Below are 57671 nucleotides of genomic sequence, written 5' to 3' on the forward strand. Positions count from 1 at the left end.
TTCTATTTTGGCAGAACTGGCCGAAGCAGAAGATGCATTATTAAAATCAGACAGTGATATTTCTGGATTGATTCGAATTGATTCAGCAACGCCATTTGTGTTGAATGTACTGGCTTCGTTGATGAAAAAGTTCATGCAGCTTTATCCCAAGATTGAGATCGAGCTGAATAGCAATGAACAGGTGATCGATTTATTGGAGCATAAAACCGATGTTGCCATTCGTTTTGGCACATTACATGATTCGAGTTTGCATGCAAAATTGGTATGTAAAAGCCGTTTATATATTGTGGCAAGTCCAGATTATTTGCAGCAAGCAGGTGTTCCTCAAACGCCAGAATCACTTTTTCAGCATCAATTGGTCGGGTTTAGTAAACCCATTCATTTAAATACATGGCCATTAAAAATAGGGGATGACTATGTTACGGTACATCCTCAAATCAAGGCATCTAGCGGCGAAACAGTCAGGCAATTGACCATTCGTGGTCATGGAATTGCACGATTATCTGAATATGAGGTCTGGCAGGATTTACAGGCCGGGCGTTTAGTGGCTTTGTTTGAAGATCAGATTGAAATGCAATATCAACATATTCATGCAGTGTATTATCAACAAAAACATCTACCCAAACGGGTACGGTTATTTATTGAATTTTTGGCGGATGAGTTGAGTCAGCAATTTTCAACGGCAGTAGGCTGAGCAAGAGTTCAGGCAAGTCGCATCGGTACTTGCCTAAAAACTGAGCGATCTAAAAGTCAGCTTTGAGCACAATCCGATAACGTGCCTGTCCTGAATGTAGACGTTCAATCGCGTCATTCAGTTTGGACATTGGATAAAGTTCAATTTGTGGTGCTATGTTCTTACGTGCCGCAAATTGCAATAACTGGCGCAAAGCCGCTGGTGAACCTGTTGGGGAGCCTGTGATTGACTTTGCACCCCCAATCAATGCACCCACAGGTACTGCAACAGGTTCTAAAACCAAACCCAGAAAATGAAAGACTCCATTTGGCGCAAGTGTATTTAAATATGCATTCCAGTTCAGTGTCACATTGACTGTACTCAGCAATAAATCAAACTTACCACGTTGTGCTTTTAGTGCTGCATCGTCGCGGCTATTTACCACATGGTCTGCCCCCATGGCTTTGAGCTCTTCGGTTTTATCAGGATTTGAACTAAAAGCGGTAATTTCACAGCCCCATGCTTTAAGCAGTTTAATGGCCATGTGCCCTAAACCACCAATGCCAATGACAGCAACATGATGAATCGCTTGAATCTGATGTTTTAAAATTGGATCAAACACCGTAATTCCACCGCACAGTAAAGGCCCTGCGCTAACAGGATCAAGGTCATCGGGTAGGGGAATGACCCATTGCCAGCCTGCACGAATTTTGTCAGCAAAACCACCAGCATGACCGACAATGGTCGCGGTATGTTCACCTGTACAGAGTACTTGCTGACCGCTGATACATGGATTACAGGACTGACAGCTTTCTGCGGTCCAGCCAATTCCGACACGTTGTCCAACTTTTAAACCTTTCGCTTCACTTCCGAGTTGAGTAATGACCCCAATGACTTCATGTCCCGCCACTACAGGGTAGACCGAAGAATGCCAGTCGTTATTAATCACTGAAATATCGGAATGACAAAGACCACAATATTCAACTTTGACTTCCACTTGATGTGGTTGTAATTCACCAGCATCAAATTGATAGGGAAGCAATGGCTCGCCTGCCTGCATGGCCGCATAGGCCTGAATCATATTACTGGTCATATCAGCATATCCTCATGAGTAGAATGGTTGAGAACAACAATTAGCGAAAAGAACAATGATTTTCATGGTCATTGACCATACCGACGGCTTGCATAAAGGCATAACAGGTGGTGGGTCCCACAAATTTAAAACCGTATTTTTTTAAGCGTTTAGAGAGTTGCAAGCTTTGTGCCGTCTGAGCAGGCGCCTGACGATAATCTGCCACATCATTGATGACGATCTGTTGTTGTACCGTTGCCCAAAGCCATTGCGACATATCGTGTCCCTGAGCTTTGAGTGTCTGCCATGCAATTGCATTATCACGGATCGCTTTAAGTTTACCAATATGTCGAATTAAAGCTGTATCACTCAGTTTATCTTCAAGTTGTTTATCTGTGAATTTGGCGATGTCCGCGATTGAATGCTGAAAAAAGTGTTGTCGATACGCTTCACGTTTTTTTAATACCGTAATCCACGACAGACCTGCCTGTTGACCTTCCAGACACAGCATTTCAAACAGTCGTGCTTCATCATATTCGGGTTTTCCCCATTCCTGATCATGATAGGCAATATAAAGTGGATCATTTGAACACCAGCCACAGCGAATAATTGTAGTCATTTTAATTGTTATGTCCTGATCAAAATATTAATGGCCTGATCTGCTTATATTCATGACCGTCAGATAGGGCAAGATCGTTGAATTGAAATTCTAGCAATAAGGTGAAATGTTTTGATGCATTATAACGTGGTTGCTATGCAGTTTTGTGTGAGATCCGTTGCGAAGCTACTGCCACCTTAGCTTTAGCCTTATGATAATTGCAAAAGATCATTTGTTAGAACACCCAACAAATTAAAATTTCTAAGATCATTTATGGAGAACCATCCGAATGAAAAATAACAGCAGTGTTTCAAGTGCCTCGGATCACTTTGGTGAGTTGCCACGCGGAATCAACCATATTGGAATTACTGTTCCTGATCTGGATCAGGCGACAGCTTTCTTTAAACAGGCATTAGGCACAACATGGTGTTATGACGGTTTAACATTCAATGATCCACCCAGACAGGGTAAAATTGTGGAACGACAATTAGGCTTAGTTCAAGGTTCCAAAATCATTCGTCAGAGGATGTTACGTTTGGGTAATGGTCCCGGTTTGGAGCTGTTTCAGATAGAAGCACCTGAACAGCGTCCGCCGCTAAAGCTTTCTGATTATGGTATTAATCATATGTCGGTGTATTGTGACGATATTGAGGCGTGCGTGGCTCGCATACGTGAAGCTGGAGGAAGCTTGTTAGATGAGTTGCATGACAATTCACGACATGAAGACAGCGCAGGGAGTGCGAGTATTTACGCACTTTCACCTTGGGGCATGCTGATTGAATTACAGACTATTCCGAATGGTTATTATTATGATGAAGACAGTGAAGCCACGGCTTGGGTGCCTGCGCGACGCTAATGTTGATGCGTACTCTTGCAGGCATAGTTTTGTCTACAGTACAAATGTTTGCCACTGATCTGAAGCGGTATCCCAATACGATAGTTCAGCTTGGTTTAAATCTTCAAATTTAATCCAGACATCTTTCCCAGATTTGTCGGCATAACCTGTACTAATAAGGAGTGCATCTTCCGAAATTTCCATAATCCAGCCTTGATAAACCTGTTGACGAATACAAATTTTTTGTTGATTACCAGATTCTGCAAATTCGACCAGACGATTAATCAGGGCTTCAGACATGATTCATTTTCCTAACGTAAATATGGATAAGGGTTAACCGCATTGCGTCCCTTACCTGATAAATAAAGACCGTAATGTAAATGGGGTGCAGTAGAGCGGGCATTTCCAGTATTACCGACATAACCAATCAGATCACCTTTTTTGACCCAATCTCCAACGGCAAGACCCCGTTTGTGTCCATCCAGATGTGCATAATAATGCCATGAACCCGCCGGTCCTAAAATCCAGATGACCTTGCCGCCCAGATTATTATTACGCAAATCTGCAACTAATCCATCGGTCGTGCTGTACACTTTTGTTCCACGTGGAACGATAATGTCGATCCCTTCGTGGCGGCGACCCTGACTACGTGCTGCGCCCCATGTATCCGTCAATTCAGTGCGCTTGATTCCTTTAACCGGAATGGGTAAGCGCGTATCCAGTCTTTGCATTTGTAATTGAGAAACGCGATTGGCGGGTAAAGGCTGCGATTTTTTCGGTGCTGTGGTACAGGCGGCAACAAGGCTGATGACAAAGCCAAGAATGAGATAGGGGAGATAGCGAGGCACAGGCTCTCCATTATTGTTATGGTCATGATCTGCACTATGTCACGAATTGATAGCCAAGATCAATTTTTTCATGGCAGTCGGAATACCTCTTGCTGTTGCTTGTTCAGGGCTTAACCAGCAACCCTTTAACTCCGTGATCAGATGTTCTTGCTGCTCTGGTTCCACGTGGAACATGTGTACATTCAGCAACCATGTAAAATGGGTGAAGCTATGTGAGATTTGAATCTGTCTGGAGATCGGTTTTAGATCAAATTGTGAGCGCCATTGTAGCAGTTGGCTTTGATTTTCAATAATCGGTAAACACCACAATCCACCCCATAAACCCTGTGAATCTCGTTGTTGCCAAAACCATTGTTCATCAGATTGAATTAAAACGACATCCGCAGTTTTGACAGGCACTGCTTTTTTAGGCTTCTTAAAGGGAAGCTCATTTTCCAGACCCTGCTGATGTGCTTTACAGTGCTGCTGCATCGGGCAATAGAGACAGAGTGGTTTTTTGGGTGTACAGATTGTTGCACCTAAATCCATAATCGCTTGGGTGTAATCATGATTACGTTCCACAGGACAAAGTTGCTCGGCAATCTGCCATAAAGCACGTTCATGTACAGGTTTGGACAGATCCTCTTCAATGGCAAAAAAACGTGATAATACGCGTTTAACGTTGCCATCCAGAATCACGCCGTATTGACGTAAGCCCAAAGACATCAGCGCGCCCCCTGTGGAACGACCAATCCCGGGCAGTGCCATCCATTGTTCAAGATTTTGCGGAAATTGACCGTTGTCATGGACTTGAGTAGCCGCCTTATGCAAATTACGCGCACGGGCGTAATAGCCTAGCCCTGCCCAATACGGTGCAACATCTTCCCATGTGGCTGTGCCTAAATCATCCACTGTAGGAAAACGTGCAATAAAACGATCAAAATATTGCAAGACTGTTTTGACTTGGGTTTGCTGTAACATAATTTCAGAGACCCAGACTTTATAAGGATCATCGGCAATTTGCCACGGCAAGTCATGGCGACCATAATGATCGAACCAATTGAGTAAGGCATCGGAAAAACAAAATTCAGACATGAACACAGACAGCAAAAATCAAGAATAGCAGTATACTCAAATTGACCTGAGCAAGCTATTTAGCGTGTTTTTTCCACATAAAAAAGATGATCCGAAGATCATCTGTGTGATGAAATCAAGCACTAAGCCTGAATAATTCCCCAGCGTTTATCCAGTTTCAGCTCCTGATCCTGATAACGCGGAATAATGTGGATATGCAGATGTTCTGCCTGTTCACCAAAGACTTCACCGTCGTTAAAGGCAATATGAAAACCATCAGGTTGATGTCTGATTTGTAGTTCATTACGCGCCATTTCGATCAGAGAAATCAGGCTCTTACGTTCTTTGTCGGTGACATCGAAAAAAGAACCAACATGACGTAAGGGAATAATGACGGAGTGTCCTTTTGACAAGGGATGAGGCTCAGGCAGAATCGCACCAAAGTCATTTTTATGAATGACATCATATTCGTCAAATTCACAATAAGGGCATTTTGTCTCAGTCATTTTATTCATCCTGTTTGTTTCGCTTGAATGGAGGTGTTGATTACACCCCGTCTGGCAATGTGAACCGTGTATTTACGATAAATTTCTTTCCAGTAAGGCATACATCGCTGTGAGACTTTGTTGTTCTGCACTGGCATTATAACCAAGATCAACCCCGTTGGTTTTGGCACGTTCATCTGCCAATGGGTTACTAAAGCCGTGTTTGGCATTGCCTAGAACAATCACGTCATAGTTCACCTTGGCGTTGTCCATTTCGGTTTTAAACTGGGCAACATCATCCAGTGTTACCATACTATCCAGCTCGCCATGTAACACTAAAATTTCGGCCTGAATTTTGCCTGATTCAGCAGGTGCTTTAGGGGTCAATGTACCATGAAATGAAGCCACTGCCTTTAAAGCCGCACCAGAACGAGCCAAATCTAATACGACCTTACCACCGTAGCAGAAACCAATAGCAGCCAGTTGCTCTGGATTAACCTCAGGCTGTGCAGCCAAAGTTTCTAAACCTGCATTGGCACGGGTTACAATGGTATCTGGATCCTGAAAGGTTTGTGTCATCCACTCATTGGCCTGTGAAGCGGCATCAGTGACTTTTTTATCGCCATACATATCGATTGCAAGCGCTGCATAACCCTGTTCTGCCAACTCACGGGCGCGTTGTTCAGTATATTCAGTTCTGCCCCACCATTCAGGTGCAACAATGACGCCTGCGACTGGGGTCTCACTGATGGGTGCAGCAAAATAGCCAATCAAACTTGATCCATCTTTGGCAGTATAGTGAATTTCACGTGTGCTGATGTTCGATGCCATGACTTAAATCCTTCTATACAAACTGAAATTAAAATAATAAGTTTAAATAAGCAATGCTAGAGCTATCGAGTGTAATCAATTTGACTTCATGCTGAAAATTTAAATGGTTTAAAAATAGTCAAAAACATCACTAAATTGCACAATGCAAAAATAAAAAGAAGAACCTTAGGTTCTTCTTTTTATCATCATTTTTAGAATACAGTCATGGATTTATTTATTTTAGATGTATCGAAGTTTTACACTCGACCACGTGAAATAAAGCCAATAATCGCAAGAATGACCGCAACTACGAGTAAGATCACTGCAAAGTCTTTGGATAAACCAGCAACACCACCGAAACCTAATAAACTCGCAATTAATGCTATCACTGCAAAAATAATCGCCCAGCGAAACATAATTCTAATCTCCTTATATTTATCGTGCTTTTAATATAAAACCGATATGACAAAAGCTATGTGTTGTTTATGTGTGCAATCTGTATATTGTCTTTAATATTCAATCAATTGTGTTACAAAAACTATGTAAAGGATGCATATTGGAAACAGTGTTATAATGTGTGTTCGCGCTTGGATCACCTGCTTTATGAACACTGAAACACGTCCATTTTTCTGGAAACATTATTCGCTTGAGCAACTCACTCAGGTGGAGTGGGAAGCTTTGTGTGATGGTTGCGGCTTATGCTGTTTGATCAAACTTGAAGATGAAGATAGTGCTGAAATTGCCTATACCAAAGTCGCCTGTAAATTACTCGACTGTCAAACCGCGCGTTGTTTAGACTATGCCAATCGGCATCAGTTTGTTCCAGACTGTATTCAACTCACGCCAGAAAAGCTAAAAACCATCCGTTGGCTACCTTCTAGTTGCGCTTATCGCCGCTTAAATGAAGGTAAAAATTTACCTTCGTGGCATTATCTCAATACAGGTTCACGTCAAAGTGTGATTAAAGCAGGTAAATCGGCCGCCAAACGATGTGTTTCCGAAGTGGCTGTGGCAGAGGACGATATTGAGGATTATATCGTCCGCTGGATTCGCTAAAAAACAAATTAATGTGAATGTGATACGTGAGTTTGCTGTTGGCTACGGCGTTCACGCTGAGACTGTTTGATAATGGTCCAGCCTGCACTCAGTCCTAAACCCGCCATCAATACAGCCACAAACAAATCTGGTAAGACACTTTGTGTTCCAAACACACCCAATGCTGCGATCATCACCGCGATATTGCCAATCGCATCATTACGACTACATAACCAGACTGATTGCATGTTGGCATCGCCATCACGAAACGCAAATAGCACCACAGCACTAAGAATATTGGCAATGAGTGCCATAAATCCAATGATGCCCATGGTCATGGCTTCAGGTGGAACGCCATGCAGATATGACCAAACTACTTTTCCCAAAATAATCAGTGCAAAGAGACTCATGGTATAACCTTTTAACAGCGCGACGGTCGCACGCCAATACAGACTCAGACCCAATGCCAACAATGAAATCAGATAATTAATCGAATCTCCAAAAAAATCCAGTGCATCGGCCCAAAGAGAGGCAGAACCTGCCTGCATGCCTCCAAAGATTTCAATCAAGAACATACCCAGATTTAAAATCAGTGCAATCCATAAGGCAATTTTAAACTTGTTGCTTTTGACTTTTGGAATGTCGTCATGATCACAGTTACAGCAAGCCATTGGCAATGTCCTCTACTTTCGATAAGCTGATTAGAAAGTCTGGAGTCGCTCTAGGGTCAAGTCTTATGATGAAATATTTGATTGGTGAATTGGCAAAAAAATCTCAGGTTGCGGTGGATACCATTCGTTTTTATGAAAAACGCGGTTTGCTTTTGCCTGCAAAACGAGCGGAAAATAATTATCGCTATTATGATGATGACGCGCTGGATCAACTGATTTTTATTCGGCATTGTCGTGAGCTGGGCATGTCTTTACACGAAATTGAAGATTTAAATGAATTGCTTAAGCAGCCACAACAACAGTGTAAAGTGGTCGATCAAGCGATTGAAGAACATCTTGGACATATACAACATAAAATTCAGCAATTTGAAAAATTTAAAATGCAGCTTGAACAGTTACGTGCCCGTTGTCAGTCCACCACGACCATTGATGATTGCAAAATAATACAAAGCCTGAAGCAACATTCTGATGAGGTACACTAAGCTTGATAATGTGATGTTAACCTGTTGCATAGCAAATAAAGTAAAACTACATTTTTAAGGTATTCATTTGAACCTGACTGGTTAAGATAAAAATAAGACAGCACATAAAGCAAAAGGTGTAAAAGATGACGAAGCAATATGCCACGTCGTTACTGTGTAGCGGTGTTTTACTCTTAACAGCATGTGGTTCAAACAATACCCACTCTCAAGTCATGCAGCAGCAAGAGCAGCGCGCTCAAAGCAAGACAACAATTTCTCAAACATTTCGAACGCAACGTATTGCGCAATTGAATCAGCCATGGGCAATCAGCGTACTGCCAGATGGACATTTACTGATCACTGAACGTCAGGGCAAGCTGAAAATTTTTGATCCGAGCACTCAACAAATGCTGAATGTATCTGGTGTCCCAAAAGTTCGCTATGGTGGACAGGGTGGTTTGGGTGATGTGATTTTACATCCTCAATTTGCTCAAAATCACTGGATTTATTTAAGCTATGCCCAGGCGGGTCAAGGCGGTCAAGGGGCTGTGGTAGCACGTGCTAAATTGGATTTAAGCACTTCAGATCAGCCAAAACTCACTCATTTAGAAAAAATTTGGCAACAAGTACCGAAAGTATCGGGTCAGGGACATTATGGACATCGTTTAGCTTTTGATCGTGAGGGTAAACTCTGGATCAGTTCGGGTGAGCGGCAAAAATTTGACCCTGCACAGGACATGAGTTCAAATTTAGGTAAAATTTTACGTTTAAATGAGGATGGTACACCTGCTGAAGGCAATCCATTTGCCAGTCAGGGAGGGGTAGCAGCACAAATCTGGTCCTTAGGACATCGTAACCCTTTGGGGATGGCCTTTGATGAAACAGGTCAGCTTTGGGTGGTCGAAATGGGACCTAAAGGCGGCGATGAACTGAATCGTATTATTAAAGGGGCAAACTATGGTTATCCTGTGGTCTCCAATGGTGATCATTATTCAGGCTTGCCGATCCCAGACCATGCCACTCGACCTGAGTTTAAAGCACCAGAAATAAGCTGGACCCCAGTCATTTCTCCGTCCAGTATGATGATTTATCAAGGTGATCAATTTCCACAGTGGAAAGCTAAGGCACTGATTGGAGGTTTGTCTTCTGAGTCGATTACGGTGGTGGATTTAAAGACAAATCCTGTTCACGAGGTTCAGCGTATTGATATGAAGCAGCGAATTCGCGGTTTAACCCAATCTCAGGACGGCTCAATCTGGGTCATTGAAGATGGAGACAAGGCAGGACTGTTAAAATTGACTGCAAATTAACAGTGCTGTCTTGAAAAATTGTAGGGTAAATCTAAACACATTCTATTGCGTCAGTACTTGAATTATCTGTGCGCTTGTTACAGCATAGTTGTTCGAGTTTATTGCAGTCACATTTGTTATGTCAGATAGCCATATCCCACTTCCAGAACGGTTACGTCCACGTGATTTGTCCGAGATTATTGGGCAGGATCATTTACTGGGCGAACACGCGCCATTGCGTCAGATGATTGATCAGGGACATTTACCTTCAATTATCTTCTGGGGACCGCCTGGGGTAGGCAAAACCACCATTGCACTATTACTGGCACAGGCGATAGATCGTCCATTTGTCAGTTTGTCTGCACTGAATACCGGGGTAAAAGAGCTCCGTGAAATTATTGCGGAAAGTGGCGATTTACTGACACCTGTGGTGTTTATTGATGAAATTCACCGTTTTAATAAATCGCAGCAGGATGCTTTACTCAATGCGGTTGAAAAAGGCAAAATCACCTTAATTGGGGCAACCACAGAAAACCCGTCTTTTGAAGTCAATAGTGCCTTATTGTCTCGCTGTCAGGTGTATACCTTAAACTCACTGGATCAGGATGCGATTCGAAGCTTACTCGATAAAGCTATTCAAACCGATCCTTTTTTAAAACAGCGGCATATTCAGATTGAGGAATATGATGCACTGCTTCAGTTTGCGGCGGGTGATGCGCGTAAGGCACTGAATTTAATTGACTTGATTGCCAGTACGTTCGAGGCAGATGTTGAAAATATCGTGACCAATGCGGTAACGGTCAAAGTTGCCCAGCAAAATATTGCACGTTATGACAAATCGGGTGAGCAGCATTACGATATTATTTCGGCATTTATTAAATCTATTCGTGGTAGTGATCCTGATGCGACGCTGTACTGGATGGCAAGAATGTTAAAAGGCGGTGAAGATCCCGTATTTATTGCACGGCGCATGTTGATTGCAGCCTCAGAAGATATTGGCAATTCTAATCCGAATGCCTTGTTATTGGCAGGTGAATGTTTCCGTTCAGTCCAAGCGGTCGGCATGCCCGAAGCACGGATTATTTTGGGTCAATGTGCAGTTTATCTGGCGACCAGTCCAAAAAGTAATAGTACCTATTTGGCGATTAATCGCGCTTTAGAGCTTGCAGAAAAAACAGCGAATTTACCTGTGCCACTCCACTTAAGAAATGCGCCGACCAAACTCATGAAACAACAAGGTTATGGGGTATATTATCTGTATCCGCATAATTATCCTGAACATTTTGTGTTACAGGACTATTTGCCACCTGAGCTAAAAGGCACAAAACTGTATGAGTCGGCACGTAACAAACGCGAAGTTGAAGGTGAACGACTTCAGCAACGCCGTTGGCAGGAACAGCAACAGCAATAACTGGCAGGTTATTCCAGTTCTTCATTGACCTGACCATAAATAAGTAGGGTAAACACGCCTGTCCCCCCGATAATATTGCCCAGTGTTGTGGGGAGTAAAAACTGGAAAAAATATTCAGAAAGGCTGGCTTGACCTTTTAAGACCCAATACGCCATTTCCGCAGAGCCGACAATGACATGGGTAAAGCCACCAAGCGCCATTAAGTAGGTAATAAAGAAAATCAGCAAAAATTTATTATTGGCTGACGGTAAAATCCAGACCAGCGAGGCAATTAAAATCCCTGCGGGAATGCCTTTAATCACATTTTCGGCAACGCTATAACTGGCGACATGATGGGCGAGTTGTTCGAGTGCCTGATCAATATTGGGTTCAAATAGCTGAACATTTAATAAAAATAAAGCTGCCAGTGCGGTTCCAGTCAAATTGGAAATAAAGACAATGCCCCATAAGCGCAGCACAGCTTTTAATTTATCCAGACTAAAGTTTTTAAATAAAGGCACAACGGTTGCAATGGTATTTTCAGTAAAAAGCTGCATATGCCCTAAAATCACCAAAACAAAACCGACGGTATAGCCCATATTTTCAATTAAAAATGCCCATTTGGCCTCAGGTAAATAGGCATTGAGAATAGCTTTAAATACAAAAGAAAAACTGATCACGATGCCTGCGGTTATGCCTGAAAAAATTAATGCCTTGGCAGGGCGTTCCAATTCTTCAATGCCATCTTTACGAATGATTTCATAAACCAGTCGGGGAGAGAGTTTTTCGTGCTCTTCAATGGCCATTTTTTCACGCCAAGTGAGAGTATTATCGGTCTGTTTTTCCTGCTCTTTTTCGTTTTCATTCATCAAAGTATTCCTCATGTCATTCTTTTTTGGCGGTCAATATGATGATCGTAAGGCGTTATAATTTCTTTTTAAAAAATAAATGGATGTGAATCCAGAGCATTCAGTCAGCTTTTGTGTATTTTTTTATATCAGATTAAAAAACTGGAGTATGGAGATCTCTGGTTAGTTTTTTGTGAGCAAATAGGCACAAATTTTGAGCTAGTTCATGATTTTGAATACAATACTGGTAAATTCAATGGAATAGTAAAGCTTGATGAACAATAAAATCTTTCGGACCCTTAGCCATGTTGATGGCTGGAATGGCTTGGCACAATATCAAATCAAAGACCACAAAATTTATCGTACGCCTTATCATGTAAATGGTTGGAACACTCAACCGCAGTATGAAATTAGAGACAATAAAGTATATCGTACTGTACATCATGTCGATGGCTGGACTCGACTTGCCCAATATGAAATTAAAAATTCGAAGCTATACCAGACTGCAAACTATACGGGCAGTTGGACAGGTTTGGCACAATATGAAATTCGTTAATGTAGAAAAAATTTAATCAAATTTGTTGATTAGTTTATACATAGCAGAAAATAAAAACGAGCCAGATCACTGACTCGTTTTGAATATAAGCAAACTTGCTTAGATATTGTCTAAATCAATACCTAAACGTGCTGCAACTTCTTCATAAGCTTCAACCACACCGCCTAAACCTTGACGGAAACGGTCTTTATCCAGTTTTTTCTTGGTGTCTTTGTCCCACAAACGGCAACCATCTGGAGAGAATTCATCACCCAATACAATACGGTCGTGAAACACACCAAATTCAAGTTTGAAATCAACCAGAATCATATTGCCAGCATCAAAAAGTGCTTTTAACACATCATTGACTTTGTAGGTCAACTCTTTCATTTTTTCAAGCTGTTCAGCAGTTGCCCAACCTAAAGCAATGGCTTGAGATTCATTCACCATTGGATCGCCCAGACCATCATCTTTATAGAACAACTCAAATGTTGGCGGAGTCAGCTCTTTGCCTTCTTCTACACCTAGACGGCGGCATAGCGAACCAGCAGCATAATTACGAATCACACATTCCACAGGAATCATCTGAAGTTTTTTAACTAACACTTCATTTGGTGTCAGCAATTTCTCAAAATGCGTTTCGATGCCTGCTTCAGCCAGTTTTTCCATAATAAAGGCGTTAAAACGGTTGTTGACCTTACCTTTACGATCCAGTTGTTCGATTTTTTCGCCATTAAATGCTGAGGCATCATCACGAAAGACTAAAATCAAATGGTCTGCATCATCTGTTTCATAAACAGATTTGGCTTTACCAGTATAGAGCAAGGTTTGTTTTAACATGGGGGAACCTTTTTCAAGAAAAAATTGCCTAGAGAAAGCCTAGGCTGGCCAATTTTGATAAATCTGGTTAAGCAATTCAGTGGCTTTTGCTGGATCGGCAAAACTGTTGTCTGGATTAAATAAAGCAAGATTATGTGTACTGCCGACACCTGTCAGTTTCAGCACATAGGTTTGCTGCCCCACTTTAATGGTGGCTTCATAACCTGTTTTATTTTCGCTGAGCACTGTGTAGTTCAGACTACTCAGTGTGGCAACGGTATATTGCCAAATCTCAGCAGTCGATCCGTTCATTTGCAGTAATGGATTTCTATTGCCATCGACTACAAGCTGAGGACGACTCATGGCAGCCGTAGAATCTACATTGTTGGCAGTGACTGCATTAGAACTGACTGAAGCTGGACGAGGTAATGCAAAACGCGTCCCTTGTTTGTTTTCAAGCTTAGGTGCATTGTCAATCGCAAGCTGATCTACAGTCGGCGCAGGATACAGTGGCGTAAATGGGCGCACGGTTGCATCTGTCGGGAACTGGAGTGGAGCAAGCGTAGTGGTATTCTTATAATCTAAAGAATGATTATTAAAACTACTACAGCCTACTAAACCCATAGCGGCAATAGCAAAAGTTAGTCCAAGTCGTAACTGCATCATAATCTGCTCTTATTGAATAATTCCCGCTGCTTTCAAGGCATTACGGAGTGGTTCGCGATATTGCTGTGCAAGAGGAGTCAAAGGCAGACGAATACCTGTTCCAATGAGTCCCATTTCATGTACCGCCCATTTCACAGGAATTGGGTTCGATTCGCAAAATAGATTATTGTGTACATTTGCAACTTTATTGTTAACGGCTTCAGCCTCTGCTGCCTGACCACTGACAGCGGTAGCACATAGCTCACTCATGATTTTTGGCGCAACATTTGCAGTCACCGAAATATTACCTTTTGCACCTGCAAGCATCAGTTGCCAAGCGGTTTCATCATCGCCAGAAAACACCGCAATTTTACCATCCAATGCCTGAATCAGTTCAGTACCACGTGGAATATCGCCTGTTGCATCTTTGACACCGACAATATTAGCAATATCAGCCAGACGTACCACAGTTTCATTGAGCATGTCTACGCCAGTACGGCCGGGTACATTGTACAGCACTTGTGGCAAGTCAACGGCTTCTGCAATGGCTTTAAAATGTTGAAATAAACCTTCTTGTGTCGGTTTATTATAATAAGGGGTCACCAGTAAAGCAGCATCAGCTCCCAGCTCTTTGGCAGCTTGAGTTAGTTCAATTGCTTCGCGAGTAGAGTTTGCACCTGTACCTGCAATAATGGGAATACGTTTGTTTGCCACACGAATGATTTCTTTGATCACTTGCGTGTGTTCTTCCATGCTTAAGGTCGATGGTTCGCCTGTTGTACCAACGGCTACGATACCGTTGGTTCCCTGATCAATATGCCACTCAACCAGCTTTTCGAGGCTCTTCCAATCTACGCTACCATCTTCAAACATTGGGGTGACGAGTGCGACAATTGAGCCTTGCAGGGTCTGAGCTTGCTGAGTCATTTTAAAAAAATATCCTATTGTGCCATCCAATAAAATAAAAAAAGGAATATGGATGGTTTTGCAGTCTTTTGATTTAGTGTCTCAACAAAAAATATTTTGTTGAATAACTATTCTGCAAATTATGACTGATCGGAGACATAAGAACAATATGCTTTAGTCAAACCCATTAAAACTTTATCGGATCGCTACTGATTTTTATGCTAGATACAAGCAGGTGGCATGTGTTAAGTACGATATAAAAGATGATTCGATTGGCATGTAGACTTTATTTAAACTCAATCCTTCTTATAAGATGTCAAAGACATCAAGCATGATGACCCATAAAACAGGAGTGGCGTAATGGCGCACGGAAAAAATACAGCCTTGATCGTGGTGGACGTACAAAATGGATTTACGCCCGGTGGTCATCTAGCTGTGGCACACGCTGATGAAATTATCCCGTGTATTAATCGTTTAGCGGGTGTGTTTGACAATATTATATTGACGCAGGATTGGCATCCTGCTGATCATATTTCTTTTGCTGAAAACCATGCCGGTAAGCAACCGTTTGACAGCATTGAACTGGCGTATGGAACGCAAGTGCTGTGGCCGACGCATTGTGTACAGGGAACGCAGGATGCCGAATTACATCCAGATTTAAATATTCCTTCGGCTCAGCTTATTATTCGTAAAGGTTTTCATGCAGAAATTGATAGTTACTCTGCTTTTATGGAAGCGGATCGAAGCACCTCCACAGGGCTTGCGGGTTATTTAAAAGAACGCGGTATTGATACGGTGTATATCACAGGAATTGCGACTGATTTTTGTGTGGCATGGACTGCCATGGATGCCAAACAAGCAGGATTTGAAAGCTATGTGGTGATCGATGCCTGTAAAGCCATTGATTTAAATGGTTCATTGCAACACGCTTGGCAAGAAATGTTAAAAGTAGGCGTCAAACGAATAAGCGCAGCACAATTGCTTAAAGAAATATAACCGAGCAATATAGGCAACTGATTTGTTGAGTTGAAAGAGTCTAAGTATGCCGTGGATATTGCGCCTGACCCAGTGGATGCAAAAAACCTTTGCGATTTGGGTGATTGTTTTTTCAGCCATTGCCCTATGGCAACCTAGCTATTTTGTCTGGCTGACAGCTTATATTCCATGGATATTAGGTTTAATTATGCTCGGGATGGGCATGACCCTCACGCTCAGTGATTTTCGAGGCGTATTTCGTTATCCCAGAGCAGTATTGATTGGTGTGGTGGCGCATTTTGTAGTAATGCCAAGTCTTGCTTATCTGTTGTGTACCTTATTTCAATTACCACCTGCTATTGCAATTGGGGTGATTTTAGTGGGTTGTTGTCCCGGAGGAACAGCCTCCAATGTCATTACCTATATGGCAAGAGGCAATACTGCACTTTCGGTGGCTTGTACTTCCGTATCAACTTTGTTGGCGCCTATTTTAACACCGACTATTTTTTATTTATTGGCAAGTCAATGGATCAAGATTGATGTTGGTTCAATGTTTATTTCGATTCTACAGGTGGTGTTAGTTCCTATTCTGCTTGGTTTGCTCTTGCGCCAGTATTTTAAAATACAGGTTCAACGTTATATACAAGTCATGCCGATGATTTCAGTGGTAGCAATTGTACTCATTGTGGCAGCCATTATTGGAGCAAGTAAGGCGTCTATCTTGCAATCAGGTTTGCTGATTTTAGTCGTGGTAATTTTACATAATGGTTTGGGGTTTTTAATCGGCTATTGGGCAAGTCGCTGCTTAAAGCTATCGCATTACGATAGTAAAGCCATTTCGATTGAGGTGGGAATGCAAAATTCAGGTTTAGGCGTGGCATTGGCTGCGGTGCATTTTGCTGCTTCTCCCATCACTGCGGTTCCTAGTGCGATTTTTAGCTTATGGCACAATATTTCTGGTGCTGCTTTGGCAACCTATTGGGCGCGTCAAGCAGAAAAGCAGCCTGAGTCTTCTGAGCAAAATGTTCAATAGACCCGTGTTTTTATTCATAGAGCAAAGACAAGTGTCATGTATATGACACTTGAAGTATAAGGGTAATTAAGCGTCTCTGAGTACATCACGAATAGAGGGATCCTTATCAAACACAGATTTGGCATACGGACACAATGGAATAACTTTGATCTGGTTTTTACGGGCAAAATCAACCACAGCATCTAAAAGCTTGCGTCCTACGCCTTGTCCACGATATGCATCGGCTACATCAGTGTGGTCAATGATCAACATTTTTTCACCTGCCCATGTATAGACCATTTCACCAGCCAAAGTTTCGCTATCATGTAGTTCAAATGCGCCGTGTTTGCCATCATCTTTTTGTTGAATATTCAAAATGATACTCCTTTGATCATTGCCTAACGATGAGTTATAGATTGAATTGTGGCAGCAATTTAAATGAATGTGGTTGGGATTTTGTTATTGATATTTATGGTATGGGGCAGCGAAGATTGTGCTGTTTTAAATTGAGTAAAACAGACAAAAAAAAAGACCTATATACCAATATCGGTATATAGGCTTAAAAAGTAGCATTCGCTTAAGGGTTTGGGGCAAATGCTACTGGCGGTTATGAAACACTAAGATGGAGGTCTTTAGGTTTCAACATCTATTTTAAGAAGAATGATCATGAATTTCTTGTCTAAAAAAGCAGTTATTTTTACCTTTTGGTGTAAAATTTATTGATAATAATTAAGTATTTATTATTATTTTTTATAAATTATCTCTTAAAAACAATACAATATTTTGAATTTTCCATCGTTCTGTTTAAATTAAGATCAATATGATAGTTTTATTTAGAAAAATTAAATAAAAACCAACTGTTTTGCTCTGAATTTTGTTTATTATCTTCTATTTTTTTCATTTAATAAAAGTTTATTTTAAAATAATAGATTGATTTTAAAAGTTTTAATATCTAAATCAGCTATTGAGTTAAATCCATATGATTTATATGACTTTTGTTTGTAATGAAAACTTTTTTTGCATAAATTGATAAGAAAAACTATACAAAATGGATCAGAATTACAAATGAAAGAAAAGGTGAACCGACTCACATTTCAAGTGTTTTTATCCAAGTCGGGCGTTTTTAAAAGCTGAGGAGACGACAATGAAACTGACAAAAAATTTAGTGGCGATGATGGCTGTTGGAATGATGGTTCCAGTTTTGGCAAACGCAGCGCCAACCGTGACCTTTCAGGGTGAAGTGTCAACCCAAACCTGTCAGGCAGAAGTGAATGGTCAGGAAAATGCGATTGTTTTACTCGCAACTGTACCTGAATCAAGCTTAGCTTCTGCGGGTGCAACCGCCGGATTAACTCCATTTACAATCGCTGTAAAAGATTGTGCGACTGCTGGCGCAGATACACAGATTAAAACCAAATTTTTAGGTCAATCTGTGACCGCTGGTGGTAATCTAGGAAACGTAGCGGCAACTAACCCAGCGGGCAACGTTGCGATTCAGTTAACCAGTGATGCTGCTGGTACTACACCAATTACCTTAAACGGGGTAACGTCTGTGCCAGGACTTGTCTTAAAAGCAGGTGAGACCGCTGCAAACCATCAATTCGGTGCACAATATATTGCTGAAAATGGTGCTGCTACAGCAGGTGCAGTCACAGGTGTGGTTGAATACACCCTAAGCTACCAATAATAAAAGAGTACTTTATATCTGCCGCAAGGGCGGCAGATATCTCAATAAAATAATAATATCAAAAATAGGTGGAGGACAGTATGAACGCTATATTTAGCCGCATGTCGAAAATGCTGATGATCGCCGTAAGTTCTTTTGTGGTGAGTCATTCATTTGCTGGTGTAGTTTTGACAGGCACGCGTGTGATTTTGGCGGATGGTCAAAACGAAAAAGCCATCAATCTACAGAATAAAGATGTCGCACCTGCTTTGGTGCAAATCTGGCTGGATGAAGGCGATGAAAACTCTACACTTGAGACTGCTCAAGCTCCTTTTGTGGTAAGCCCTCAAATTTTTCGTATGCAACCCAATGCGGGACAAACGGTACGTGTACGTTTTGTAGGTGCTGATCAGGTCACTCAGGACCGTGAATCCTTATATTTTTTAAACTTTTTACAATATCCTGCTGCAAAAAAACAGGATGCGGATCAAAACCGTCTAATGGTGGTGTTTAAAAACCGCGTCAAAGTATTTTATCGACCTAAAAATTTGGTGGGCAACTCCGCGCAGACACTGGATAAATTGAACTTTAAATTTGATATGCAAACCAAACAGTTGAGTGTCAATAATCCAACAGCCTATTACGCCAGTGTGCAAGAGCTACGTTTACTCGCGCCTTCGAAAGATGTGTTGGTTAAGCAAAATGAGATGATAGCACCGTATAGCACCGTCAGCTGGAGCGTTAAAAGTTCAGACTCTATTCCGAATACGGCTAAGATTAAAATCACGCTGATTAATGATTATGGTGCAAGTGCCATTCGTGAAGCGTCTCTTAGCCCCTAATTGAGGGAGGATGTCGTATGCGTAATCACCATCGTTTTAATTCCTCCCTGATCCTCTCGATTTGTCTGCTCAGTGGCACGATGATCACACAACTCTATGCCGCAGAGGATACCTCTTCTACAAATCATGCAGATGAATATTATTTTGATCGTGCATTATTTCGGGGGCAATCCATTCAGCAAGCGGGACTCATGCAACGCTTGAGCCAAAAGCAGGTGGTATTGGCTGGGAAATATAAAGTCGATGTCTATGTCAATGGTCGCTTTATTGAACGTATGCAGCTTGAATTTAAAGAGACAGCAGATGATGTTCAGCCCTGTTTTAACGCAGCCATGCTCAAAAGCCTCGGTCTTGTCGATCGTTCTATCCCAAATACAGCACAGTCAACTCTTGAGAAGCAATGTGTCTACTTAAGCGAGCAGGTGAAAGGTAGTCAGTCTCAGTTGGATTTTAGTCAGTTGCGTTTGAATTTAACCATTCCACAAAGTGAATTACGTTTTGTGCCACGAGGTTATGTTGATCCGTCACAGTGGAATGCAGGAAGTAGTATTGGTTTTGTCAACTATATTGCCAATTACTACTACAATTCTTATCGCATAGATTTAGGAAGATTTAATCAGGACGCTGCTTATTTATCCTTAACGGGTGGTATTAATTTTGGCAAATGGCAATATCGGCAACAATCTAGCATAAGTTATGACAAAGGACGTGGCACAGACTGGAATAACATCCGCAGTTATGTGGTACGCGCCTTACCTGCAATTCGTGGTCAAGCGACCTTTGGACAGGTCTATAGCTCTGGACAGTTTTTCTCAGGTCTTAGTTTTACGGGTTTAAATATTAGTTCAGATGATCGTATGTTACCCGAATCAGTACGTGGTTATGCTCCTGTCGTACAAGGGGTGGCCAAAACCAATGCCAAAGTGTCGGTGCAACAAAATGGTCGAGAAATTTACCAGACCTCTGTTGCTCCTGGTAGCTTTAAAATTACTGACTTATATCCGACCAACTATAATGGTGATTTGACCGTTATCGTATACGAAGCTGACGGTAGCATGAGTCAGTTTAGAGTGCCTTTTTCGGCTGTTCCCGAATCATTACGGATGGGATCATATCGTTATAATTTTGATATTGGTCGTAGTCGTGACATTGGAGAAGATACTTATTTTTCCAATGTGACCTATCAGCGTGGTTTGAGCAATGCAGTCACCCTGAATAGCGGTTTGCGTATAGCCGATGGTTATCAGGCGGCGTTATTGGGTGGCAACTATACCTCTTTTCTTGGGGCTTTTGGTAGCAATCTGACTTATTCACATGCAGATCTTGATGAGTTAGGAAGTACGGACGGCTGGCTGGCGAGTTTGACCTACAGTAAAACCATTCAGCCGACCAATACCAATATTGCATTGGCTGGATATCGTTATTCTACCGAAGGTTACCGGGATTTAGGGGATGTGATTGGTTTACGTTATGCCTTGAACAATGGTGAGACATGGCAATCTTCGAGTTATTTACAGCGTTCGAGAGTCGAGCTCACCCTTAATCAGAGTCTAGGTGATTACGGCATACTTTTTATTTCAGGTTCAACTCAGGATTATCGTGATGGTCGTGATCGTGATGTGCAAACCCAGATTGGCTATAACAAAGCCTTTAAAAATGGCGTCTCAATGAATCTGTCTCTGATTCGTCAGGAAAACTCCTATTATCAACTGGCAGATTCGTCAAATAATCCTGTGATTTCACCCGATCCGCTACAGGATAAAAAGAAAGATACCACACTAAGTTTGTCTCTGAACCTGCCATTAGGTGGACAAAATAAGACACGACCGCCCTATCTGGGTGTGTCTTATTCACATAGCTCTGATCAATCTGACTTTTATCAGGCTATGCTGTCTGGCACCTTAAGTAAAGATCAGTCGTTTAACTATGCTGTTGGTGTAAGTCATGATCAAGATATGAATAACACCACTTGGAATGGCAATTTAAATAAACGCTTTTCAAATCTGACCGCGGGTTTAAGTGCATCTACAGGTGAGGATTTCTGGCAAGCCTCAGCCAACGCACAGGGTGCTATCGCGATTCACAGTGGTGGAATCACCTTTGGACCATACTTGGGTGAAACTTTTGCATTGGTTGAGGCAAAAGGAGCAGAAGGTGCCAAAGTCTTTAATGGACAAGGTTCAAGTATTAACAAGTCAGGCTATGCATTGGTTCCCGCTATTACAGCTTATCGTTACAACACGATTAGTCTTGATCCGCAGGGCATTTCTGAACAAGTTGAGATCGAGAGTAGCGAGCAACAAATTGCGCCATACGCAGGTGCAGCGGTAAAAATCAAATTTAAAACCCGCACAGGTTACCCATTACTGGTACAGGCACGACTGGATAATGCTGAAAAAGATTATGTTCCGCTTGGTTCAGAAGTCCTGGATGAACAAGGCAATGTGATTGGGATGGTCGGTCAAAGTGGACAAATGTATGTTCGTGCAGAACAACGTCAAGGTGCATTAATTGTACGTTGGGGTGAGCAAAATGATCAGCATTGTCGTGTTCAATATCATATTGATGATCAGGCCATTCAACAAACTCTGATTCGTTTTGAACAAAGCTGTCAAATGGAGCAAGTAAAATGAAAAAACTAAAATTTTGGCTACTTCAAATACTTATTGTCATCATGAGCTATTCAAGCGTGAACACTTTTGCTGCATGCCGCAGTACAGGTGTGAGTCAAACCGAAGATGGACGTACTGCACCGATTCGCTTTGGTACAGTAAATTTAACCAGTACCTATTTACAGCCTGTTGGTACCTTGCTTGCGAAAACAATCGTTCCCCCAACCGATTACACTTATGGAGGGGCGACAGCGACCAGTGTATTGTGGGAGTGTGATGCTGCGGACTTACCGAACATTCAATTTCTGGTGGCCACGAATGGTGATGACCGTGTGGGTGGCTATTGGGATTTAGGTGCACAGGATGGTTTATCAGATGTTTACGCCACCTTTTTTCGTTATATCGGCATAAAACAAACCATGGATGGAGTGGTTTTGACCCGTTATTGGAAGTCACTTCCTGTGCGAAATTATGTGACTGTGGGTAATAAAATCCAGATTCGGCTACAGGATTTACCCACCTTATATGCTGAACTGTATCGGATTAGCCAGATCCCGAGTGCAGGATTAAATAACTATTGTGGTGCTGGAAGTAGCGGAACCATTGCGACAGGCCCATATAGCTGTACTCAGCCTAATGCCTATATTCAACTCAAAGGCCCGGGTCTTACCAGTGATAATGTAGGGCAGGATTCTGCGACTAACTATCTATTCTGGGGAGTGGATAACGGTTTTGGTTATGGGATGCGTCTAGGAAACCAACTCTGGAATGAGCCGACCTGTGTGGCACGCAATGCAACGCCATTGGTTCTGTTCAACACCATGACGGTAGAGGCTTTAAATCAGGGTCAATCGACTCAGGCACAATTTAATGTCTCGATTGAATGTTCGAATCAGGCGGTGTCTGGAACGGCCAGTAAACAGACTGCCATCGGGATACAGGCATCTGAAGGGGCTTATACGGCAGCCAAGCAACTGGGACTGGTCAATGCAGAAAATGGCGTTAAAGCGTTGCTTTCAGATCAGTATGGTAGCAATGGCATTGCCAAAGGAGTGGGAATTTTCCTACGCAATAGCACCACTGGAACGGATATGAATTTTGTTGGTCAGCCAAGTTTGCCGGGAACAGGGGCTAGCAATGCGGGTTGGTATCCGTATAAAGACGGTGCGATTGCCAACGGTTCGGTTCAGGCAGGTTATACCCAGTATTTGCAAAACTATACTGCCATCCTAAAAAAACTGGATGGACAAACCGTAGAAGCTGGCAAAGTCTATGCCACTGCATATGTGTTAGTGAAGGTACAATAATGAAAAGACACCTGGTGTTAATGACTTTTATCAGTATTGCCTGTTCACTGCCAGTTCAGGCCGGTATTTTGGCTCAAAAAACACGGCTCGTGTTTACCGAAGGGCAGCGAGAGGGCAGTTTAATGTTGGCCAATACCAATGATTATGCTGTTGTCTTGCAAACGTGGGTGGATCAAGGTGAAGGAAATCCAGATCGACCAGCCATTCCTTTTATGACCTTGCCTCCCATTTCGAAAATGGCAGCACATGGCATTCAAAGTTTGCGCGTAATTTACAATGGTCAACGCTTGCCAAAAGATCGAGAGTCCGTGTATTGGCTGAATTTGTATGAAATACCAGCCGTTCAACAGCCAACACAAAAAGATGCATACTTGAGTCTGGCGATGAATACGCAACTCAAAGTTTTTTATCGGCCCAAACAGCTCAAAAATATTGATCTAAATGATATTGCCAAGCAGTTAACATTTTCTTTGCATTCACAAGCGGGGCAGTGGATCGTGGTATGCGATAATCCAACGCCTTATCACGCCTCAATGATTCAACTGCAATTGAGCAATTCACAGCAATCTATTCAGGCAAATAGCGAAACTGACATGATGAGTTATCCCAAATCTCAACGTCAGTACGTATTTAATGGCACGCTGGCACAGGCCGCCAAATATCAACTTCATTTTAGTTTAATTGATGATCTAGGGAATCAGCATGATTTTCAAAAAGATATTGTGTTGATTCAACCCTAATTTGTATTTTTTTATCCTCTGACTTTCAGAGGAAAACTCTCCTGAAAATCGCGTTATCATGACGCTTATGTTGGAATGCAGCGATGCAAAAAACTTTTTATCACATTAAATCAGTTAATGCGAATTTACTGCAATTACTGATGCTGTTCTGTGAGCAGCATGGCTTAAATTTACCACCCCATGTCCACCAATATACGGTCAATGAACGGGTTCCCTTTGCTGAATGGCGCGCTTTGCTAGATGATATCGAGCAGCAATATCCTGTGCCTGCACTGGGCTTAAAAATTGCGAATCTGGTACAACCCCAACATATGGGTATTTTAGGTTATATCGGATTATCCTGTAATAATCTGGCAGAAGCCTTGAGCTTCTTTTTGAAATACCAACGATTAAGTTATGATTTTATGGATGTTTCAGTGACATGCCAGCAGGATGAGCTGATCATTAGCTGGTCGTTTGATCCGTATTTTAAAGCAGGTGCTTTAGCGGATGAAACCATGATTGCGATTTTTTATAACTTGACCAATCAATTGGTTTATCCAGAAAAGATTGGACTGAATCGGGTCGATTTCGTTTCTGCGACGCCTAAAAATCCGCAGCTTTATGAACAATATTTTAATTGTCCTGTAGAGTTTAATCATAATAAAACCAACATGTATTTTTCGTTAAGTAATTTAAATTTATCGGTCTCCCAAGCTGATCCTGTCTTGAATCAGATTTTAAACCAGCAGGCTGCCAGTCTGATACAGGAATTGCCAGAATGTAATTCCTTTGACGAGGCCGTGCAGCGCACAATCATTCATGCGGTACATCAAGGCAAAATCTCAATTGAGTCTGTCGCGCAGCAATTAGGCTATACCTCACGTATGCTGCAATATAAATTAAAGCAGCAGGGTTATACCTTTAAGCAACGCTTGAATCAGGTACGTAAAGACCTCGCGGTCAGTTATCTTGCCGATCAGAGTTTAAGTATTCTGGAAATTTCCTTATTGTTGTCTTATCAAGAACAGACCTCTTTTAACCGGTCTTTTAAAAGCTGGACAGGATTAAGCCCATTACAGTATAGACGGCAAATCATAGAGGGCTTTATGGAAGAAGATCATGAACTTTGGAATATCATGGTTTAAATCTGAAAAGCCAGTTCCTCCTGCGGCATTTGATGTTCATGTCGCCATTGTAACGGACTCATACCCGTCCATGCCTTAAATGCACGATTGAAAGATGTCTGCTCACGGTATGCCAGTAATGCAGAAATTTCATTAATGCTTAACGATTCGTCTTCCAGATATTGTATAGCAAGCGTTTTTCTAATTTTGTTGAGCTTATCGGAAAATGTGGTTCCATTGAGTTTAAGTCGATATTGTAGTAATCGTGGGGAGAGTCCCATTTGATTGGCAACATATTGAATATCAGTTCTATTTTTCTGTATTGCAGCAACAATGTTACGATAAATTAACTCATTAAATGAAATTTCATTGGGATACTTTCTGAGCAGATAATTGGCATTTTTTTCCAAAATACGTTTTAAGACTTGATCTGAATCGGTATGGATGTGCAAATTAAGCATATTGTGAGCATAAGATACTTTATTAAGCGCACATTCAAAAATGACAGGACAGTTGAAAAAACGTTCATGATAAGAGATCAGGGACGGGGCAGGTGAACTAAATTCCATTCTTTTGGCATGAAAAACTTGTGGATAAACCAAGGAATTTATAAAGGTCATCATCATGGAAAAGGCGACATCATTGGCAAATCGTGCTTCCTTGACAAACTGACCTGCTTGAACAAAAGTGGGGCTTTTCCAGATAAAAGTAAACTCAGTGCCGTTATCATCAATATTGACTTGAGAAATATGATACCAAATCCGTTGATAACGCTGAAATAAAGCAATAACTTCTCCTGATGTTTCACAGTTCATGGATAAATACGCCACAATACCAATATCTGAAGGCTCACAAAGTTTGCCGATTTCAATGCCTAAATCATCTTTTTGATAATATTGACTTAAATAATTTAAGATACGATACCATTCAATCAGTGGCAGTCGCTCATCCACATCATATGTCCGGCTGATTGGAGACGGAATAGCATGTAAATGGCAAAATTTTTGGACTAAATTGGCCAGACCACTACTGACTCCCCGTGTATTCAGTAAAGTATGCACATGCTCTCCATACAAAAAATTATAATTTTAGCCCTAGAATAAACTTAATTTGATGGTTGATTCAGTTTCAATTTATTTCTAATTTATTCAATGATCATCAAGCCGATGATGAGCCAGCGATGAGCTTGTAGCAGTTAAATAGGTGTTATCTTTGAAATTAAAGCATTTTAGGTAATTCTTGTGGCTGCATGTCAAAAAGTATCACCTCACATTGTTGACCATCGGTAAAAGATAAGGTCTGATTTTGTCGAATTTTTATGCCATCACCGGATTGAAATGCAGTTTTATTAATCTGTATATGACCTTTTGCAATATGTACATAAACATATCTATTATGTGAGACGACAAAGTCTGCGTGTTCACTTCCATCAAATGCTGCGACATAGATATAAATATCCTGTTTAATTGCGAGAGTGCGCTCATGACCTTGAGGTGCAATCATTAAATGGAACTTTCCACGCTTATCTTCTTCATTTAAATGCATTTGCTGATATTTGGGTTGTGTATCAGCGACATTTGGAACCACCCATATTTGTAAAAGATGAACATCTTGCTCAGATGAGAGATTAAATTCGCTATGGGATATACCCTGTCCCGCACTCATCAATTGGGTATCATTGGGTTGAATAACCGAACCAGTTCCCATAGAGTCCTTGTGTTCTAGAGCACCTGCTAAGACATAGGAAATGATTTCCATATTGCGATGAGTATGCATGTGAAACCCTTTTGAAGGGGCCACAATGTCTTCGTTAATCACTAAAAGACTTGAAAAACCGACTTGCTTGGGATTCCAGTAATCTGCAAATGAGAAGCTATGACGGGATTGCAGCCAACCATGATGTGATCCACCGCGTTCATGGGCATAACGTATATCAAACATGACCTAGCCCTCTGTTATCTATATCGTTTTGATAATTTATGTATCAATAAGCGAGTTTATTTTTATTTGCTGGCTACTATTATGCAGATTATTCGGATTAACCAGATTTAATCCAATAAAATGTTGATCATAAAAAAATCCACATCATTCTGTTGATTAAAGCATAGCCTGTGTGGATTTTTTGAGCAATCCAGTATTACACTTTATTACTCAGTATGAAAATAAAATATTATCATACAAATATGATATTGATTTTGAATGAATTTATTCCACCGTCACTGATTTGGCAAGATTCCGTGGTTGATCCACATCTGTACCACGCAACACAGCAACGTGATAAGACAACAATTGCACAGGAATACTATAAATAATTGGTGCTAGCCATACATCGACTTTTGGAATATACACCACGTGCTGACGATCTTTTTGCACAATGCCACTGTTTTCATCAGCGAATACAAACAATTCACCACCACGCGCCTGTACTTCTTCCATATTGGACTTAAGTTTATCCAGCATGTCATCGTTAGGTGCCAAGATCACCACTGGCATCTCGTTATCAACCAATGCCAATGGACCGTGTTTCAGCTCACCTGCGGCATAGCCTTCTGCGTGAATATAGGAAATTTCCTTGAGTTTCAAGGCGCCTTCCAACGCGATTGGATAATGCGTTCCACGTCCCAAGAATAAACAATGTTGTTTTTCAACAAACAGTTCTGAAAGACGTAAAATTTGTTGATTGTGCTGCAAGGTATCCAGCATCACTTTCGGACAATGCCAAAGCTGGCTCGCAATCTCGGCGATTTGACCATCAGAAATTTGTTGTTTGACCTGACCAACTTTCAGGATCAGTAACATCAATGCAGCAAGTTGGGTGGTAAAGGCTTTAGTCGATGCGACCCCAATTTCAGGACCCGCCAATGTCAATAAATGATGATCTGTTTCTCGTACCATAGACGAGGTCGCCACATTACAAATTGTTAAGGTGACAATCTCAAGTAAATTGGCTTTGGCACGTTTCTGTGTTTCACGTAAGGCAGCCAATGTATCGGCGGTTTCACCTGACTGAGAAATACAGATATATAAAGTATTTGCGACAATGACAGGCGAACGATAACGAAATTCACTGGCAATTTCGATTTGACAAGGAACCCCAATCAATTGTTCAAACCAGTATTTGGCAATCATCCCTGAGTGATAACTGGTACCACAGGCAATAATCTGTACACTTTGGATTTTGCTAAAATCCAGCTCTGCATTTTTCAGAAAATCTTCACGCAGCGCATTATTATTTAACGCCTGAGAGATGGTTTGCTGAATGGCATCGGGCTGCTCATAAATTTCTTTGAGCATATAGTGTTTATATTCACCTTTAGAGGCATTACTGATCGCAGCATCCAACTCTTTGACTGGACGCTCAACGCGCTCACCATGCGCATAGATATCAATGCTATCACGGGTTAAGCGGGCAATATCACCTTCTTCGAGATACACAAAGCGATTGGTAATCGGCAAAAGTGCCAATTGGTCAGAACTGATAAAGTTCTCCCCAATCCCGACGCCAATCACCAGTGGTGAACCTTCACGAACTGTGATCAGTTCATCAGGATGTTGGGTATGGACAATACCAAGCGCATAAGCCCCTTTGAGCTTTGGTACGACCTGACGCACGGCATCGAGCAAACTATCAGTATGTTTCAGGGCATCATTGACCAGATGTGCGACCACTTCAGTATCGGTTTGTGACGTGAATACATAGCCTTGTGCCTGAAGCTGCTCTTTAAGTTCCTGATAATTTTCAATAATGCCATTGTGTACCACGGCAACATCACCCGATACATGCGGATGTGCATTGTTTTCAGTCGGTTTACCATGCGTTGCCCAACGGGTATGTGCAATACCTAATGAACCCTGAAGCTTATGTTCAGCAACTGCTTCTGCTAAATTGGCGACTTTACCGACACGACGTTCACGCAAAATCTGTTGATGATTGACCAATGCAACGCCCGCAGAGTCATAGCCACGGTATTCAAGACGTCTTAAACCTTCGACCAAAATATCAATAATACTACGTTCCGCAACGCCGCCAACAATACCACACATAGGTTTATCCTCTTATTTTTTCAACTTTTGGGGACGTTGATAATTTGATTTTTCAATTTGTTCAGCGCGTTCAAAGGCCAGTGTATGATCACCTACATTACGGGTGATCACTGAACCTGCACCAATGGTAGCACCATTGCCAATAGTAACAGGCGCGACCAGTGAGCTATTTGAACCAATAAAAGCTGCATTACCAATCACCGTTTTGTGTTTATACACACCATCATAATTACAGGTAATCGTTCCTGCGCCAATATTGGAACCTTCACCGACTTCGGCATCGCCTAAATAGGTAAAGTGATTGGCTTTAGAGCCTAGACCAATGCGGGTGTTTTTCACTTCTACAAAGTTACCAATATGCACTTCGTTGGCCAAGACTGCACCCGGACGTAAACGTGCGAATGGACCAATCTGGGTGTTTTCACCAACGATGGCGTTTTCAAAAACACTATACGGTTGAACTTTTGTGCCCGCAGCGATAGACGTATTTTTAAGGATACATCCTGCACCAATTTCAACGCCATTGCCAAGTTCACAGTCGCCTTCAATGATGACATTGATATCAATACGTACGTCTTGACCGACTTTGACTGAACCACGTAAATCAAAACGGGCAGGATCACTAAAAGTGACGCCTTGTTGCATCAGCTCAGTCGCTTGTTGTTGTTGAAATTCACGTTCCAAAGCCGCCAGTTGCAGGCGATCATTTACGCCCTCAACTTCATAGGCCAGCTGTGGTTGAATTGAGGCAATTTCAAGTCCATCGGCAACTGCCATTGCGACAATATCGGTCAGGTAATATTCGCCTTGCGCATTCTGATTAGACAGCTTTGGCAACCATTCATGCAGTTTTTGATTGCTGACACAGTAAATCCCGGTGTTAATTTCCTGAATCTGGCGTTGTTCTTCACTGGCATCTTTATGTTCAATAATCGCCTGAATCAGATTGTCTTTACGTACAATACGACCATAACCTGTTGGATTATCAACATTTAAGGTAATCATGCCAATGCCAGAAGATGCAGAAGCCTCCAGCAATTGTTGTAGGGTTTGCTCGCGGACTAAAGGTACATCGCCGTATAAAATCAGCGAGATACCATCTTTTGGCAAAACCGATAAGGTCATTTGTACCGCATGACCTGTGCCGAGTTGCTCAGCTTGTTCGACCCATTGAATTTGTTCTTGTGCAAATTGTTGTTGTACCCGATCACCACCGTGACCATAAATGGTAATAATATTGTCTGCGTTGAGTTTTTTTGCAGTGCTGATGACATGACCCAATAAAGACTGACCAGCAAGGGGTTGTAGTACTTTTGGCAATTGCGAACGCATCCGCGTTCCTTTACCTGCTGCAAGAATAATAACGGTCGTTGACATGAATAACCTACTTAACGGTTTAGACCAAACAATAAATAAATCAAAATACAGAGCGCAGCCCAGACGCCTGCGATGATATCGTCGAGCATGATACCAAAACCACCCTCCACCCGTCGATCAATCACCCGAATAGGCCATGGTTTCCAGACATCAAACAGGCGAAACAGCAAAAAGCTGATCAGTACCCATTGTATATTCATTAGATTAAAAAAGATTAAAGGCAAGACGGTAATAGATTGACCTGCAAACTCATCCCAGACGATGCGCCCATCATCATGTACGCCCATCAAATCGGCGGTTTTGCCACAAATATAAATTCCAACCAGACTCATGATTATGATCACCAGAACGGATGGATAAAAACCCAGCCACACCCAGATTGGAATAAATAATAATGCAAAGGCTGAACCAAAGGTTCCTGGGGCTTTAGGCAGCAGTCCTGAGCCAAAACCGACCCCACAAAAGGTAATCAGTCGATCTGACCAGCGCATCGTTTGAAATGGAATGGACGGTTTAGGCAAAGTGTTGATATCCATGAAACTGAACAATTTGGCTGAGACCATGATGTTCAAATATTAATTCTGGGGTCTGGGTAATCAGGCCAATCATTGTAATGTTGACATTTAATTTTTGTTGCAAAAGTTTTTCGTAGTTTTGCGGACTTATTGTAAAACAAAGTTCATAGTCATCGCCACCTGCCAGCGCATATTGCCATTTTTGTTGATCTGGCAGTGTTTGAAGCGCAGGGTCAAGCGGAAGTTGGTCCAGAAAGATTTTGGCACCGACATGGGACGCTTTTAAAATGTGTCCCAGATCTTGTGCCAAGCCATCCGAGATATCAATCATGCTGGAGGCCAGACCTTTTAGGCTTTGACCCAGCTCACAGCGAGGTGTGGGATAGTCCAGTCGCGACTGAAGTACCGAACCAAAATGTTGTAAGCCATAGGCTGCATCACCTACCTGACCACTGACCACTATATAATCGCCGATTTGTGCGTTTGATCGGCAAATCGCCTGACCAGATTCAATATAGCCGAGAGCTGTGACCGTAATGGTGAGATGCGGACTCTGCGTGGTATCCCCACCGATGAGTGCAACACCAAATTGATCACAACAATCGAAAAGTCCCTGACTAAAGCCTTGCAGCCAGTCATGATCAATACTGGGTAAACTTAATGCCAAAAGAATACTGTGGGGTTTTGCGCCCATGGCGGCGATATCTGACAAATTTACCGCAACACTTTTCCAGCCAATCGCATGAGCAGATGTGTCAAGTGGGAAATGTCGACCTGCGACCAGTGTATCGGTACAAATCACCAATTGTTGATTCAATGGAGGCGTCAAAATAGCTGAGTCATCACCGATGCCGACATCGCCCTGTTGTGTAAAAGGACGTGTAAAATATTGCTCGATAATCGAAAACTCAGCCATGACTGAACAGCGACTTATTGGGCTTGCTGTTTTTCTGCTTCACGCAGGCTGGATGCTAAACGATCCAATACACCATTGATGTATTTATGGCTGTCAGCTCCACCAAAATGCTTGGCAAGTTCAATCGCTTCATCCAAAACCACACGGTAAGGAATTTCCAGATGGTCACGTAGCTCATACGCGCCTAGACGCAACGTTGCCAGCTCGACACCATCCAATGCTTTCAACTCACGATCCAGCACAGGAATGAGTAGGGTATCCAGATTGTCATGATCTGCAATGACCTGAGTCAACAATTCATGGTAATAACCCAGATCCACCTTGTGCATGGCATTTTCAGCGCGAGTACGTGCTTCAATGTCATGCACAGGATTGTGGCTCATTTGCCATTCATAAATACCTTGTACCGCAAAACGACGTGCTTTACGTTTTGCCGCATACACGGCCTGAAGTGTTTGAGACATGCCTTAGATTGCCTTTAACAAATTAACCATTTCAATTGCAGTCAACGCTGCTTCTGAACCTTTATTACCCGCTTTGGTACCAGAACGTTCAATCGCCTGTTCAATGCTATCTGTGGTCAATACACCATTGATCACAGGCAATGTGCTTTCCAGTGCAACCACGCCCAAGCCTTTGGCACACTCACCAGCGACAAAATCAAAATGTGGTGTGCTACCACGAATCACGGCACCTAATGCGATGATGGCATCAAATTTATCTGATGCAGCCAGTTTTTTTGCAACAATCGGCAGTTCCCATGCACCCGGTGCATACGCTACAGTGATATTGTCTTCACTGACGCCGTGACGTTTTAAAGTGTCAATTGCACCTTCAAGCAAATGCTCAACCACAAAGCTGTTAAAACGACCTACTAAAATCGCGTAACGGCCTTCGCTCGCGAGATGTAATAAACCTTCAATTCGGCGAATTGCCATAGTAACCTCGATTAATTTTCTATCGTTTGATCAGCAGAAATATATTCTACCACTTCTAAATTAAAGCCTGACAGTGCATTAAAGCGTAAAGGTGAGCTAAGGAGCTTCATTTTCTCTACCCCTAAATCACGTAAAATCTGTGCACCCACGCCAATGGTTTGATACTGATGAGACAGGGCAGCATTGGATTTCACTGGTTTTGGCTTATTCAGGCTTTCTAGGGCTGGACCTAAATCCTGCAAATGATTTTGCCCAATCCAGACCAGAACGCCGCGTTCAGCCGCCGCAATGCTGCTGAGTGCAAGATCCAAATTCCAAGCAGGTTCACCATCCTGTTTATTCAGTTTCAATAAATCGCGAACAGGGTTAAAGCCATGTACACGAACTGTGGTCACGCCTTCTTTGGGTTCACCTTTGACCAATGCCAGATGAATATCGGGATTGCCAATTTCACGGTAACGATACAGTTTAAAGGTGCCGTATTCAGTTTCAATGCTTTGTTGACCCAGACGCTCAACAGTTTGTTCATTGGTCATGCGGTAATGAATCAGGTCAGCAATGGTTCCAATCTTTAAACCATGTTTTTCAGCAAAAACTTCTAAATCTGGACGGCGTGCCATGGTGCCATCTTCATTAATAATTTCACAAATCACAGACGCAGGTTCTAAACCTGCAAGACGAGTCAAGTCACAGCCTGCTTCGGTGTGACCCGCACGGTGTAGAACGCCACCCGGCTGTGCCATCAGTGGGAAAATATGTCCCGGCTGTACAATATCGGCTGGTTTGGCATGTGCGGCGACTGCGGCATGAATGGTATGCGCGCGTTCAGCCGCAGAAATACCCGTCGTAATGCCTTCAGCAGCTTCGATCGATAGGGTAAAGTTGGTCGCATGTTGTGCACCGTTATGATCGACCATGAGCGGTAAATTCAGTTGTTGGCAACGTTCACGGCTTAAGGTTAAACAGACCAGACCACGCGCATGGGTAATCATAAAGTTGATATCTTCTGGGCGCACGTGGGTTGCGGCAATGACCAAATCACCTTCATTTTCGCGATCTTCATCATCCATTAAGATGACCATTTTGCCAGCACGGATATCCGCGACCAGTTCCTCAACATTACTCAACGGCATGAGCCTTCACCTTTTGATGCTGTCCAAAAGACAGTTACGTTCACAATGTGTTGCATAGTCTACCGTGTTTTGGGCAGATTTGCCTATGCTTCTCTCATTTAGTTCATGGGTTCTCTTTATACACATAAGTGAATTCACTTGAAAAGTCTTGTCACTCTAAAATGCTGGCTTTTTAGGCAAGTGCTTTTGCGCAAATTCAGATAAAAATATAAATTCAATGACTTAGAGTTAAAAATAAAACTCCCCATAGCGGGGAGTCTTCAAGGATTTAAATTTATACTTCAGATTGCGGGTCAATCTGATTTTCAATGGATGCTTTGGCTTTTTTTCCCATTAGAATTTCTGTACGAATCTGTTGAGCAAGTGCTGCGCAGTCGGTATTCATGCCATTTTGCATAAAGGCGTGGCGTGTTAACACACTCGAAGGATTTGGCATTGCCACCAATTGATAGCAATCACTAATTGCCTTGAGTTGTTCATTATTTAAATGTAAAGCCGACTCTTTGGCATGTAAATGGCCTGTCAAACGTTGTGCCGCCTGTACAGCATCAAGTTGCATGGCAGCCACCGCAGTCGAAACCGCAGAACGGGTTTGTAAGGCAAAGCGTTTATCTTCACGATAGCGTTTATATAAAACATCTGACAATAACTGGAACACTGCGCCAATCATCAGTAGGCATTCAACCGCATGAGGCTCCTGATCGGAAATGCTTAAATCTGCACCATTGGCATTAAACTCATTGATGATATGAATATTGGATGGGCTGAGTTGATAATGTTTGGCGCAAAGTTCAACGCTTTTATTTAAGAAAATCTGACACAGTTTAAAATAGGGCACAGAAACAGATTGATTGACACTGTTGAGTAGTTGTTTCGGGTCATAAAACTGAACATTCAGTGCGAGTGTATGGTCAGTTTGTGGATCTTGATCCAGCGTTGCAGTTACTGTACTGACTTTCGGTTTAGGTTGCTGTTTGGCTTGCGCAAGCAGTGTCACCGTATTTTGTTTTTCAAGTTCCAGAGCTTGAGTGAGTTGCTGAATTTCATGCTTCAAGCGTGATTCGTTATTGATACGTGCCAGATATTCACTACGGCTTGGACGGGCAATCGCACGGTACGCCAGCCACAGTAAGCCATGAATCAAAAATGACACCAAGATTGCCAACCATTGAGTTCTTAAAATTTCACCAATACTCGGTTGAATCAAGGTAATTTCAATGCTGCCCACTTTCTTTTCATTTTGCAGGGCATCACGTACAAACACTTCACCTTGACGGGTTTGCGACATGCCACTGGTCGCCAAGACTTGTTTATTGGCATCTAAAATTCGAATTGAGGCAACGCTTGGATTAGTCGCGTAACGATTTGCCAGTAGTGCCAGAGAAACCGTGTTGGCAGGTTCCAGCTCAGTTAAACTGTCAGTCACCAGTTGACTGGTCATGAGTTGACCCTGACTGGCACGGTTTTCATTGAGCTGATGCGTCGTTGCAATCACCAATAAAAAGGTATGCAAAGCAAAACTTACGATTAATAGGCTAGCAAATAGCCCCTGTCTAGGTGCGTTCAACGTAAACTTCCAAGGCAAATAGATTCAAATTCGATTATCATTCTAACAATAGTTGCAGCTCAGACCCGAGTCAATTCATGCGAGAAATCATTCTTATCTCTTTTTTAGGACCTGATCAACCGAATCAGTTTACCCGATTAATGCAGGTTTTATCTGTACATTCATTGCAAATACTGGACGTAGGACAAGCGGTAATTCATAACCAATTGACCCTCGGCATTGTGGTGGCATCCGATGATGAAACCGCAACCGCACTTGCCATGAAGGAAATCCTGATTTTAGCACATGATATTGGTTTGACCGTGCGCTTTAAACCAATTTCAAGTGCAGAATACGATCAATGGGTGAGTGAAGGTGGACGAACCCGTTATATCGTCACCGCACTTGCACCAGAGCTGACCGCTTCAGATTTACAAGCGGTCACAAAAATCGTGTCTGCTCAGGGTTTTAATATTGAAACCGTAACAAGACTGTCAGGACGTTTAGCCCGTGATGTCGACAGCCATGCGCCGCGTCGTGCCTGTGTACAGTTCGGTTTGAGTGGACAAATGCTGGATGCACAAGCGATGCGTGCGGCTTGCCTCAGTTTATCAGGTGAGCTCAATATTGATGTCGCAGTTCAAGAGGACAATGCTTACCGTCGTAACCGCCGTCTGGTATGTTTTGATATGGATTCAACCCTGATTGAACAAGAAGTGATTGATGAACTGGCACTTGAGGCAGGTGTTGGCGAGCAAGTTGCTGAAATTACTGAACGCGCCATGCAAGGTGAGCTTGATTTTCAACAAAGTTTCCGTGCACGGGTTGCTTTGCTCAAAGGTCTGGATGCCTCAGTTTTGCCTAAAATCGCGGAACGTCTGACCATTACTGAAGGTGCAGAGCGTTTGATTTCAACGCTCAAAGCACTTGGCTACAAAACTGCGATTTTATCCGGTGGTTTTCAATATTTTGCTGAATATCTACAGCAAAAACTGGGTATTGATGAAGTACATGCCAATATTTTGGATGTAGAGAATGGTGTGGTCACGGGTGAAGTCAAAGGCGCAATTGTCGATGGTGCGCGTAAAGCAGAACTGTTGACCCAACTGGCGGATAAAATGGGCATTTCACTAGAGCAGGCCATGGCGGTGGGTGATGGTGCCAATGATTTACCCATGCTGTCTATTGCAGGATTGGGTGTGGCATTTCGTGCGAAACCCTTGGTACGTCAAAATGCCAATCAGGCGATTTCAAGTGTGGGTCTGGATGGCGTGCTGTATTTACTCGGGATGCATGATAAAGATTTAAATCGTGCTTAATCTGCTCAGATTTCCAAAAAAACGCCACATTTAAATGTGGCGTTTTTTTATCAATAATCTATCTGGAATCAAGTGCTTTCACGCCGTTGATCGGCTGTTAAATTTTGAAATAACTCGCCTAAAAAAATTTTTAAAAGTATTAAATTTTAGTCATATTTTTTTGTAATGACACGCGAGCGATGATGCATTCAGGGACTTCGCTTTTTTTATTGTCATTCTAAATGTAATGACAAAATAATGTTGCGACAATATGTGTCGTGTAACAAAACAACAGCTCTTTTTTTCTTGGAAAAACTCTCCATAATGCATTGAACAGGTTCAAACAAAATATATTTCGCCAGCATCATTCAACAGCTGGCTTGTTTACGGTTTCGGGGATGAACTCAAGGTCAGCAGACCCAGAGAATGATCTTAGACGGAGGTTTAGTATGGTAACAGCGAATTTCGCCGCCCTGTCAGGGTTTGGTTTAATTGCACTCGCATTAGCTGTTGTTTTCTTTTCACCTTATCGTCGTTGGCTTGGTTTTATGCTGGCAGGCATGTTTTTTTGGGGACTTTTAGAAGTCGTCCGTTATGGCGTACAAAAGCTTTTTGAAATGCCTGTCACCTATAGTTATTTAACCGCTTTAAGTCTGGCGATGGTTGCTGTTACCTTGGTGTTATTGAGAGAAGATCGTTTGGCGCAAAAAGCACTGGCCAATCGTCAATATATTGAACACACTCCAGTATATGAAGACGATCAGCAGCAGTATTCAAGTCGCTAATTCGATGCGATAAAAAGATCATTTAAAAAAGCACAGTACAGACTGTGCTTTTTTACGTTTTATTCATTTTTTGTAATACAAAGCTTTTATTGAACGGCTTACATTTATGCTAGGATGATCGCGTTTAGTTCCATAAGAATACGAATAGGCTTGAATGTCATGAAACTTTCTGCTCTACCTGTTGTAAAGTTACCATTGGTTGATGTCAGCACCGATCCGCTGGATTTGCTCGTGGTTGGTTTGGCTTTGCGTATGAAGCAATTGGCGCGCACCAGTCCCAAATTTATTGAAATGACCCATGACCGCGCATTTCGTATCCAGATTGGAACAGATTTAGGCTTTGCACGTCAGATTATTGTTAATCATGGTCAAATTGAAACAGTGGCAGGCAATCCCGAACAGGCTGATTTTATTTTGCAATTTGCCGATAGCGAGCAAGCGGTAAAAACTTTGGTAAAAGGTGATCCAACGGCCTTTATGACCGGTATGCAAAACGGCAGTATCAAAATGGAAGGTGATTTTGGTCTGTTGGTTTGGTTTAACCAAGCGGCAAAACTCATTCCACCCAAACTTCCAAAACCAGTCAAAGAAAAGATTAAACAAGCGCGTTTGTTTATTAAGCAAAAAACAGGCAAGTAAATCGCACTTGCAGAAAAATCCTCATCCATTTGGGTGAGGATTTTTTTATTCCACTTCTAATTGAAAGGTTACTGGCCCATCATTAACCAAATGCACTTTCATATCTGCGGCAAAAATACCGGTTTGCACATTTGAAAATTGTTGTTGTGCATATATGACAAGCTGCTCATATAATGCTTTTGCTTCGTTTGGCGGCATGGCGGGACCAAAATCGGGCCGTAAGCCCTTTTGAGTGTGTGCCATTAAGGTAAATTGCGAAACCAGCAGCAGTCCACCTTGAGCTTGCGATAAATTCCAACCCATTTTGCCATTTTCATCATCAAAAATGCGGTATTTTAAAATTTTATCCATCAGTTTTTGGCCTTTTTGCAAGGTATCTTCACGGCCTAGCCCTAAAAAAACCAGTAAACCGTGTTGAATTTCACCTGTAGTTTGTCCATCAACCACCACTTTGGCTTGTAAAACTCGTTGTATTAATGCGCGCATCAGCATGATCACCAATTAAAAACGCGGTGATTTTAACAGAAATTATTTTTGTTTAGCCAAATTCATGTTCCACTAAAGTGGCAATGCTTTATACAAATCCTTGCGCTTGTAAGGACTAAAATATGCTTTAATGCTGGAAGCTTAATTCAAATACTGACACGTTTATGTCGCCTATTATTCATTCATTGCTGGATACAGATTTATATAAATTCACCATGTTACAAGTGGTGTTACACAAATTTCCGCAAACCCATAGCGTGTATCATTTTCGCTGTCGAAATTTAGAAGATACCGTTTATCCTTTGACTGATATATTGCCCGAATTGAATGAGCAGCTCGATCATTTATGTACCTTAAAATTTAAAGATGATGAACTGCAATATTTACGTAGCTTCAGGTTTATTAAAAGTGATTTTGTCGATTATTTAGAGCTATTTCAGCTTAAACGCCGCTTTATCAAAACAGGCATCGACGATGAAGGTCGTTTGGATATTTGGGTCGAAGGCCCGATGGTTCAAGCCATGATGTTTGAAATTTTTGTATTGGCCATCGTCAATGAATTGTATTTTCGTCGTATTCGAAGTGATGCCGTCTTGGCTAAGGGCGAACGCCGTTTACAAGCCAAGTTAGAGCTTTTAAAACAATATTCAGCGCAGCAACATCCGAATGATCCGCCGTTTTTAGTGTCAGACTTTGGTACGCGTCGTCGTTATAGCTTTGAATGGCAAAAACATGTGATTGAGGAATTTCACCAAGCCACACCTGATATTTTCCGAGGAACCAGTAATGTTTTGCTGGCCAAAGAATTAGGCATTACTCCAATTGGCACCATGGCACATGAGTTCTTACAGGCTTTTCAGGCATTGGATGTGCGCTTGCGCGATTTTCAAAAAGCCGCACTGGAAATGTGGGTGCAGGAATATCGTGGTGACTTGGGAATTGCATTGACCGATGTGGTTGGGATGGATGCGTTCCTACGTGATTTTGACTTGTATTTTGCCAAGTTGTTTGATGGTCTGCGCCATGACAGTGGCGATCCCTATGAATGGGGCGATAAAGCCTATGCACATTATCGTCAGCTTAAAATTGACACCAAAACCAAAATGTTGACTTTTAGTGATGGACTGAATTTGGAAAAGGCATGGCAATTGCATCAATACTTTAAGGATCGTTTTAAAGTCAGTTTTGGGATTGGCACTAACCTGACCAATGATATGGGACAAACTCCACTGAATATTGTGCTGAAACTGGTGGAATGCAATGGTCAATCTGTGGCAAAAATTTCAGATAGTCCGGGTAAAACCATGACCGACAATGATACATTCTTGGCCTATTTACGTCAGGTTTTTGATATTCCAGAAGAAGCTGCACAATCTGTTTAGCTGATTTTCTGCTAAAGATTGGTGAAAAATCAGAAAAACCGTAAAAATGCTTATGTTAAGATCGACTCACCTATTAATGCAACGCGATGATTTGCAATGACGGCACCTGAATTTAACTTTGGCTTATTAATTGAAGCAGAAGATTTAGTTCCTTATTTGGGGAATGAATATTTGCGTATCGTTGATTTGAGTCGTAACTCAGTCTACGAACAGCTTCATATTCCTCATGCGATTCAACTTAAGCCCAAGCAACTGGTGGCACAGCATGACGAAGCGACAGGCGTTTTGCCTTCCGTTGAACAGCTTCAACAATTGCTTGAGTATCTGAATATCTCACCGAACCATCATGTCGTAGTCTATGATGATGAAGGTGGTGCATGGGCAGGGCGATTGATCTGGAATTTACACTGTCTAGGTTTTACCCGAACCAGTTTACTGAATGGTGGCATTCATGCATGGTTGGGCGCAGGCTTCCCGACCACTTCAGAGGTCGAAACAATACAACCAGTTGAAAATCTGGTACAGGTTGATTTGTCTAAAGTTGCTCAATATAAAATTGATTATGATGAACTCAAACAGAAAGTTGAGTCAAAAGATATTCAGTTATGGGATTGTAGAACCAGCGATGAATATACAGGTTTACGTTTAGCTGCACGTCGTGGCGGTCACATTCCTGCCGCACTTCATTTTGAATGGAGTACTGCCCTTGATCGTCAAAATCATCTAAAATTGCATCCGCTTGAACGTACCCGAAACCGATTGCAACAACTCGGTTTTCAGTTGGATCAACCTGTGGTGGTGTATTGTCAATCGCATCATCGTTCGGGGCTGGCGTACATACTCGCTCGTTTACTGGAGTGGCCGATTCGTGCTTATGATGGTGCGTGGAGTGAATGGGGCAACCGCCTCGATAGTCCAATTATTACTGGAGAAAATCCGCTTTGAGTTTTGCATCACGATTAAAAAAAGACTTATTTATTAAAGCTCAATCACTTGTGCCCCAACATCAACTCAGCCGCGTGGTGGGCAAAGTGGCTGCCAGTGAAAATGTGGTTATACGAACAGCAGTAATTCAGGCATTTAAAGCGAAATATGGCATAGACCTTTCGGTTGCAGAACAGAGTGATGCCTTAAAATATACATCGTTTAACGAGTTTTTTACCCGCGCGCTCAAAGATGGTGTTCGTGTGGTAGATGCTTCTCCTGAAAGTATTGTATCACCAGCAGATGGGGCAATTTCGCAGTTGGGTCAGATTCAGGAAGGGGATATTTTTCAGGCCAAAGGTCAAAGTTTCTCAGTTGAAAAATTGATTGGTGATCCACAATTGGCCGAGCCGTTTAAAAATGGTCAATTTGCAACGGTGTATTTATCACCACGAGATTACCATCGGGTGCATATGCCATTTTCGGGTACATTGACTGAAACCTTGTATGTGCCGGGTGAGTTGTTTTCAGTCAATCAAGTGACAGCAGAAAATATCCCGGGTTTATTTGCCCGTAATGAACGCATGGTGTGCTTGTTTGATACGGAACTCGGTCGCATGGCTGTGGTCTTGGTGGGTGCCATGATCGTGGCTGGAATTGAAACAGTGGCAACAGGCAAAGTGAAGCCGACTGGGCGTTTGGAACTGCAACAGCATCAGATGAAGCTTGAAAAAGGCGCCGAGTTAGGACGTTTTTATTTGGGTTCGACGGCGGTGGTGTTGTTCGAAAAAGATAAAATGACATGGGAAACTCAATTTAAAGCCAATTCTGCTGTAGTGATGGGCGAAAAACTGGGGCATTCAGTTTAAGTTTAAAGCGAGTTTTACGTGGTGAACAAGCTCAAAAGTTAGGCACGCAGTGCAATTAAAAGCCATGAGTGATGATTCGATCAAAAAATGAATGTATGCAAATATGTTCATTTTTTAATTTGAAACTATTTTTTAATTTGAAGCTAGGATGAACCCAATCAATCTCAGGTGACTGAGAACAGACTTTAAATCGCTTTATCAATACATTCAGCAGCACGTCCATATAATAAATGATGACGTTTTAATAAGGTACGTACCACGTTACGGGTAACACCCAAGCGCGAGGCAGTTTGTACCTGATTATAAAAGCAGCAGGAATAAGCGGTTGAAATCACCAATCTTTCCAGTTTATCCCAGACATCCTGTTGATGTTGTGAGGCAGCAAATATTTTTTTCAATTGTTGTTCAATAATGTCATAGGGCGATGCCTGATCAGGTATTAAGTTTTCCTGTGTCGATAATGCGATGGCTGTCGTGTTTGCCAATTGTTTAAACAGCTGATTAAATTTTAAATGTTCTTTTTGAATGACGAAACCTTCTGTCACTAATACTGCATAATGGGCAATATTTTCCAGTTCACGAATATTGCCCGGCCACGGATAATCTAGCAATGCGGTAATGGCTGAAATGGCAACGTCCAAAGGTTCACGTTGTGCCTTTTTGCTATAAATATTCACAAAATGCTGAAATAACGGCAGGATATCGCCTTTACGCTCGCGTAGCGGTTTTAAATCCAGTTGAGCGATATTAATGCGAAACAATAAGTCCTGACGAAATTGTTCTGCCTGTACCGCCTGTTCAAGATCCACATTGGTCGCTGTAATCAGACGGACATTGACGGGGATTGCCTGCCTTGCGCCGACACGGGTGACTTCGCGTTCCTGTAATACCCGTAATAATTTGACCTGTAGTGACAGCGGCAAATCCCCGATTTCATCCAGAAATAAAGTTCCGCCATTGGCTGCTTCAAACCAGCCCTTACGTTGTCCTGTCGCGCCCGTAAAGGAACCCGCCTCATGTCCAAATAATTCACTTTCAGCAAGTTGGTCGTTAATCGCGCCACAGTTCACCGCCAGAAATGGTCCTTTACGTCCACTCAATTCGTGAATATGTCGTGCCACCAGCTCTTTGCCTGTACCTGTTTCACCACGAATTAAAATCGGTGCTTCACTGGGTGCCAGTTTTTCAATTAATTGTAAAAGTTGCTTAGAGACAGGATCATGAAACACCAGTGCTTTGGCACGGATGCTTAGAGGTTGCGCGTGCTCTCCTTCAAGTGCAAATACCCGTGTCGAAGAATAAATATTCATAAACCAACCAAAACCTAAGAGTACTAAGGGCTTCATCTTAATATGAGTATTTGCAGGGTGTTATATCAATTTCAGGCTAGTTTATGTGCTATTTTCTTATACAAATTTTGTGCAATGCTTATCGAAAAAGGGAGCTACAGAAATAACTCCCAATGTTGGATTTAAAATACTTTTAATAAACGGACATTGATGCGATTGTCTTCTTTAAAACCATTTTCGACTTTAATGTCCTGACCATAAGTCAAAATAATATTGGTGGTTGCAGTTGGTGAATAGGCGGTTCCCACCCAGAATTTACTTTGTTTATTGCTCTCTGAGCTTACACCATTCAATTTGGTATCGCCTGCTTCGGCATATGAGAGACCTGCACGTAAATCCCATTGATCATTGAGAAAATAACGGGCATTGGTCTGCACCTGATAACCCACATCCTGTTTTAATTTGCCGCCGCCTGCAATGTCATCATTATCACCATAAATAGTAAAATCTGCTGAAGCATCCCACGCTACATTGGGTGCCAGACGAGTGGTGTACGCTGCTTGAATATTCAACTTATAGCGATTTTCCCCAAGGTTCAGGGCATCGTCCTTGTCATATTTTCCTGTTGGCAAATATAAATAAGGTGTGATGCCAAAATAGGTTTTGGCATCAGGATTATTAAGCAGCCATACCGGCGACGCCAGAATAATATCGCCGATACCACTGCTGGAACCCAGTGCTGAAATATCGCCTTTTGCCTTTAACTCGCCAAATGGAATCAGAATTTGCGGCGCCGCACGAAATCCCGCAATGTCGGTATAATGCACAAAACGGGCAATTCCAATATTGGAATCAAGTTGCGGATTGCCTGCCTGTTTGTCACTTCCAACATACAATTCGTCACGGCTGGCACGTTGTAAATAGAGCAACGCCAGACTGGTGCCAGCAGGCGCGACATCATAATCGCCTGCATCCAGATCGACTGCGTTGGCTTGTAGTGCGAAGCTGCTCACAAGCAAGGCTGCACTTATTTTTAAAAGTTTCATCTTTAGAATACCCCGAATGAAATAAATTTGGAGATGTAAAAACCAATCAAGTGTGATTGAACCATTCATGTCGTATGGATGTTTGCAAAGGGAATGCCAATATTTAAAGTTTTGTTTTTATTGAATTAATTTTAAATTTATATGGTTTTGTTGATATAACAACACAATAAAATCGTAGAAATAAACCAAATGCTGAATTTTCAACAGGTTTTCAGTTGCATGTGATCAAACGCACTACAAGGCAGGTTGCAAATGGTCTTAAAAATTGTGTTGCAAAAATAAAGCCCATCCGAAGATGAGCCTTAAACCCTAAAATTCTGTTCATGCGACCAGTAGAGCGGTTCTATTTACGCCACAGACTGCCCCAGATAGGCACGCTGGATTGTGCCATTTTCATAAAGTGTCTGGGTATTGCCAAAGGCATTGACCACATCATTTTCCAGTACATAAGCCAGATCGGTATAATGCTTTGCCAATGCAATATTCTGTTCGGCAACAATAAAACTTAAACCTTCCTGTGCGCGTAACTGTGCAATCAACTCGAAAATTTCGCGACTAATTTTCGGTGCTAGCCCCATCGAGGGTTCATCTAGCAACACCAGTGTCGGTTGTGTCATTAACGCCCGACCAATCGCCAGCATTTGCTGTTCACCGCCTGAGGTATAGCCGGCCAGCGTGTCGCGTTTATCTGCCAAACGCGGAAAATAATGGTAAATCCTATGCAGTGCCTGTTTGAGGGTTGCGGCTGAAGGATGCTGTAAAAAACCACCTGTTCGCAAATTTTCTTCTACCGTCAGATTGGAAAAAATGTGTCGTCCTTCAAGGACTTGCACCAGTCCTTGTTTGACTACATCACTGGGATTTTTTCCAAGAATGGATTCACCCTGATAGAGAATATCTCCTGATAGAATCTGTCCATTCTCTGCTGTAACCAATTGCGAGATGGCTTTTAAGGTGGTACTTTTGCCTGCACCGTTGGCACCGAGCAAGGCAACAATTGCTCCTTGAGGCACCGTTAAGCTCACCTGCTTGACGGCTAAAATACTCTGGTCATAGACCACTTCAATGTTCTGCACATCAAGCAGTATGCTCATGATTGATCTCCCCACTTAACTTTCAGTTGCACAATTGCGAGGGGTAATGCCTTGTTCTTTGGCATATTGTTGCGAAGATTTTTCAATAATAGGGCGTAGTAATGCACGATCTGCCTGTACCCAATCACTAATGACTTTCCATTCTTTTCCATCCCATTGCTGGAAGCGGACTGCACCACCACCTTCGTGATCGGCACACGACAGTTTCAACGGTTGTACCAGCCCCACTGCACCGAGGGCTTTCAGACGGGCTTCATCCAGATTGAGATGTTCAAAGCCCCAACGCACTTCTTCCCCTGTTAATGGACGTTGACCAAATTTTTGTTGCGCCACACGAAGCGCTTCTACATTCAAAATGCCATTCACAATGCCTAGATTGTAATAAACGGTACCGAAGCGTTTTGGGTCGGCCAGATCAGATTGTCCTTTGTCCACCACGTATTTTTTGATGTCCTGCAACACCGAGAAATGGGTTCCTGATGGATGAGTGGTAATCGAAATAAAGCCTTTGGCTGCATCACCTGCTGGCGCAGCATCTTCTTCTGAATTTGACCAGATATTGCCAATAATTTTATCCGCTGGATAACCCACTTTCTGCGCGGTCTTTAATGCCACAGGGTTCATGACGCCCCAGCCCCGCAGAATGACCCAGTCTGGCTGAATTTGTTTGATCTTTAACCATTGGGATTGTTGTTCGTTGCCGGGATGTGGAACTTCGATATTGGTCACCTCAAAACCATATTTCTTCGACAAAATATCAATCACAGGAATGGTTTCTTTGCCATAAGGTGAACCGTGATAAAGCACCACAATTTTTTTGCCTTTTAAATGATCCAGACCGCCACTTTGCTGTCCCAGATAGTTAACTATCGCAGAGACTTCACTATAGGGATTAAGCTGTAAGGGGAACACATACGGGAAGACACTGCCATCGGTAGAGTCGGTGCGTCCGTGGTTAATGGTAATTAATGGCAATTTGTCTTTGGCAGAGCGTTCCAGTGTGGCATAGGCAATACCCACAGATAAGGGATTGGTCGCTGCCGCGGGTGCGCCATTTAAGCCTTTTTTCAGGCGTTCGTAACATTCCACACCTTTTTCGACCACATATTCGGTTTCACACTCCGACCAGACCAGTTTGACCCCATTCACCCCGCCAGTGGCATTGATATATTTCAAATAATCAATAAAGCCGCCGAAAAAGCCTGTGCCCCCAGCCGCATACGGTCCAACCCGATAGCTTTGCAATGGGAAATACTGAGCATTGCTATCCGACAGTTGAGTCGACGCAGCTTGGCTGTCTGTCGAGGTATTTTGTGCGATAGTTTCCGTTTCTGTCTTTTGCTTTTTGGTGGTGGCAAATACAATGGCTGCCAGTACAACTGCAATCAGCACCAGCCAGAACCAGAGAGATTTAAATAATTTCATGGTTTCCTCTAAATATAATATAAAAGATGAATCAACTTAGTAACGTAATGGCCATTTTCTAAATCGCTGATAGGCATTGCCGAGCAGACGAATCAAGCCTTCTGGCTCTTTAATCAGAAAATAAATAATTAAGCCCCCAAAAATAATTTTTTGCAGATTTTGCAGCAGAGCCTGATCCACCGCTTGACCCAACACGCTGCTGCCTAAAATACTGAGCAGAATTGGGAGTAGAACAATAAATGCAGCACCTAAAAAGCTGCCTGCCAGACTGCCCAAACCACCGATAATGATGATGAATAAAATTTGAAAAGAGCGATTGAGGTCCAGTCCATCGGCTTCGATGGTTCCCAAATAGGCAAATGCCCACAATGCACCTGCAATTCCCAGATAAAAAGAACTCACCGCAAAAGCCAATAGTTTGGTTTTTCCAACCGAGATGCCAATACTGAGCGCAGCTGTTTCCATATCGCGTACCGCACGAAAAGCGCGACCATATGGGCTATTGAGCAAATTTCTGGCAAAAATAGTCAGAACCACCACCACTGACAGTGTGAACAGATAATGTCCGACGGGACTATTCAGAGAAAAGCCTGCGATCGACAAGGGCGGAGCGGTGATGACTCCCGAGGCATTATGATTGGTAAACCAGCCATATTGGGTAAATAGCCACGGCACAAAAAACTGTGCTGCCAGCGTAGAAACGATCAGATAAAACCCTTTAATACGTAGGCTAGGCAAGCCCACGATCACGCCAAAAAATGCCGCAATCAATCCAGCCAAGAGCATACTGACCAATAACGGTAATTGTGGTACTCGCAATTCAAGGTTATAGGTGGCAAATGCGCCTACCGCCATAAACGCTGCCGAGCCAAGAGATAATTGTCCCGTATAGCCTGTCAGAATATTTAAACCCAACCCTGCCAATGCTAAGACCAGAAAGGGCACCAGAATCGCATTAAATAAATATTCTGAACCTACAAAGGGCACAAAAATAAACGCTACTGCCAACAAGAACCAGAATAAAATGCGATGCTCTTTGATGGTAAAAATGCGCTGTTCATCCTGATAACGCTGGGGAAATTGTCCTGCCTGAGAGAATAAAAACATAATTTAGACCCTCGCCACATTCTGTTGACCAAACAAACCTGTTGGTCGAACCAGTAAAAATAAAATGGCCAGAACATAGGGAAACCAGTTTTCAATCCCTGAACCAATGATTCCACCGAGATAAATTTCTGCCAGTTTTTCCGATGCGCCGATAATTAACCCACCGATAATCGCCCCAGAAATTGAGGTGAATCCCCCAATAATCAACACAGGTAAGGCTTTTAACACCACCAGTGATAAAGAAAATTGCACGCCTAAACGTGCGCCCCAGAGTAATCCTGCAACCAGTGCAACAAAACCTGCCACCGACCAGACCAAAATCCAGATATGATTCAGTTTGATGCCAACAGATTGTGCCGCGAGAGGATCATCGGCAACCGCACGTAATGAAATGCCGAAACGGGTTTTACTAAATAAAAGTGACAGAATCACCACCAGACTGCCTGCAATGGCTGTCGCGAATAAATCAAATTTGCTTACCGATACCCCATAAAACTGAATCGGGGTATCAGCGATGCCCAGATCAAGCCCATGAACCTGTGTGCCCCAAAGGGTTTGCGCTAATCCTTCAATGATATAGCTCAAGCCCAGTGTCGCCATAAATAGGGTGATCACTGAACGATTGACCAGATGTTTTAAAATGAAGGCATCAATCAACAGCACCAATAGAAAAATTACAAACAGTGTCACAGCAAAGGCGACGGCAAATGGCACACCGCGTTCGGTTAAATTGACAAAGGTCAATGCCGAAAATAAAACCATCGAACCCTGCGCAAAATTAAATACCCCCGATGCCCGATAGATCAGCACAAAGCCGATGGCAACCAGTGAATACATCACCCCTGCCAATGTTCCACCGAGTAGAACTTCCAGAAAAAACGACATGATTCACCTCTAAATATGGACTTCTTTTTCGCTTAATTGTTGCGGAGTAACAGGTTCCGAACCGAGCTCTTCTCCTAAATACGCCCCCAGTACCTCGGGATGCGCCTGTATGTCCTGCGCCGTACCATCGGCAATTTTTTTACCGTAATCCAGCACCACTACATGATCTGAAATTTGCAAAACCACACCAATATCGTGCTCAATCATCAAAATGCTGATGCCGAGTCGTTGATTCACTTTCTGAATGAATCTGGCAATACTTTGTTTTTCTTGTTGATTCATGCCTGCCATAGGTTCATCTAGCAGTAACAAGCGTGGCTCTGCTGCCAAAGCCCGAGCCAGTTCTACCCGTTTCTGCAAGCCATAGGACAAACTGCTGACCACACTGTGGCGATATTGCTCAAGGTGTAACAGTTTTAAAATTTCTTCGACTTTACGACGTTGACGATCTGCATCTTTTTGTTGAATGGGGAGTTGCAATAGCACCCCCAGTAAGGAATGCCGACTTTTTAAAATTCGACCTGTGAGCACATTGTCCAGCACGGTCATGTGCTTAAATAACGCGAGATTTTGAAACGTTCGCGCAATTCCCAGATGAGCGGATTGGGCGGCCACATCGTTTTTTAAGTTTTTTCCTGCAAAAACAATTTGCCCTTGCTGTGGCTGATAAATACCATTCACGATATTGATCACGGAACTTTTACCTGCGCCGTTTGGACCAATCAGGGCACAAATTTCACCTTCTTTGACCTGAAAACTGAGTTTTTTTAACACCTGCGATTTGCCAAAAGATAAATCGATGTCTTTTAATTCCAATAAATACTGGGCTGAAATTGTGGATGACATGGTTATTCCCTACGGTGCAGACGATATGGATGACACAGATAAATCTGATGAATTGAACCGTGAAATAGACAGGGGAGAACGTTGCCAATTGGCTCGATTGTCCCAATGTTGCAGTCGAATATGCAGTGCCTGATAAAATGCCAGACTCGAATCTGAGGGCGGTTCACCGACAATGAGTGCTGTTTTCAGCCGAGAAAAACCCAATTCTTCCAATATGACTTGCTTAAACAGAGCGAGCAGCCATTTTTGCGGGAGAGATAATTTTTGCTGCTGCAAAAGCCGGTTGAGAGCGTTTTGATAAAGCTTAAATAACCACGTATTTGCCAAAGGCAAGCGTTGCTGAATGCGCTGCTGTACCCGTTGATAGGTAAATTTCGTGCCCAACACCAAGGTCGGAGCAATGATTTGTCGATCCTGATCTCGGGTGTCCAGACTTTCAGGAATATTCAGCGTAAACCCTGCATATAACCATGCCGACCACAAATAACGAATATGTCCAACACTGGAAAACGCTCTTGCTACAAACGCCTCTTCAGTTGCATTTAACTGATGCGTCTGTACCAGTTGTTGCGCTTCCTGAATCAGCTCCTGATGACTGTAATAGACGCGTAAGCGTTCTGATTGTTCTACTCGTTCAAAACTAAACGCCGTCTGCTGTGGCTCAAATTGAAGACATTCAAATTGAACATGCTGACTCTCTCTGGCGTCTGCCAGCAAATGCTCCACCGCCACAATATTTTCATGCTCAACATGTTGTAAATCGTTTTGTTCAATATAAAAAATATAGATCGGCAAATGACGAAACTGGTCCAGCGGTGCAAGTTGCTGAAGCTGTTCCACCAACACATAATCAGGCTCAATGACCCTAAAATAGGTATGGATTTGCGCTGCACTTAACTGTTCGGCATGATCATCAATCAGTTGAACCTTTCCACCCAAAGCTTGCACAGCCAGACTGATGGCAATCACATCAGCATTCGGTGAGCTGATGATCAATACACTTTGATCTTTTTGAAAACCATAACCTTGCAACGCTGCGGCAAAACGCTCACTTAAATCCAGTAAAGACTGCCATGACCATGCTTGCCATAAACCCAACTGTTTATGACGCAAGGCGATATCCTGCGGACGTTGCTTGGCATGATGCGCAAGTAAACTGCCAAGATGCTGAAAATGTTGTTCTGACATATCACTTTATTCCTTTGATTCCAGTCAGAATATCGGCGCAATATTCTGGCTAAATCACAAATCTGGCTGGAATAAATCAATTAATATGCCAATTATAAATATCAATATAATTCAGCTATTTAAAATAAAAATTTTCCATGTTGTTGAATTTTGAACTGTTGAAATTTCAACACAGTGTTTTATATTCACCTGAATGTAATTGGATTTAAATTTTACTTTTACAATAAAGACCAACGTGCAGAATCGCCTTGAAAAGCGTGTGCTGTAGAATCAGATCACAGTGGTGAGATTAATATAAGACAGGATTTTTTGAATGCATATTGAAATTCGAAACGAACAGCAACAAGACCTTCAGTCTATTGAAGCTTTAACGCAAGCGGCGTTTTTAAATGCGGAACATTCGAGCCACACTGAACAATTTATTGTGAATCAATTGCGTAAAGATGGGCAACTCACCGTTTCTTTGGTTGCGCTGGAGCAGGATGCGATTGTGGGTCATGTTGCTGTTTCACCTGTGCGTATTTCTTCAGGGGAAACCGGTTGGTATGGTTTAGGACCTATTTCAGTTTGGCCTGAAAAGCAGGGACAGGGCATTGGCTCACAACTGATGCATGCTGCACTGGAACAGCTCAAACAATTGGGTGCCAAAGGTTGTGTACTATTGGGCGACCCAGCGTATTATCAGCGTTTTGGGTTTCAATCTTATTCAGATTTGATTTTACCTGATGTTCCTCAGCTATATTTTCAAGCGATCAGTTTTGTAAATGACATTCCGAAAGGAACCGTGAGTTATCACGCGGCATTTAACGCAACAGCATAATTAAACCTCATGCTCACGTTGTGATGTTGACTAAGCAGCCGATGAAAGGTCATCGGCTGCTTCATTTGTCTTAAATAAATCTATTTTCCATTGGGAGTTTCAGGCTCTAGCTCATACGCATCTTCTACTAAAGGATCGCGTTGTGCATCTGAATGAATGAGTCTGTCCCACTTTTCATGCATTTGTTTCTTGGTATCTGCTTCAATTTCTTTGGGAGCCAGATTACGGTAAGTTTTTTGCTGCTCTGTCACCACATCGACAATAATGTCTGAGACTTGATCGGGTTCGTATTGTTGATGTGGAAAAGACAACTGGCTGTAGTCAAACAACGCATCTGCTTGGTCTTCAGGATACCAGTGTTTCCATGTTTCAAACATGCGATCATTAAAGCCTGTTAAAATTGGACCAGGATTAACAGTGGCAATTTTGACATTATATTCATGTAATTCTTTATTCAAGGCTTCAGCAAAGGCTTCGATGGCATGTTTTGACGCAGAATAAGCGCCAGTAAATGGGTCAGTGGTTAAACCTGCGACAGAAGAGATAAAAATAATTTTACCTGATTGACGTTTTGCAAATTTTTTCGCAAATTTTTGCGTCAGTAAAATAGTACCAAATACATTGACTTCAAACTGTTCACGTAAACGATATTCAGGAATATCTACCACTGCACCCCCTTCTGAGATGCCTGCATTGTTGAGCAAAATATCAATATCGAAGTTTGCAATGAATTCACGATCAAGATCATCGGTAATATCCAGTTTTTCTACCTGAATACTAAGACCTTGCTGTTGGGCTTCTTGTTCTAATGCATAAATTTGTGCAACAGCCTCAACTGTTGCAATCACCTGATAACCCAGTTTTGCCAGCTTAAACGCAGTTGCTTTACCAAAACCTGTACCGGCGCCTGTAATTAAAATTTTTTTACTCATCATATTAAACCTTTATTGATTTGATTCATTGTGCTGCTGTTGGAGGTGATTAAAATAATCTTGCATGCTCTGAGCAATACATTGATCTTGCTCGGCTGTACCGCCACTGACACCGACTGCACCCACTACATCATCATTCAGCAGCAGCGGAAGTCCACCTGCAAAAACAATGACTCTTTGATTTAGGGTCAGATTTAAACCGTATAATTCACCATCCGGTTCACTGAGCTGTTTTAATGCCTCAGTTGATTTTTTAAATAGCGCACTGGTATAGGCCTTATTGATACTGTGTTCAATACTTGGTAATTGTGCGCCATCCATTCGAATATGAGTCAGCAGAAACCCGTAGGCATCCACGACGGCAAGATTGGAAGGTGAGTCAATCGCCAACGCCTTTTCGCGACCGACATGAATTAATTGCTGTGCAAGCTCGAGCTGAATCATGGAAATAGAATGCATAGATCAAACTGCTTTTTAGTTTTAGATTATGTTTTTTAATATAGAACAGGAGATTTAAATGTTATGTAGGCAGTTGCCAGTATATTCTTATTGATTTGAGTGCTTTTGTTATATTCACGTGAAGATGATCATTAATCTATGAATGCGTATTACATGGCAGATACAAGGCAAGCTTATGCCATCTGATACAAACGTTCTTTAGGAAAAACAGCTTTAAATACTGATCCTTCATTTTCTTTCGAGATCACATCCAGATAAGCCCCGTGTTGCATCAAGACATGTTTGACAATCGCAAGTCCCAAACCTGTTCCACCTGTGGCACGACTACGTGCACTGTCCACCCGATAAAAACGTTCGGTTAAGCGCGGTAAATGCTTGGGATCAATCCCGATCCCGTTATCCTGAACCGTAAAATAACCATGTTCGCCATCATCATGCCAACCAATGGTGATAATGCCGCCTTTAGGGGTATATTTAATAGCATTGGTAATCAGGTTGCTAAAAGCACTGGCAATTTCCATATCGGAACCAATTAAATCGCAATGACTATCGATATCCAGATTTAAAGTATGCCCATAATCTGCATTGTAGGCCTGTGCATCATCAAACAATTGATTCATTAGACTTGGCATTTCAATAATCTGATTTTTGGCAATTTTTTTATTATTTTCCAGATTTGAGAGCAATAATAAATCATTAACCAAAGCATTCATGCGTTTGGTTTGTGACTGCATCTGGTCCAATGCTCGTTTCCAGCGTGGATTTAAATCTTCCTGATCGGTAAAGGTTTCGATATAACCGCTAAGAACCGTAAGCGGAGTACGTAATTCGTGTGAAATATTATCGACAAAGTCTTTGCGCATTTGTTCCAGATTATGGATGCGGGTCACGTCATAGGCGACCAAGAGTACACTATCACCACCAAAGGGAGTCAGTTTAATCTGGACATAGTGATCATCCAGTACTGATGATTTCAGCTTGATGCCATCAGGCGCATGATCAATATGGTTAAAGTATTCAATAAAACTAGGCTGTCTTAATATCCCTAATACATTGGTTCCACGATCAAGCAGACTGATGCCCAACAGCTGTTCGGCCGCAGGGTTACACCATTCAATTTGTTGTGAATCATCAATTAAAACCACTGCCTCATTCAGTGCCACCAATGATGACTGGGCGCGGTCAATTAATCCCACCATTTCAGCCTGAACCACACGTTCCTGTCGCTGGGCACGATAAACATTAAATAATAATGCCCCCCAGATGCCATTTAAGTTGGGCGGCGTATCATAAGGTCGGTTGGAAATCCATTCATTAACAATATACAACGAGCGCAGTTGTAAGCCGAAAAAGATCAAAAATGCAATGAGGATACATACGCCTAAATAATCCAGACCAAATCCCACAAAAGCTGCAATGATCAGCAGAAAAGCCAGCAGCCTTAAATCTTGTTTGGCAAACGTCCATAAACTGCTATAACGAAAACGTTTATGTTCACGTGCCAAATCTGGGACGGGATAGGGTTCGTACATAAAGAATGTTTAACCTACTGCTAAATCTGCGCGTGTTGAAAAGCGATAGCCTGTGCCACGTACGGTTTGTACAAAGCGGTCTGCGCCAAAGGGCTCAAGCACTTTACGCAAACGACGAATGTGCACATCAATGGTACGATCTTCAATATAGACATTGCCACCCCAAACTTGATCAAGCAATTGGGCGCGGGTGTAGGCACGTTCTGGATGCGTCATAAAGAAAGCCAATAAGCGGTATTCAGTTGGTCCCATTTCCAGAATATGACTGCCAAAACTAACACGCTGGCTGACTGGGTCTAAAATGAGCCCATTGGCATCAATGGCTTTTTCACCATTTAAGGCATTGGCACGACGCAGCACGGCTTTAATACGGGAGACCAGTTCTCGGGTAGAGAAAGGCTTGGTCATATAATCATCTGCCCCTGCATCCAGCCCTTGGACTTTATGATCTTCTTCACCACGAGCCGTCAGCATAATCACGGGAATTTCTGATAATGTTTCGTCACGTTTTAAGCGACGACACAAATCGACCCCACTGACACCACCCGGTAGCATCCAGTCCAGTAAAATCAGGGCAGGGCGTTGATCGACGATCATTTGATGGGCTTGTTTGGCATCTTCAGCCTGTAAACATTGAAAGCCCGCCATATCCAGTGAAGTATGAATCATTTCACGGATGGGAAGTTCGTCATCAACGATTAAAATATAGTCATCTTTCACAACGCAATTACCCTTTAGTTTATTGAACGGTGGACCGTTTTATTTATGACAGGCTTATTACAAAGATTAATTGTGACAGTATCATTGCAAAATTGAGTATAACGCGATTTTTTACAATCAATTGTGACAAAAATTTGTCTATTCAATACTCCATCTGCGCATTTTATTTGTCGTTCAATTATTTTGGGGTTTAGAAAAAGTCTGTAATAAAGATAAGAAGACAGTGCGACAGGCAAACAAAATATCATCTGTCGATTGTTTAAATCCACCGACCACCCAGCGAATTGCAATTTGGGTGACATAGCCATTCAGTCCTGTCGCGATGAACGACATTTCCTGTTCATTCCGTTGTAAATGCGGCATCATCAGCATCACAAAGGCCTGAATCATGCGGTCAAAACGCTGCATGGTTTCATGAATGGTGGCCTGATTGTGGAGTTCCTGTACCAGCATGGCATCAATATAAATAATACGTGCCAGTCGTGGATCATCTTTTAAGGTGTGCAATAACGCACTCAGACCTGCATCAATCATTTTGACAGGATCAGGTGAGGCTTGCATGACGGCTTGCATCAGGTTGTGTTGCAGGGTTTCGATTAATTTTAAGAAAATAGTTTGAAATAAATCCTCACTTTTTTTAAAGGATTCATAAAAATAGCGTTCGGTCAGTTTGGCTTCATTACAGACATCCTTGACAGTAACTGAGAAAAAACCTTGTGTTCCATAGGTTTCAATGCCGGCCTCAATCAATTTTTCACGACGCGCCTGTTTACGCTCAGTCAAAGACAAGCCTTTAAACTGGCGTTCCTTACTGTTTTTTTGTTGTGCTGGTGTTGTTACGTTAGATGGATGCTTGGTCATTGATTTCGGTTATCCCCATTCGCTCTGCTGAGTTTAGCAAGTTTTTCACAAAATGATCGACTCGGTCATTCAATTAAGTATTTACGCTAAATCCGATAGATTATATTGACAATATGTATTGTCAAAAATATATTGACGTATAGCTAAGAGCGAGCAGTGCTTCAGCATGAACAGCACCATCAATGAAGGAAAAAGGATAAGCAATGAAAAATTTTAAAAATAAAGTCGCTGCGGTAACCGGTGCGGGCTCAGGGATTGGTCAACAGCTTGCCATCTTGCTGGCCCAATCAGGGTGTCATTTGTCACTCAGTGATGTCAATGAAAAAGGGCTGGCTGCAACGCTTGAACAACTCAAGCCATATAATGTAAGGGTCACCACCAAGCAACTGGATGTCTCTGACCGCAATGCAGTGAAAGCATGGGCGCAAGAAACTGTACAAAATCATGGCTCAGTCAACATGATCTTCAACAACGCAGGTGTGGCTTTGGGTTCAACCGTTGAAGGCTCAAGTTATGAAGATCTGGAATGGATCGTGAATATTAATTTCTGGGGAGTGGTATACGGTACCAAAGAATTTTTGCCGTTTATTAAACAAACCAAAGATGGGCATATCGTGAATATTTCCAGTCTATTTGGTTTAGTTTCCCAACCGACTCAATCGGCTTATAACGCCACTAAATTTGCAGTCCGTGGTTTTACTGAATCTTTGCGTCAAGAACTTGATATGCAAAATTGTGGGGTGAGCGCACTTTGTGTTCATCCGGGTGGCATTCGTACCAACATTGCCAATTCAGCAAAAATGGATGACAGTTTAAAAACGCTGGGGATGCATCCTGAAAAATCGATTAAGTCGTTTAACAAACTATTGCGTTGCCCACCAGAAGAAGCTGCTCGTCAGATTTTAGAAGCGGTTCGTAAAGATAAACGCCGTTTATTGATCGGTAATGATGCCAAAGTGCTGGACTTTATGCAGCGTTTGCTCCCGACTGGTTATCAGCGTGTCAGTGAATTCGGGGCTAAACTCACCAATAAACTCTAAGATTCGATTCGCCCAGATCAACTTGATGCTGGGCTTTTTTTGCTGTTTAGATTAAAGCCTTAATGGCTTTTTTCTTCCAAATGAATTGGTAATAACTGGCTTGTAAAATACATAAACACACAAACGCCAGTGCATAAGCATACCAGATGCCCTGTAAGCCCCACCATTGACTAAATAAGTATGCACAAGGTACTTCAATACATAAAATAGCAGCAATATTGATCAGCATGGGCATGGTAACGGTCCCGCTTGAACGCATGATCGAGGCAAAAATAGCACTGGCACCGAAAAATAAAATCGACCACAGCACAATAAACAGTAATTGTTGCCCCAATTGCACCA

General features: G+C 42.3%; 62 protein-coding genes (2 of these 62 running past the window's edge). 23 read left to right on the top strand and 39 right to left on the bottom strand.

The window, feature by feature from the left end; translation table 11 throughout:
- Positions 1–694 carry the 3' portion of a LysR family transcriptional regulator gene (locus E0D95_RS11070; protein ID WP_130803848.1) on the top strand. 212 nt of this gene lie to the left of the window's left edge, so only the last 694 of its 906 coding nucleotides appear in the window; the start codon falls outside the window, past its left edge; its stop codon occupies positions 692–694.
- Positions 695–743: 49 nt separating this feature from the next.
- Here E0D95_RS11070 and ahr read toward each other — a convergent pair whose 3' ends face one another.
- Together ahr and E0D95_RS11080 are read right to left on the bottom strand one after the other, a co-directional pair.
- Positions 744–1766, bottom strand: coding sequence for an NADPH-dependent aldehyde reductase Ahr (gene ahr, locus E0D95_RS11075; RefSeq protein WP_130803849.1), 1023 nt, complete (start codon positions 1764–1766; stop codon positions 744–746).
- Between the two features lie 40 nt (positions 1767–1806).
- Positions 1807–2364, bottom strand: coding sequence for a DNA-3-methyladenine glycosylase I (locus tag E0D95_RS11080; protein ID WP_130803850.1), 558 nt, complete (start codon positions 2362–2364; stop codon positions 1807–1809).
- Between the two features lie 268 nt (positions 2365–2632).
- On the opposite strand from E0D95_RS11080, the gene E0D95_RS11085 reads away from it, so the two are divergent.
- Positions 2633–3199: a VOC family protein gene (locus E0D95_RS11085; protein ID WP_130803851.1), complete on the top strand. Its 567-nt coding sequence runs from the start codon at positions 2633–2635 to the stop codon at positions 3197–3199.
- Positions 3200–3232: 33 nt separating this feature from the next.
- Here E0D95_RS11085 and E0D95_RS11090 read toward each other — a convergent pair whose 3' ends face one another.
- From E0D95_RS11090 to E0D95_RS11115, 6 genes are all read right to left on the bottom strand, one after another.
- Positions 3233–3478 (bottom strand): hypothetical protein, encoded by a 246-nt coding sequence (locus E0D95_RS11090; RefSeq protein ID WP_130803852.1) that lies wholly within the window; start codon positions 3476–3478, stop codon positions 3233–3235.
- A gap of 11 nt (positions 3479–3489) precedes the next feature.
- Complete coding sequence (locus E0D95_RS11095; protein ID WP_130803853.1) at positions 3490–4026, bottom strand: M23 family metallopeptidase; 537 nt, start codon at positions 4024–4026, stop codon at positions 3490–3492.
- 39 nt (positions 4027–4065) lie between these two features.
- Entirely contained in the window at positions 4066–5100 is a 1035-nt protein-coding gene (mutY, locus tag E0D95_RS11100; protein WP_130803854.1) for an A/G-specific adenine glycosylase, read from the bottom strand.
- Positions 5101–5222: 122 nt separating this feature from the next.
- Positions 5223–5585 (bottom strand): HIT family protein, encoded by a 363-nt coding sequence (locus E0D95_RS11105; protein ID WP_130803855.1) that lies wholly within the window; start codon positions 5583–5585, stop codon positions 5223–5225.
- A 72-nt stretch (positions 5586–5657) separates the two neighbouring features.
- A complete protein-coding gene (locus E0D95_RS11110; RefSeq protein WP_130803856.1) occupies positions 5658–6395 on the bottom strand; it encodes a dienelactone hydrolase family protein in 738 nt (245 codons plus the stop codon).
- A 236-nt stretch (positions 6396–6631) separates the two neighbouring features.
- Positions 6632–6790, bottom strand: coding sequence for a DUF1328 domain-containing protein (locus E0D95_RS11115; RefSeq protein ID WP_004933640.1), 159 nt, complete (start codon positions 6788–6790; stop codon positions 6632–6634).
- Positions 6791–6977: 187 nt separating this feature from the next.
- Between E0D95_RS11115 and E0D95_RS11120 the strand changes: the two genes are divergently transcribed.
- Positions 6978–7430, top strand: a complete 453-nt coding sequence (locus E0D95_RS11120; RefSeq protein ID WP_130803857.1) for a YcgN family cysteine cluster protein — start codon at positions 6978–6980, stop codon at positions 7428–7430.
- An 8-nt stretch (positions 7431–7438) separates the two neighbouring features.
- Here E0D95_RS11120 and E0D95_RS11125 read toward each other — a convergent pair whose 3' ends face one another.
- Complete coding sequence (locus E0D95_RS11125; protein WP_130803858.1) at positions 7439–8080, bottom strand: cation efflux transmembrane domain-containing protein; 642 nt, start codon at positions 8078–8080, stop codon at positions 7439–7441.
- A 65-nt stretch (positions 8081–8145) separates the two neighbouring features.
- On the opposite strand from E0D95_RS11125, the gene E0D95_RS11130 reads away from it, so the two are divergent.
- The 3 genes from E0D95_RS11130 (at position 8146) to E0D95_RS11140 (ending at position 11241) form a co-directional block, all read left to right on the top strand.
- A complete protein-coding gene (locus tag E0D95_RS11130) occupies positions 8146–8562 on the top strand; it encodes a Cd(II)/Pb(II)-responsive transcriptional regulator (RefSeq protein ID WP_130803859.1) in 417 nt (138 codons plus the stop codon).
- Between the two features lie 125 nt (positions 8563–8687).
- Positions 8688–9851, top strand: coding sequence for a PQQ-dependent sugar dehydrogenase (locus E0D95_RS11135; RefSeq protein ID WP_130803860.1), 1164 nt, complete (start codon positions 8688–8690; stop codon positions 9849–9851).
- A 118-nt stretch (positions 9852–9969) separates the two neighbouring features.
- Positions 9970–11241, top strand: a complete 1272-nt coding sequence (locus tag E0D95_RS11140; RefSeq protein ID WP_130803861.1) for a replication-associated recombination protein A — start codon at positions 9970–9972, stop codon at positions 11239–11241.
- An 8-nt stretch (positions 11242–11249) separates the two neighbouring features.
- Here the strand turns inward: E0D95_RS11140 and E0D95_RS11145 are convergent, their stop codons facing one another.
- Positions 11250–12089, bottom strand: a complete 840-nt coding sequence (locus tag E0D95_RS11145) for a formate/nitrite transporter family protein (RefSeq protein ID WP_130803862.1) — start codon at positions 12087–12089, stop codon at positions 11250–11252.
- A gap of 253 nt (positions 12090–12342) precedes the next feature.
- Here E0D95_RS11145 and E0D95_RS11150 point away from each other — a divergent pair, with 253 nt between their 5' ends.
- Entirely contained in the window at positions 12343–12624 is a 282-nt protein-coding gene (locus E0D95_RS11150) for a hypothetical protein (protein ID WP_130803863.1), read from the top strand.
- A 99-nt stretch (positions 12625–12723) separates the two neighbouring features.
- Here the strand turns inward: E0D95_RS11150 and purC are convergent, their stop codons facing one another.
- From purC to dapA, 3 genes are read right to left on the bottom strand one after another with little or no spacing between them, the layout of a single operon-like run.
- A complete protein-coding gene (purC, locus tag E0D95_RS11155) occupies positions 12724–13443 on the bottom strand; it encodes a phosphoribosylaminoimidazolesuccinocarboxamide synthase (RefSeq protein ID WP_130803864.1) in 720 nt (239 codons plus the stop codon).
- 39 nt (positions 13444–13482) lie between these two features.
- Positions 13483–14088, bottom strand: coding sequence for a lipoprotein-34 precursor (NlpB) (locus E0D95_RS11160; RefSeq protein WP_130803865.1), 606 nt, complete (start codon positions 14086–14088; stop codon positions 13483–13485).
- Positions 14089–14097: 9 nt separating this feature from the next.
- Entirely contained in the window at positions 14098–14994 is an 897-nt protein-coding gene (gene dapA / locus E0D95_RS11165; protein ID WP_130803866.1) for a 4-hydroxy-tetrahydrodipicolinate synthase, read from the bottom strand.
- A gap of 339 nt (positions 14995–15333) precedes the next feature.
- Between dapA and pncA the strand changes: the two genes are divergently transcribed.
- Both pncA and E0D95_RS11175 read left to right on the top strand, forming a co-directional pair.
- A complete protein-coding gene (gene pncA, locus E0D95_RS11170; protein ID WP_130803867.1) occupies positions 15334–15969 on the top strand; it encodes a bifunctional nicotinamidase/pyrazinamidase in 636 nt (211 codons plus the stop codon).
- A gap of 46 nt (positions 15970–16015) precedes the next feature.
- Complete coding sequence (locus E0D95_RS11175; RefSeq protein ID WP_130803868.1) at positions 16016–16981, top strand: bile acid:sodium symporter family protein; 966 nt, start codon at positions 16016–16018, stop codon at positions 16979–16981.
- A gap of 66 nt (positions 16982–17047) precedes the next feature.
- Here the strand turns inward: E0D95_RS11175 and E0D95_RS11180 are convergent, their stop codons facing one another.
- Positions 17048–17335 carry a GNAT family N-acetyltransferase gene (locus E0D95_RS11180; RefSeq protein WP_130803869.1) on the bottom strand — a complete coding sequence of 96 codons (288 nt, stop codon included), beginning with the start codon at positions 17333–17335 and terminating at the stop codon, positions 17048–17050.
- Positions 17336–18104: 769 nt separating this feature from the next.
- Here E0D95_RS11180 and E0D95_RS11185 point away from each other — a divergent pair.
- From E0D95_RS11185 to E0D95_RS11210, 6 genes are all read left to right on the top strand, one after another.
- Positions 18105–18647, top strand: coding sequence for a fimbrial protein (locus tag E0D95_RS11185; protein WP_130803870.1), 543 nt, complete (start codon positions 18105–18107; stop codon positions 18645–18647).
- A gap of 80 nt (positions 18648–18727) precedes the next feature.
- Positions 18728–19468, top strand: coding sequence for a fimbrial biogenesis chaperone (locus E0D95_RS11190; RefSeq protein ID WP_130803871.1), 741 nt, complete (start codon positions 18728–18730; stop codon positions 19466–19468).
- Between the two features lie 17 nt (positions 19469–19485).
- The gene (locus E0D95_RS11195) at positions 19486–22101 is read left to right on the top strand and encodes a fimbria/pilus outer membrane usher protein (RefSeq protein WP_130803872.1); all 2616 of its coding nucleotides are present in this window, start codon (positions 19486–19488) and stop codon (positions 22099–22101) included.
- A complete protein-coding gene (locus tag E0D95_RS11200) occupies positions 22098–23387 on the top strand; it encodes a fimbrial protein (protein WP_130803873.1) in 1290 nt (429 codons plus the stop codon). The genes E0D95_RS11195 and E0D95_RS11200 overlap by 4 nt, the downstream gene beginning before the upstream one ends.
- Positions 23387–24127, top strand: coding sequence for a fimbrial biogenesis chaperone (locus tag E0D95_RS11205; RefSeq protein ID WP_130803874.1), 741 nt, complete (start codon positions 23387–23389; stop codon positions 24125–24127). The genes E0D95_RS11200 and E0D95_RS11205 overlap by 1 nt, the downstream gene beginning before the upstream one ends.
- An 83-nt stretch (positions 24128–24210) precedes the next feature.
- On the top strand, positions 24211–25254 hold the full coding sequence (locus E0D95_RS11210; RefSeq protein WP_130803875.1) for an AraC family transcriptional regulator: 1044 nt from the start codon (positions 24211–24213) through the stop codon (positions 25252–25254).
- Here the strand turns inward: E0D95_RS11210 and E0D95_RS11215 are convergent.
- From E0D95_RS11215 to E0D95_RS11260, 10 genes are all read right to left on the bottom strand, one after another.
- Positions 25251–26294 (bottom strand): AraC family transcriptional regulator, encoded by a 1044-nt coding sequence (locus E0D95_RS11215; RefSeq protein WP_130803876.1) that lies wholly within the window; start codon positions 26292–26294, stop codon positions 25251–25253. The two genes, E0D95_RS11210 and E0D95_RS11215, sit on opposite strands and share 4 nt — an antisense overlap.
- Positions 26295–26451: 157 nt before the next feature.
- On the bottom strand, positions 26452–27174 hold the full coding sequence (locus tag E0D95_RS11220) for a pirin family protein (protein WP_130803877.1): 723 nt from the start codon (positions 27172–27174) through the stop codon (positions 26452–26454).
- A gap of 264 nt (positions 27175–27438) precedes the next feature.
- Positions 27439–29277 carry a glutamine--fructose-6-phosphate transaminase (isomerizing) gene (gene glmS / locus E0D95_RS11225; RefSeq protein ID WP_130803878.1) on the bottom strand — a complete coding sequence of 613 codons (1839 nt, stop codon included), beginning with the start codon at positions 29275–29277 and terminating at the stop codon, positions 27439–27441.
- Positions 29278–29289: 12 nt separating this feature from the next.
- Complete coding sequence (gene glmU / locus E0D95_RS11230; RefSeq protein WP_130803879.1) at positions 29290–30654, bottom strand: bifunctional UDP-N-acetylglucosamine diphosphorylase/glucosamine-1-phosphate N-acetyltransferase GlmU; 1365 nt, start codon at positions 30652–30654, stop codon at positions 29290–29292.
- 11 nt (positions 30655–30665) lie between these two features.
- Positions 30666–31190 (bottom strand): phosphatidylglycerophosphatase A family protein, encoded by a 525-nt coding sequence (locus E0D95_RS11235; protein ID WP_130803880.1) that lies wholly within the window; start codon positions 31188–31190, stop codon positions 30666–30668.
- Positions 31168–32085, bottom strand: a complete 918-nt coding sequence (gene thiL / locus E0D95_RS11240; protein ID WP_130803881.1) for a thiamine-phosphate kinase — start codon at positions 32083–32085, stop codon at positions 31168–31170. Before thiL ends, E0D95_RS11235 begins: the two co-directional genes overlap by 23 nt.
- Before the next feature lie 14 nt (positions 32086–32099).
- Positions 32100–32549, bottom strand: a complete 450-nt coding sequence (nusB, locus tag E0D95_RS11245) for a transcription antitermination factor NusB (RefSeq protein WP_130803882.1) — start codon at positions 32547–32549, stop codon at positions 32100–32102.
- Positions 32550–32552: 3 nt separating this feature from the next.
- Entirely contained in the window at positions 32553–33023 is a 471-nt protein-coding gene (gene ribH / locus E0D95_RS11250; RefSeq protein WP_004986034.1) for a 6,7-dimethyl-8-ribityllumazine synthase, read from the bottom strand.
- Positions 33024–33034: 11 nt separating this feature from the next.
- Positions 33035–34156 (bottom strand): bifunctional 3,4-dihydroxy-2-butanone-4-phosphate synthase/GTP cyclohydrolase II, encoded by a 1122-nt coding sequence (ribBA, locus tag E0D95_RS11255; RefSeq protein WP_130803883.1) that lies wholly within the window; start codon positions 34154–34156, stop codon positions 33035–33037.
- A gap of 274 nt (positions 34157–34430) precedes the next feature.
- Entirely contained in the window at positions 34431–35741 is a 1311-nt protein-coding gene (locus tag E0D95_RS11260) for a hypothetical protein (protein ID WP_130803884.1), read from the bottom strand.
- A gap of 59 nt (positions 35742–35800) precedes the next feature.
- Here E0D95_RS11260 and serB point away from each other — a divergent pair, with 59 nt between their 5' ends.
- The 3 genes from serB to E0D95_RS11275 all read left to right on the top strand — a co-directional run bounded on the left by serB (position 35801) and on the right by E0D95_RS11275 (position 38424).
- Positions 35801–37021 (top strand): phosphoserine phosphatase SerB, encoded by a 1221-nt coding sequence (gene serB, locus E0D95_RS11265; RefSeq protein WP_130803885.1) that lies wholly within the window; start codon positions 35801–35803, stop codon positions 37019–37021.
- 428 nt (positions 37022–37449) lie between these two features.
- Entirely contained in the window at positions 37450–37785 is a 336-nt protein-coding gene (gene aciT, locus E0D95_RS11270) for a ciprofloxacin tolerance protein AciT (protein ID WP_130803886.1), read from the top strand.
- Positions 37786–37944: 159 nt separating this feature from the next.
- On the top strand, positions 37945–38424 hold the full coding sequence (locus E0D95_RS11275) for an SCP-2 sterol transfer family protein (protein WP_130803887.1): 480 nt from the start codon (positions 37945–37947) through the stop codon (positions 38422–38424).
- A gap of 45 nt (positions 38425–38469) precedes the next feature.
- Here E0D95_RS11275 and dtd read toward each other — a convergent pair whose 3' ends face one another.
- Positions 38470–38910 carry a D-aminoacyl-tRNA deacylase gene (gene dtd, locus E0D95_RS11280; protein ID WP_130803888.1) on the bottom strand — a complete coding sequence of 147 codons (441 nt, stop codon included), beginning with the start codon at positions 38908–38910 and terminating at the stop codon, positions 38470–38472.
- 164 nt (positions 38911–39074) lie between these two features.
- Here dtd and pncB point away from each other — a divergent pair, with 164 nt between their 5' ends.
- From pncB to asd, 3 genes are all read left to right on the top strand, one after another.
- Complete coding sequence (gene pncB / locus E0D95_RS11285) at positions 39075–40292, top strand: nicotinate phosphoribosyltransferase (RefSeq protein WP_130803889.1); 1218 nt, start codon at positions 39075–39077, stop codon at positions 40290–40292.
- Positions 40293–40388: 96 nt separating this feature from the next.
- Positions 40389–41237 (top strand): sulfurtransferase, encoded by an 849-nt coding sequence (locus E0D95_RS11290; protein WP_130803890.1) that lies wholly within the window; start codon positions 40389–40391, stop codon positions 41235–41237.
- A complete protein-coding gene (asd, locus tag E0D95_RS11295; protein ID WP_130803891.1) occupies positions 41234–42085 on the top strand; it encodes an archaetidylserine decarboxylase in 852 nt (283 codons plus the stop codon). Before E0D95_RS11290 ends, asd begins: the two co-directional genes overlap by 4 nt.
- A gap of 185 nt (positions 42086–42270) precedes the next feature.
- Here the strand turns inward: asd and E0D95_RS11300 are convergent, their stop codons facing one another.
- From E0D95_RS11300 to E0D95_RS11335, 8 genes are all read right to left on the bottom strand, one after another.
- Positions 42271–43395, bottom strand: coding sequence for a sigma-54 interaction domain-containing protein (locus E0D95_RS11300; RefSeq protein WP_130803892.1), 1125 nt, complete (start codon positions 43393–43395; stop codon positions 42271–42273).
- 161 nt (positions 43396–43556) lie between these two features.
- Positions 43557–44420 carry a transporter gene (locus E0D95_RS11305; protein ID WP_130803893.1) on the bottom strand — a complete coding sequence of 288 codons (864 nt, stop codon included), beginning with the start codon at positions 44418–44420 and terminating at the stop codon, positions 43557–43559.
- A gap of 347 nt (positions 44421–44767) precedes the next feature.
- Entirely contained in the window at positions 44768–45514 is a 747-nt protein-coding gene (locus E0D95_RS11310) for an ABC transporter ATP-binding protein (RefSeq protein ID WP_130803894.1), read from the bottom strand.
- 15 nt (positions 45515–45529) lie between these two features.
- Complete coding sequence (locus tag E0D95_RS11315; RefSeq protein WP_130803895.1) at positions 45530–46939, bottom strand: ABC transporter substrate-binding protein; 1410 nt, start codon at positions 46937–46939, stop codon at positions 45530–45532.
- Between the two features lie 36 nt (positions 46940–46975).
- The gene (locus E0D95_RS11320) at positions 46976–48046 is read right to left on the bottom strand and encodes a branched-chain amino acid ABC transporter permease (protein WP_130803896.1); all 1071 of its coding nucleotides are present in this window, start codon (positions 48044–48046) and stop codon (positions 46976–46978) included.
- Positions 48047–48049: 3 nt separating this feature from the next.
- Positions 48050–48931, bottom strand: a complete 882-nt coding sequence (locus E0D95_RS11325) for a branched-chain amino acid ABC transporter permease (protein ID WP_130803897.1) — start codon at positions 48929–48931, stop codon at positions 48050–48052.
- 9 nt (positions 48932–48940) lie between these two features.
- Positions 48941–49777, bottom strand: coding sequence for an ABC transporter ATP-binding protein (locus E0D95_RS11330; RefSeq protein ID WP_130803898.1), 837 nt, complete (start codon positions 49775–49777; stop codon positions 48941–48943).
- 9 nt (positions 49778–49786) lie between these two features.
- Positions 49787–50965, bottom strand: a complete 1179-nt coding sequence (locus tag E0D95_RS11335; protein ID WP_130803899.1) for an AMP-binding protein — start codon at positions 50963–50965, stop codon at positions 49787–49789.
- 313 nt (positions 50966–51278) lie between these two features.
- Between E0D95_RS11335 and E0D95_RS11340 the strand changes: the two genes are divergently transcribed.
- The gene (locus E0D95_RS11340) at positions 51279–51785 is read left to right on the top strand and encodes a GNAT family N-acetyltransferase (protein ID WP_130803900.1); all 507 of its coding nucleotides are present in this window, start codon (positions 51279–51281) and stop codon (positions 51783–51785) included.
- Positions 51786–51865: 80 nt separating this feature from the next.
- Here E0D95_RS11340 and E0D95_RS11345 read toward each other — a convergent pair whose 3' ends face one another.
- From E0D95_RS11345 to E0D95_RS11365, 5 genes are all read right to left on the bottom strand, one after another.
- The gene (locus tag E0D95_RS11345; RefSeq protein WP_130803901.1) at positions 51866–52717 is read right to left on the bottom strand and encodes an SDR family oxidoreductase; all 852 of its coding nucleotides are present in this window, start codon (positions 52715–52717) and stop codon (positions 51866–51868) included.
- Positions 52718–52729: 12 nt separating this feature from the next.
- Entirely contained in the window at positions 52730–53176 is a 447-nt protein-coding gene (locus E0D95_RS11350; protein WP_130803902.1) for a GlcG/HbpS family heme-binding protein, read from the bottom strand.
- Between the two features lie 173 nt (positions 53177–53349).
- The gene (gene phoR / locus E0D95_RS11355) at positions 53350–54708 is read right to left on the bottom strand and encodes a phosphate regulon sensor histidine kinase PhoR (RefSeq protein WP_130803903.1); all 1359 of its coding nucleotides are present in this window, start codon (positions 54706–54708) and stop codon (positions 53350–53352) included.
- A 9-nt stretch (positions 54709–54717) separates the two neighbouring features.
- The gene (gene phoB, locus E0D95_RS11360) at positions 54718–55428 is read right to left on the bottom strand and encodes a phosphate regulon transcriptional regulator PhoB (RefSeq protein WP_130803904.1); all 711 of its coding nucleotides are present in this window, start codon (positions 55426–55428) and stop codon (positions 54718–54720) included.
- Between the two features lie 174 nt (positions 55429–55602).
- Positions 55603–56289: a TetR/AcrR family transcriptional regulator gene (locus E0D95_RS11365; protein ID WP_130803905.1), complete on the bottom strand. Its 687-nt coding sequence runs from the start codon at positions 56287–56289 to the stop codon at positions 55603–55605.
- 203 nt (positions 56290–56492) lie between these two features.
- Here E0D95_RS11365 and E0D95_RS11370 point away from each other — a divergent pair, with 203 nt between their 5' ends.
- Positions 56493–57329: an SDR family NAD(P)-dependent oxidoreductase gene (locus E0D95_RS11370; protein ID WP_130803906.1), complete on the top strand. Its 837-nt coding sequence runs from the start codon at positions 56493–56495 to the stop codon at positions 57327–57329.
- 46 nt (positions 57330–57375) lie between these two features.
- Here E0D95_RS11370 and E0D95_RS11375 read toward each other — a convergent pair whose 3' ends face one another.
- Positions 57376–57671, bottom strand: partial view of an MATE family efflux transporter gene (locus E0D95_RS11375; RefSeq protein ID WP_130803907.1) — the end only. It continues 1072 nt past the right edge of the window; 296 of the gene's 1368 nt are visible here — the last part of the coding sequence; its start codon lies beyond the right edge, outside the window; its stop codon occupies positions 57376–57378.

This window comes from Acinetobacter ihumii (assembly GCF_900625095.1).
GTDB lineage: Bacteria > Pseudomonadota > Gammaproteobacteria > Pseudomonadales > Moraxellaceae > Acinetobacter > Acinetobacter ihumii.

Bases quoted from the DNA above. Each gene is read 5' to 3' on its own strand.
- E0D95_RS11300 (WP_130803892.1), bottom strand. From the start codon at position 43,395: ATGAATATTTATTCTTCGACACGGGTATTTGCACTTGAAGGAGAGCAC.
- E0D95_RS11085 (WP_130803851.1), top strand. From the start codon at position 2,633: ATGAAAAATAACAGCAGTGTTTCAAGTGCCTCGGATCACTTTGGTGAG.
- purC (WP_130803864.1), bottom strand. From the start codon at position 13,443: ATGTTAAAACAAACCTTGCTCTATACTGGTAAAGCCAAATCTGTTTAT.
- E0D95_RS11350 (WP_130803902.1), bottom strand. From the start codon at position 53,176: ATGCATTCTATTTCCATGATTCAGCTCGAGCTTGCACAGCAATTAATT.
- E0D95_RS11365 (WP_130803905.1), bottom strand. From the start codon at position 56,289: ATGACCAAGCATCCATCTAACGTAACAACACCAGCACAACAAAAAAAC.
- E0D95_RS11200 (WP_130803873.1), top strand. From the start codon at position 22,098: ATGAAAAAACTAAAATTTTGGCTACTTCAAATACTTATTGTCATCATG.
- ribBA (WP_130803883.1), bottom strand. From the start codon at position 34,156: ATGCCGTTGAGTAATGTTGAGGAACTGGTCGCGGATATCCGTGCTGGC.
- E0D95_RS11080 (WP_130803850.1), bottom strand. From the start codon at position 2,364: ATGACTACAATTATTCGCTGTGGCTGGTGTTCAAATGATCCACTTTAT.
- E0D95_RS11090 (WP_130803852.1), bottom strand. From the start codon at position 3,478: ATGTCTGAAGCCCTGATTAATCGTCTGGTCGAATTTGCAGAATCTGGT.
- E0D95_RS11310 (WP_130803894.1), bottom strand. From the start codon at position 45,514: ATGAGCATACTGCTTGATGTGCAGAACATTGAAGTGGTCTATGACCAG.
- serB (WP_130803885.1), top strand. From the start codon at position 35,801: ATGCGAGAAATCATTCTTATCTCTTTTTTAGGACCTGATCAACCGAAT.
- nusB (WP_130803882.1), bottom strand. From the start codon at position 32,549: ATGTCTCAAACACTTCAGGCCGTGTATGCGGCAAAACGTAAAGCACGT.
- E0D95_RS11125 (WP_130803858.1), bottom strand. From the start codon at position 8,080: ATGGCTTGCTGTAACTGTGATCATGACGACATTCCAAAAGTCAAAAGC.
- E0D95_RS11205 (WP_130803874.1), top strand. From the start codon at position 23,387: ATGAAAAGACACCTGGTGTTAATGACTTTTATCAGTATTGCCTGTTCA.
- E0D95_RS11195 (WP_130803872.1), top strand. From the start codon at position 19,486: ATGCGTAATCACCATCGTTTTAATTCCTCCCTGATCCTCTCGATTTGT.
- glmU (WP_130803879.1), bottom strand. From the start codon at position 30,654: ATGTCAACGACCGTTATTATTCTTGCAGCAGGTAAAGGAACGCGGATG.
- E0D95_RS11150 (WP_130803863.1), top strand. From the start codon at position 12,343: ATGAACAATAAAATCTTTCGGACCCTTAGCCATGTTGATGGCTGGAAT.
- E0D95_RS11110 (WP_130803856.1), bottom strand. From the start codon at position 6,395: ATGGCATCGAACATCAGCACACGTGAAATTCACTATACTGCCAAAGAT.
- E0D95_RS11315 (WP_130803895.1), bottom strand. From the start codon at position 46,939: ATGAAATTATTTAAATCTCTCTGGTTCTGGCTGGTGCTGATTGCAGTT.
- mutY (WP_130803854.1), bottom strand. From the start codon at position 5,100: ATGTCTGAATTTTGTTTTTCCGATGCCTTACTCAATTGGTTCGATCAT.
- dtd (WP_130803888.1), bottom strand. From the start codon at position 38,910: ATGCGCGCATTAATACAACGAGTTTTACAAGCCAAAGTGGTGGTTGAT.
- E0D95_RS11135 (WP_130803860.1), top strand. From the start codon at position 8,688: ATGACGAAGCAATATGCCACGTCGTTACTGTGTAGCGGTGTTTTACTC.
- E0D95_RS11185 (WP_130803870.1), top strand. From the start codon at position 18,105: ATGAAACTGACAAAAAATTTAGTGGCGATGATGGCTGTTGGAATGATG.
- thiL (WP_130803881.1), bottom strand. From the start codon at position 32,085: ATGGCTGAGTTTTCGATTATCGAGCAATATTTTACACGTCCTTTTACA.
- E0D95_RS11290 (WP_130803890.1), top strand. From the start codon at position 40,389: ATGACGGCACCTGAATTTAACTTTGGCTTATTAATTGAAGCAGAAGAT.
- E0D95_RS11340 (WP_130803900.1), top strand. From the start codon at position 51,279: ATGCATATTGAAATTCGAAACGAACAGCAACAAGACCTTCAGTCTATT.
- aciT (WP_130803886.1), top strand. From the start codon at position 37,450: ATGGTAACAGCGAATTTCGCCGCCCTGTCAGGGTTTGGTTTAATTGCA.
- E0D95_RS11105 (WP_130803855.1), bottom strand. From the start codon at position 5,585: ATGACTGAGACAAAATGCCCTTATTGTGAATTTGACGAATATGATGTC.
- E0D95_RS11130 (WP_130803859.1), top strand. From the start codon at position 8,146: ATGATGAAATATTTGATTGGTGAATTGGCAAAAAAATCTCAGGTTGCG.
- E0D95_RS11305 (WP_130803893.1), bottom strand. From the start codon at position 44,420: ATGAAACTTTTAAAAATAAGTGCAGCCTTGCTTGTGAGCAGCTTCGCA.
- E0D95_RS11160 (WP_130803865.1), bottom strand. From the start codon at position 14,088: ATGATGCAGTTACGACTTGGACTAACTTTTGCTATTGCCGCTATGGGT.
- E0D95_RS11320 (WP_130803896.1), bottom strand. From the start codon at position 48,046: ATGTTTTTATTCTCTCAGGCAGGACAATTTCCCCAGCGTTATCAGGAT.
- E0D95_RS11145 (WP_130803862.1), bottom strand. From the start codon at position 12,089: ATGAATGAAAACGAAAAAGAGCAGGAAAAACAGACCGATAATACTCTC.
- pncB (WP_130803889.1), top strand. From the start codon at position 39,075: ATGTCGCCTATTATTCATTCATTGCTGGATACAGATTTATATAAATTC.
- E0D95_RS11120 (WP_130803857.1), top strand. From the start codon at position 6,978: ATGAACACTGAAACACGTCCATTTTTCTGGAAACATTATTCGCTTGAG.
- E0D95_RS11370 (WP_130803906.1), top strand. From the start codon at position 56,493: ATGAAAAATTTTAAAAATAAAGTCGCTGCGGTAACCGGTGCGGGCTCA.
- E0D95_RS11140 (WP_130803861.1), top strand. From the start codon at position 9,970: ATGTCAGATAGCCATATCCCACTTCCAGAACGGTTACGTCCACGTGAT.
- E0D95_RS11190 (WP_130803871.1), top strand. From the start codon at position 18,728: ATGAACGCTATATTTAGCCGCATGTCGAAAATGCTGATGATCGCCGTA.
- E0D95_RS11175 (WP_130803868.1), top strand. From the start codon at position 16,016: ATGCCGTGGATATTGCGCCTGACCCAGTGGATGCAAAAAACCTTTGCG.
- dapA (WP_130803866.1), bottom strand. From the start codon at position 14,994: ATGACTCAGCAAGCTCAGACCCTGCAAGGCTCAATTGTCGCACTCGTC.
- E0D95_RS11325 (WP_130803897.1), bottom strand. From the start codon at position 48,931: ATGTCGTTTTTTCTGGAAGTTCTACTCGGTGGAACATTGGCAGGGGTG.
- E0D95_RS11220 (WP_130803877.1), bottom strand. From the start codon at position 27,174: ATGTTTGATATACGTTATGCCCATGAACGCGGTGGATCACATCATGGT.
- E0D95_RS11275 (WP_130803887.1), top strand. From the start codon at position 37,945: ATGAAACTTTCTGCTCTACCTGTTGTAAAGTTACCATTGGTTGATGTC.
- E0D95_RS11330 (WP_130803898.1), bottom strand. From the start codon at position 49,777: ATGTCATCCACAATTTCAGCCCAGTATTTATTGGAATTAAAAGACATC.
- pncA (WP_130803867.1), top strand. From the start codon at position 15,334: ATGGCGCACGGAAAAAATACAGCCTTGATCGTGGTGGACGTACAAAAT.
- glmS (WP_130803878.1), bottom strand. From the start codon at position 29,277: ATGTGTGGTATTGTTGGCGGCGTTGCGGAACGTAGTATTATTGATATT.
- E0D95_RS11115 (WP_004933640.1), bottom strand. From the start codon at position 6,790: ATGTTTCGCTGGGCGATTATTTTTGCAGTGATAGCATTAATTGCGAGT.
- E0D95_RS11345 (WP_130803901.1), bottom strand. From the start codon at position 52,717: ATGAGTAAAAAAATTTTAATTACAGGCGCCGGTACAGGTTTTGGTAAA.
- phoR (WP_130803903.1), bottom strand. From the start codon at position 54,708: ATGTACGAACCCTATCCCGTCCCAGATTTGGCACGTGAACATAAACGT.
- E0D95_RS11210 (WP_130803875.1), top strand. From the start codon at position 24,211: ATGCAAAAAACTTTTTATCACATTAAATCAGTTAATGCGAATTTACTG.
- ribH (WP_004986034.1), bottom strand. From the start codon at position 33,023: ATGGCAATTCGCCGAATTGAAGGTTTATTACATCTCGCGAGCGAAGGC.
- E0D95_RS11335 (WP_130803899.1), bottom strand. From the start codon at position 50,965: ATGTCAGAACAACATTTTCAGCATCTTGGCAGTTTACTTGCGCATCAT.
- E0D95_RS11235 (WP_130803880.1), bottom strand. From the start codon at position 31,190: ATGGATATCAACACTTTGCCTAAACCGTCCATTCCATTTCAAACGATG.
- ahr (WP_130803849.1), bottom strand. From the start codon at position 1,766: ATGACCAGTAATATGATTCAGGCCTATGCGGCCATGCAGGCAGGCGAG.